General features: G+C 42.2%; 52 protein-coding genes (2 of these 52 running past the window's edge). 39 read left to right on the top strand and 13 right to left on the bottom strand.

What is annotated here, in order from left to right; genetic code table 11:
- The 7 genes from hflK to icmF all read left to right on the top strand — a co-directional run.
- On the top strand, positions 1 to 112 hold the end of the coding sequence (gene hflK / locus AB1Y31_06335) for an FtsH protease activity modulator HflK (protein ID MEW4982783.1). It extends 1,094 nt beyond the left edge of the window; 112 of the gene's 1,206 nt are visible here — the last part of the coding sequence; the start codon falls outside the window, past its left edge; it ends in the stop codon at positions 110 to 112.
- Positions 112 to 969: a protease modulator HflC gene (gene hflC / locus AB1Y31_06330; protein ID MEW4982782.1), complete on the top strand. Its 858-nt coding sequence runs from the start codon at positions 112 to 114 to the stop codon at positions 967 to 969. The genes hflK and hflC overlap by 1 nt, the downstream gene beginning before the upstream one ends.
- A 39-nt stretch (positions 970 to 1,008) precedes the next feature.
- Positions 1,009 to 1,197, top strand: coding sequence for a DUF2065 domain-containing protein (locus AB1Y31_06325; GenBank protein ID MEW4982781.1), 189 nt, complete (start codon positions 1,009 to 1,011; stop codon positions 1,195 to 1,197).
- A 15-nt stretch (positions 1,198 to 1,212) separates the two neighbouring features.
- On the top strand, positions 1,213 to 2,385 hold the full coding sequence (locus AB1Y31_06320) for an ATP phosphoribosyltransferase regulatory subunit (protein ID MEW4982780.1): 1,173 nt from the start codon (positions 1,213 to 1,215) through the stop codon (positions 2,383 to 2,385).
- 45 nt (positions 2,386 to 2,430) lie between these two features.
- The gene (locus tag AB1Y31_06315) at positions 2,431 to 3,723 is read left to right on the top strand and encodes an adenylosuccinate synthase (GenBank protein ID MEW4982779.1); all 1,293 of its coding nucleotides are present in this window, start codon (positions 2,431 to 2,433) and stop codon (positions 3,721 to 3,723) included.
- 198 nt (positions 3,724 to 3,921) lie between these two features.
- Positions 3,922 to 5,532, top strand: a complete 1,611-nt coding sequence (locus AB1Y31_06310; GenBank protein ID MEW4982778.1) for an AMP-binding protein — start codon at positions 3,922 to 3,924, stop codon at positions 5,530 to 5,532.
- 10 nt (positions 5,533 to 5,542) lie between these two features.
- Positions 5,543 to 8,818, top strand: coding sequence for a fused isobutyryl-CoA mutase/GTPase IcmF (gene icmF, locus AB1Y31_06305; protein ID MEW4982777.1), 3,276 nt, complete (start codon positions 5,543 to 5,545; stop codon positions 8,816 to 8,818).
- 127 nt (positions 8,819 to 8,945) lie between these two features.
- On the opposite strand, the gene AB1Y31_06300 is transcribed toward icmF, so the two are convergent.
- From AB1Y31_06300 to AB1Y31_06290, 3 genes are all read right to left on the bottom strand, one after another.
- On the bottom strand, positions 8,946 to 9,962 hold the full coding sequence (locus AB1Y31_06300; protein ID MEW4982776.1) for a hypothetical protein: 1,017 nt from the start codon (positions 9,960 to 9,962) through the stop codon (positions 8,946 to 8,948).
- Positions 9,963 to 9,971: 9 nt separating this feature from the next.
- Positions 9,972 to 11,786 (bottom strand): hypothetical protein, encoded by a 1,815-nt coding sequence (locus AB1Y31_06295; GenBank protein MEW4982775.1) that lies wholly within the window; start codon positions 11,784 to 11,786, stop codon positions 9,972 to 9,974.
- A gap of 211 nt (positions 11,787 to 11,997) precedes the next feature.
- Positions 11,998 to 13,635 (bottom strand): outer membrane protein transport protein, encoded by a 1,638-nt coding sequence (locus AB1Y31_06290; protein ID MEW4982774.1) that lies wholly within the window; start codon positions 13,633 to 13,635, stop codon positions 11,998 to 12,000.
- 325 nt (positions 13,636 to 13,960) lie between these two features.
- On the opposite strand from AB1Y31_06290, the gene AB1Y31_06285 reads away from it, so the two are divergent.
- The 22 genes from AB1Y31_06285 to AB1Y31_06180 all read left to right on the top strand — a co-directional run bounded on the left by AB1Y31_06285 (position 13,961) and on the right by AB1Y31_06180 (position 34,044).
- A complete protein-coding gene (locus AB1Y31_06285) occupies positions 13,961 to 15,280 on the top strand; it encodes a flagellar hook-length control protein FliK (protein MEW4982773.1) in 1,320 nt (439 codons plus the stop codon).
- Positions 15,281 to 15,516: 236 nt separating this feature from the next.
- A complete protein-coding gene (locus AB1Y31_06280; GenBank protein ID MEW4982772.1) occupies positions 15,517 to 16,080 on the top strand; it encodes a flagellar basal body-associated FliL family protein in 564 nt (187 codons plus the stop codon).
- Complete coding sequence (gene fliM / locus AB1Y31_06275) at positions 16,081 to 17,088, top strand: flagellar motor switch protein FliM (protein MEW4982771.1); 1,008 nt, start codon at positions 16,081 to 16,083, stop codon at positions 17,086 to 17,088.
- A 2-nt stretch (positions 17,089 to 17,090) separates the two neighbouring features.
- Entirely contained in the window at positions 17,091 to 17,522 is a 432-nt protein-coding gene (gene fliN, locus AB1Y31_06270; protein ID MEW4982770.1) for a flagellar motor switch protein FliN, read from the top strand.
- Positions 17,522 to 17,956 carry a flagellar biosynthetic protein FliO gene (fliO, locus tag AB1Y31_06265; protein MEW4982769.1) on the top strand — a complete coding sequence of 145 codons (435 nt, stop codon included), beginning with the start codon at positions 17,522 to 17,524 and terminating at the stop codon, positions 17,954 to 17,956. Before fliN ends, fliO begins: the two co-directional genes overlap by 1 nt.
- Positions 17,957 to 17,997: 41 nt before the next feature.
- A complete protein-coding gene (gene fliP, locus AB1Y31_06260; GenBank protein ID MEW4982768.1) occupies positions 17,998 to 18,684 on the top strand; it encodes a flagellar type III secretion system pore protein FliP in 687 nt (228 codons plus the stop codon).
- Between the two features lie 13 nt (positions 18,685 to 18,697).
- Positions 18,698 to 18,967, top strand: a complete 270-nt coding sequence (fliQ, locus tag AB1Y31_06255) for a flagellar biosynthesis protein FliQ (GenBank protein ID MEW4982767.1) — start codon at positions 18,698 to 18,700, stop codon at positions 18,965 to 18,967.
- Between the two features lie 38 nt (positions 18,968 to 19,005).
- Positions 19,006 to 19,761, top strand: a complete 756-nt coding sequence (gene fliR / locus AB1Y31_06250) for a flagellar biosynthetic protein FliR (GenBank protein ID MEW4982766.1) — start codon at positions 19,006 to 19,008, stop codon at positions 19,759 to 19,761.
- A gap of 1 nt (position 19,762) precedes the next feature.
- A complete protein-coding gene (gene flhB / locus AB1Y31_06245) occupies positions 19,763 to 20,908 on the top strand; it encodes a flagellar biosynthesis protein FlhB (protein ID MEW4982765.1) in 1,146 nt (381 codons plus the stop codon).
- Positions 20,909 to 20,934: 26 nt separating this feature from the next.
- A complete protein-coding gene (flhA, locus tag AB1Y31_06240; protein MEW4982764.1) occupies positions 20,935 to 23,025 on the top strand; it encodes a flagellar biosynthesis protein FlhA in 2,091 nt (696 codons plus the stop codon).
- A gap of 25 nt (positions 23,026 to 23,050) precedes the next feature.
- Positions 23,051 to 24,355, top strand: coding sequence for a flagellar biosynthesis protein FlhF (gene flhF, locus AB1Y31_06235; protein ID MEW4982763.1), 1,305 nt, complete (start codon positions 23,051 to 23,053; stop codon positions 24,353 to 24,355).
- A 34-nt stretch (positions 24,356 to 24,389) separates the two neighbouring features.
- A complete protein-coding gene (locus AB1Y31_06230; protein MEW4982762.1) occupies positions 24,390 to 25,226 on the top strand; it encodes a MinD/ParA family protein in 837 nt (278 codons plus the stop codon).
- Between the two features lie 11 nt (positions 25,227 to 25,237).
- Positions 25,238 to 25,933: an RNA polymerase sigma factor FliA gene (locus AB1Y31_06225; protein ID MEW4982761.1), complete on the top strand. Its 696-nt coding sequence runs from the start codon at positions 25,238 to 25,240 to the stop codon at positions 25,931 to 25,933.
- 102 nt (positions 25,934 to 26,035) lie between these two features.
- Positions 26,036 to 26,422, top strand: a complete 387-nt coding sequence (locus AB1Y31_06220) for a chemotaxis response regulator CheY (GenBank protein MEW4982760.1) — start codon at positions 26,036 to 26,038, stop codon at positions 26,420 to 26,422.
- A gap of 38 nt (positions 26,423 to 26,460) precedes the next feature.
- The gene (locus AB1Y31_06215; GenBank protein MEW4982759.1) at positions 26,461 to 27,195 is read left to right on the top strand and encodes a protein phosphatase CheZ; all 735 of its coding nucleotides are present in this window, start codon (positions 26,461 to 26,463) and stop codon (positions 27,193 to 27,195) included.
- A 12-nt stretch (positions 27,196 to 27,207) separates the two neighbouring features.
- On the top strand, positions 27,208 to 29,340 hold the full coding sequence (locus tag AB1Y31_06210) for a chemotaxis protein CheA (GenBank protein ID MEW4982758.1): 2,133 nt from the start codon (positions 27,208 to 27,210) through the stop codon (positions 29,338 to 29,340).
- 237 nt (positions 29,341 to 29,577) lie between these two features.
- Complete coding sequence (locus AB1Y31_06205) at positions 29,578 to 30,315, top strand: flagellar motor protein (GenBank protein ID MEW4982757.1); 738 nt, start codon at positions 29,578 to 29,580, stop codon at positions 30,313 to 30,315.
- A gap of 4 nt (positions 30,316 to 30,319) precedes the next feature.
- Complete coding sequence (gene motD, locus AB1Y31_06200; protein ID MEW4982756.1) at positions 30,320 to 31,354, top strand: flagellar motor protein MotD; 1,035 nt, start codon at positions 30,320 to 30,322, stop codon at positions 31,352 to 31,354.
- On the top strand, positions 31,354 to 32,154 hold the full coding sequence (locus AB1Y31_06195; protein MEW4982755.1) for a ParA family protein: 801 nt from the start codon (positions 31,354 to 31,356) through the stop codon (positions 32,152 to 32,154). The genes motD and AB1Y31_06195 overlap by 1 nt, the downstream gene beginning before the upstream one ends.
- Entirely contained in the window at positions 32,144 to 32,932 is a 789-nt protein-coding gene (locus tag AB1Y31_06190; protein MEW4982754.1) for a chemotaxis protein CheW, read from the top strand. Before AB1Y31_06195 ends, AB1Y31_06190 begins: the two co-directional genes overlap by 11 nt.
- Before the next feature lie 37 nt (positions 32,933 to 32,969).
- Positions 32,970 to 33,452 (top strand): chemotaxis protein CheW, encoded by a 483-nt coding sequence (locus AB1Y31_06185; GenBank protein MEW4982753.1) that lies wholly within the window; start codon positions 32,970 to 32,972, stop codon positions 33,450 to 33,452.
- 199 nt (positions 33,453 to 33,651) lie between these two features.
- Positions 33,652 to 34,044 carry a DUF2802 domain-containing protein gene (locus AB1Y31_06180; protein MEW4982752.1) on the top strand — a complete coding sequence of 131 codons (393 nt, stop codon included), beginning with the start codon at positions 33,652 to 33,654 and terminating at the stop codon, positions 34,042 to 34,044.
- Here the strand turns inward: AB1Y31_06180 and AB1Y31_06175 are convergent.
- Genes AB1Y31_06175 through AB1Y31_06165 form a run of 3 tightly spaced genes read right to left on the bottom strand, consistent with a single transcriptional unit; the run spans position 34,041 to position 36,982 of the window.
- The gene (locus AB1Y31_06175; GenBank protein MEW4982751.1) at positions 34,041 to 34,334 is read right to left on the bottom strand and encodes an EscU/YscU/HrcU family type III secretion system export apparatus switch protein; all 294 of its coding nucleotides are present in this window, start codon (positions 34,332 to 34,334) and stop codon (positions 34,041 to 34,043) included. The two genes, AB1Y31_06180 and AB1Y31_06175, sit on opposite strands and share 4 nt — an antisense overlap.
- Positions 34,334 to 35,719 (bottom strand): flagellar hook-length control protein FliK, encoded by a 1,386-nt coding sequence (locus AB1Y31_06170; protein MEW4982750.1) that lies wholly within the window; start codon positions 35,717 to 35,719, stop codon positions 34,334 to 34,336. The genes AB1Y31_06175 and AB1Y31_06170 overlap by 1 nt, the downstream gene beginning before the upstream one ends.
- An 18-nt stretch (positions 35,720 to 35,737) precedes the next feature.
- Positions 35,738 to 36,982, bottom strand: a complete 1,245-nt coding sequence (locus tag AB1Y31_06165; protein MEW4982749.1) for an HDOD domain-containing protein — start codon at positions 36,980 to 36,982, stop codon at positions 35,738 to 35,740.
- A 97-nt stretch (positions 36,983 to 37,079) separates the two neighbouring features.
- Here AB1Y31_06165 and prmB point away from each other — a divergent pair, with 97 nt between their 5' ends.
- The 6 genes from prmB (at position 37,080) to AB1Y31_06135 (ending at position 43,673) form a co-directional block, all read left to right on the top strand.
- On the top strand, positions 37,080 to 38,000 hold the full coding sequence (gene prmB, locus AB1Y31_06160; protein ID MEW4982748.1) for a 50S ribosomal protein L3 N(5)-glutamine methyltransferase: 921 nt from the start codon (positions 37,080 to 37,082) through the stop codon (positions 37,998 to 38,000).
- Between the two features lie 23 nt (positions 38,001 to 38,023).
- Complete coding sequence (gene aroC / locus AB1Y31_06155; GenBank protein MEW4982747.1) at positions 38,024 to 39,124, top strand: chorismate synthase; 1,101 nt, start codon at positions 38,024 to 38,026, stop codon at positions 39,122 to 39,124.
- Between the two features lie 40 nt (positions 39,125 to 39,164).
- Positions 39,165 to 40,355, top strand: coding sequence for an MFS transporter (locus tag AB1Y31_06150; GenBank protein MEW4982746.1), 1,191 nt, complete (start codon positions 39,165 to 39,167; stop codon positions 40,353 to 40,355).
- A gap of 104 nt (positions 40,356 to 40,459) precedes the next feature.
- On the top strand, positions 40,460 to 41,428 hold the full coding sequence (locus AB1Y31_06145) for a hypothetical protein (protein ID MEW4982745.1): 969 nt from the start codon (positions 40,460 to 40,462) through the stop codon (positions 41,426 to 41,428).
- A gap of 32 nt (positions 41,429 to 41,460) precedes the next feature.
- On the top strand, positions 41,461 to 42,672 hold the full coding sequence (locus AB1Y31_06140) for a hypothetical protein (GenBank protein MEW4982744.1): 1,212 nt from the start codon (positions 41,461 to 41,463) through the stop codon (positions 42,670 to 42,672).
- A gap of 101 nt (positions 42,673 to 42,773) precedes the next feature.
- The gene (locus AB1Y31_06135; protein MEW4982743.1) at positions 42,774 to 43,673 is read left to right on the top strand and encodes a 5'-nucleotidase; all 900 of its coding nucleotides are present in this window, start codon (positions 42,774 to 42,776) and stop codon (positions 43,671 to 43,673) included.
- Here the strand turns inward: AB1Y31_06135 and AB1Y31_06130 are convergent.
- The 3 genes from AB1Y31_06130 to epmB all read right to left on the bottom strand — a co-directional run bounded on the left by AB1Y31_06130 (position 43,670) and on the right by epmB (position 48,648).
- Positions 43,670 to 45,751 carry a bifunctional diguanylate cyclase/phosphodiesterase gene (locus AB1Y31_06130; GenBank protein ID MEW4982742.1) on the bottom strand — a complete coding sequence of 694 codons (2,082 nt, stop codon included), beginning with the start codon at positions 45,749 to 45,751 and terminating at the stop codon, positions 43,670 to 43,672. The two genes, AB1Y31_06135 and AB1Y31_06130, sit on opposite strands and share 4 nt — an antisense overlap.
- Positions 45,752 to 45,781: 30 nt before the next feature.
- Complete coding sequence (locus AB1Y31_06125) at positions 45,782 to 47,536, bottom strand: GTPase-translation elongation factor (protein ID MEW4982741.1); 1,755 nt, start codon at positions 47,534 to 47,536, stop codon at positions 45,782 to 45,784.
- Positions 47,537 to 47,634: 98 nt separating this feature from the next.
- Positions 47,635 to 48,648: an EF-P beta-lysylation protein EpmB gene (gene epmB, locus AB1Y31_06120; protein ID MEW4982740.1), complete on the bottom strand. Its 1,014-nt coding sequence runs from the start codon at positions 48,646 to 48,648 to the stop codon at positions 47,635 to 47,637.
- A gap of 56 nt (positions 48,649 to 48,704) precedes the next feature.
- Here epmB and efp point away from each other — a divergent pair, with 56 nt between their 5' ends.
- Positions 48,705 to 49,274, top strand: coding sequence for an elongation factor P (efp, locus tag AB1Y31_06115; protein MEW4982739.1), 570 nt, complete (start codon positions 48,705 to 48,707; stop codon positions 49,272 to 49,274).
- A gap of 9 nt (positions 49,275 to 49,283) precedes the next feature.
- Positions 49,284 to 50,270 carry an EF-P lysine aminoacylase EpmA gene (gene epmA / locus AB1Y31_06110; protein ID MEW4982738.1) on the top strand — a complete coding sequence of 329 codons (987 nt, stop codon included), beginning with the start codon at positions 49,284 to 49,286 and terminating at the stop codon, positions 50,268 to 50,270.
- Here epmA and AB1Y31_06105 read toward each other — a convergent pair.
- From AB1Y31_06105 to ppsA, 4 genes are read right to left on the bottom strand one after another with little or no spacing between them, the layout of a single operon-like run.
- Positions 50,244 to 50,873 carry a DUF2238 domain-containing protein gene (locus AB1Y31_06105; protein ID MEW4982737.1) on the bottom strand — a complete coding sequence of 210 codons (630 nt, stop codon included), beginning with the start codon at positions 50,871 to 50,873 and terminating at the stop codon, positions 50,244 to 50,246. The two genes, epmA and AB1Y31_06105, sit on opposite strands and share 27 nt — an antisense overlap.
- Entirely contained in the window at positions 50,873 to 51,730 is an 858-nt protein-coding gene (gene asd, locus AB1Y31_06100; protein ID MEW4982736.1) for an archaetidylserine decarboxylase, read from the bottom strand. Before asd ends, AB1Y31_06105 begins: the two co-directional genes overlap by 1 nt.
- 14 nt (positions 51,731 to 51,744) lie before the next feature.
- The gene (locus AB1Y31_06095) at positions 51,745 to 52,923 is read right to left on the bottom strand and encodes an alanine--glyoxylate aminotransferase family protein (GenBank protein MEW4982735.1); all 1,179 of its coding nucleotides are present in this window, start codon (positions 52,921 to 52,923) and stop codon (positions 51,745 to 51,747) included.
- Positions 52,924 to 52,943: 20 nt separating this feature from the next.
- A complete protein-coding gene (ppsA, locus tag AB1Y31_06090; GenBank protein MEW4982734.1) occupies positions 52,944 to 55,352 on the bottom strand; it encodes a phosphoenolpyruvate synthase in 2,409 nt (802 codons plus the stop codon).
- 87 nt (positions 55,353 to 55,439) lie between these two features.
- On the opposite strand from ppsA, the gene AB1Y31_06085 reads away from it, so the two are divergent.
- Both AB1Y31_06085 and rapA read left to right on the top strand, forming a co-directional pair.
- Entirely contained in the window at positions 55,440 to 56,261 is an 822-nt protein-coding gene (locus AB1Y31_06085; protein ID MEW4982733.1) for a pyruvate, water dikinase regulatory protein, read from the top strand.
- A 133-nt stretch (positions 56,262 to 56,394) separates the two neighbouring features.
- Positions 56,395 to 57,671 carry the 5' portion of an RNA polymerase-associated protein RapA gene (gene rapA, locus AB1Y31_06080; GenBank protein MEW4982732.1) on the top strand. 1,573 nt of this gene lie beyond the right edge of the window, so 1,277 of the gene's 2,850 nt are visible here — the first part of the coding sequence; it begins with the start codon at positions 56,395 to 56,397; its stop codon lies beyond the right edge, outside the window.

Raw genomic sequence — 57,671 nt, 5'->3', positions numbered from 1 at the left:
ATCGGCTAAAACAGCGGCAAGTTCAAACCGTTTTATTACGCCAGCAGAAAAGAGCACGCCTGTTAACACAGGACGAGATACCAGTTATAGAGATAGAGGGAGGGGCAGATAATGAAAATTAATCCACTGATATTGGTTGTTTTAATAGCCATTCTTTTTATAGGCTCTGCTAGCATCTTTACCGTTGATCAACGTGAAAAGGCTATTGTGTTTAGGTTGGGTGAAATTGTACGTACAGACCTTGAGCCTGGCTTACACTTTAAAATGCCGTTCATTAACAATGTTAGAAAATATGACGGACGTCTACAAACATTGGACTCTAGACCCGAACGCTTTTTAACATCTGAAAAGAAAAACGTGATTGTCGATACGTTTGTTAAATGGAAGATTTCTAATGTAGATAACTTCTATCGTGCCGTTGGCGGTGATCCACGACAAGTCGATACACGACTAAATCAATTTGTTAAGGAAGGCATGAGAGCAGCCTTTAGTAAGCAAACGATTAAAGAATTGATTTCGGTTGGCAGGGATAAAATTCGTTTAGGTTTGGTTGAGGATATTAATTTACTGGGTAAAGGTTTGGGTATTGATATTATCGACGTCCGTATTAAACGTATTGATTTGCCCGATGAAGTCAGTGCATCTGTTTATAAACGGATGGAGTCAGAGCGTGAACGAGTGGCGCGTGACTTTAGATCAAGAGGTAAAGAAGCAGCTGAAAAGATTAAAGCTAATGCCGATAAGCAAGGCGAGATTATTCTAGCGACAGCTTATAAAACATCACAAGAATTACGAGGTAAAGGTGATGCAGAGGCGGCTAAAACCTATGCAAATGCCTACAATCAAAACAAAGAATTCTTTGCTTTTTACCGTAGTTTAGATGCGTATCGGAAAAGTATGGGCTCTGGCGATGATTTGATTGTTCTTGAGCCTACATCTGACTTCTTTAAATATTTTAAGCAGCATTAATATTTAATTTCAGACATTTATTGGTGATGGTGTTCGCGTATGGCGTGGCAAGAATTATTTGCAGCAGTGGCTTTGGTATTGATTTTAGAGGGAATTATTCCTTTTATGAGCCCCAACTCTTTACGTAAGACCTATCAACGTTTGATGGAAATGGATGATCAAACAGTTCGTGTATCGGGTCTCGTCAGCATGATTGCGGGCGTTATCTTATTAACGTTAGTACGTTAAGGTTTAAGCAAGTCAATGGTAAAAAAAAATAATTGGATATTGCCTGAAGGGATAGATGCATTACTTCCGGCTGATGCTGCGCGTTTGGAAACGATGCGCCGTGAATTGTTAAATTTATTTCAATCATGGGGCTATCAGTATGTTATTCCGCCGATGGTTGAGTTTCGCGATACATTACTGACAGGTACTGGCAGTGAATTAGCGCTTCAAACCTTTAATTTAACAGATCAAATTAGCGGCAAAGCACTCGGTATTAGAGCAGATATGACGCCACAGGTGGCTCGTATGGCTTCACATCATATTCATAAAGGCGCGCCAACAAGGCTTTGCTATTTAGGCTCGGTGCTACAAGCCCGTGGCGCTAAAATCGAAAAATCACGTAGCCCGATACAAGTAGGTGTTGAACTGTACGGCAGTCAACATATTAAAAGCGACGTGGAAATCATACGCTTAATGCTTGAAACATTGGCAACAGCGGGGCTACAAGAAGTCCATTTGGATTTAGGGCACGTGGCTATTTTTAGAGGGCTTGCAAATAAGGCGGGTCTTACATCGGCGCAAGAAGCTGAATTACTTGAAGTATTACAGCGTAAAGCTAGCGATGAATTAGAGGAGCTACTTAACACGTATTCATTAGACGCGGAGTGGCACAAAGCTTTTTATCAACTGCTATACCTTAATGGCGATGTGTCGGTATTGGAAGACGCTAAATCTAGTTTATCTATCGGTGGTGACGATGTTATTAGCGCCATCGAAGAACTTCAAGAAGTTGCTGAATTGCTGCAACGGATTTATCCCGCGTTACCATTCTATTTTGACCTTGGGGAATTACGTTGTTACCAATACCAAACGGGTATTGTGTTTGCGGCGTTTGTGCCAGGATTCGGTTCGGAAGTAGCGCGTGGCGGTCGATATGATAATTTGACCGAACAGCTAGATGATTCATTGCCGGCTACAGGCTTTAGTGCTGATATTAAAGTTCTATCACGCTTAAGCACGTCGGATGAAGTCAGTATTAATGACATTATTTTGGCGCCTGATGTGGATGATGCGGATTTGCACGATGTTATCCGAGGCTTGAGAGCATCTGGTAAAATAGTGATACAAGAGCTTCCAGATAATCAACAACAGCCTGAACACAGGTTAGTCATTACAAATGCAAATGGTCAATGGCAAGTTAGTGAATAGCACTACCGGCTTGCAGTTCAATTAAATAATTAATAGAGATATAAAATGGGAAAAAATGTTGTCGTAATTGGCACCCAATGGGGTGACGAGGGCAAAGGTAAATTGGTTGATTTATTAACCGATGATGTAGCGGCAGTGGTGCGCTTTCAAGGTGGTCATAATGCAGGGCACACGCTAGTAATAGGTAATAAAAAAACCGTATTGCATTTGATTCCATCGGGTATTTTAAGAGAGAACGTACAGTGCTTGATTGGTAATGGTGTGGTGCTTTCGCCTGAAGCATTACTGACAGAAATGGACGTATTGAAAAAGGCGGGTGTTAATCTAGATGGTCGTTTAAAAATTAGTGAAGCTTGCCCTCTCATATTACCTGTACATATAGGGTTAGATTTAGCGCGCGAAAACGCGCGAGGAAATAAAGCCATTGGCACAACAGGGCGAGGCATTGGGCCTGCGTATGAAGATAAAGTAGCGCGGCGTGGTGTACGAGCAGGCGACTTATTAACGCCGGACGTTTTTGCTGAAAAATTAAAAGAATTACTGAAATACCATAACTTTGTATTGGAAAACTACTTCAACGCAGAGACTTATGACTTTCAAACGATGTACGACGAAGTGATGGCTCAGGCAGAGGTGATTAAGCCAATGCTGATTGACGTTGCCGATGAGCTACATAACTATAGTCGAGATGATAAAAATATCTTATTTGAAGGTGCGCAAGGTGCACTATTAGATATTGATCACGGAACCTACCCTTACGTGACATCCTCTAATACAACGGCAGGCAGCTCAGCCAGTGGTAGTGGCATGGGGCCGTGTGATATGGATTATATTTTGGGTATAACCAAAGCGTATACCACCCGTGTTGGTAGCGGACCATTTCCTACCGAGCTTGATGATGAAGTGGGTGAATACTTAGGTAAAAAAGGACATGAATTTGGCGCAACCACAGGGCGTGAAAGGCGTTGTGGCTGGTTTGACGCGGTATCTCTTCGTCGTTCAGCTCGTTTAAATAGTTTAACAGGTATCTGTTTAACCAAGCTTGATGTAATGGATGGGCTTGAAGAGGTTAAAATTTGTACGAGCTATAAGTTAAATGGTGAGGTGATTGATGTGCCACCCATTGGTGCTGAAAATTACGCGCGATGCGAGCCCATCTTTGAAACTATGCCGGGGTGGAAAGGGAAAACAGAAGGACGTAAGTCATTAGATAATTTTCCTACCGAAGCACTAGCGTATATCAAGCGACTTGAAGAACTAATAGGAGTGCCAATTGATATCATTTCTACTGGGCCAGAAAGGACTGAAACCATTGTTTTAAATAACCCGTTTCAATAGTCTAATACGGTCAATATTTTAAAGAAGCCCCTATGAATTTTTTATAGGGGCTTTTTTTATGCTGTTAAGTTATTGATTGTAAAATTAATTGTTAGAAGAGGAAATTCTTTTTCCTTTTTTGGTTTTTTGACTCTAAATTAGAAAATGTTAAGCTATATGAATAATAAAAAATAGATATGAGGAGGGTACGTGTTTAATATGGAAAATTATGATGAGATTAAATCATCATTTAAATTAGAAATACCTGAGTTTTATAACTTTGGTTTTGATGTGATTGATAAGCGCGCTGATGAAGCGGATAAACTGGCTTATATAGAAGTAGACGGTAGCGGTGAAACGATTACACATTACCAATTCAGTGATTTACGAGATGTCTCTAATCAGTTTGCCAATGGGCTGCTTGATTTAGGCGCTAAAAAAGGTGACTTAGCCTTTGTGATGATTCCTAGAATAGGCGAATGGTACTCAGTGATGGTGGGTTGTTGTAAGTTGGGTGTTGTGACGATGCCAGGCACAAACCTATTAACGCCTAAAGACATTGAGTATCGCATTAATCGTTCTAAAGCCTCAATGGCGATTGTAACGGCGAATAATGCCGACAAAGTTGACGCCATTAAGAATAACTGCCCAAGCCTTAAAACATTAATCGTTATTGGTGATGAGCGTGAAGGGTGGAATACCTTCGATCAATTAACAAAGCATTCGAGTACGGCGCTGGATAAAAGCCAGTTAGCGCCAAGTAAATCTTCTGATTTAATGATGATCTACTTTACGTCGGGCACAACCGGTATGCCAAAAATGGTGCCGCGTGATAATGCCTATGCGCTTGCGCACACGATCACCGGTAAGTATTGGATGGATCAAAAAGAGGATGATATCCATTGGACATTATCCGATACGGGTTGGGCAAAAGCAGCCTGGGGTATGTTGTACTCACCTTGGCAAATGGGTTCGGCGATGGTGTTGTTTGACGGTAGCGGCTTTGACGCTGAGTTACATTTGAATTTAATCGAAAAGCTGGGCGTCACCACGTTTTGTGCGCCTCCAACGGTGTACCGCTCATTCGCACAAATGGACTTATCAAAATATAATTTAAGTTCTATTCGCCATGCGATTGGTGCAGGTGAACCCTTAAACCCTGAGGTCATTAAAATTTGGCACGAGGCAACTGGTGCTAATATTTATGATGGCTACGGACAAACAGAAACCATTAATATCGTCGCAAACTATCCTTGCATGGCAGTAAAGCCTGGTTCAATGGGTAAACCGGTGCCGGGTGTGAACGTTCAGATTGTGGATGAAGACGGTAACATTTGTGCTGCGAATAGCGTGGGCAGTATAGCTATTGAAATCACTGATCCTTTGCAACCCGGTATGTTCCCGGGTTATTGGGAAGATGAAGCGGCGACCGCTAAGTGCTTTACAAACGGCTGGTACCACACAGGTGATAATGGCACGGTGGATGAAGACGGCTATTTCTGGTTCGTTGGTCGCTCAGACGACATTATCACGTCATCGGGTTATAGAATTAGTCCGTTTGAGGTGGAAAGCTCTTTACTCGAACACCCTGCTGTTTTGGAATCAGCTGCTATAGGTAAACCAGATGATGCACGTGGTGAAATCGTTAAAGCGTTCATCATCTTGGCGGAAGGTTATGAGGGCAGTGCCGAGTTGACCAAAGAAATTCAAACCTTTATGAAGCAACATACCGCTCCATATAAATACCCGCGTGAAATCGAGTACGTTGAATCGTTGCCAAAAACCATTTCGGGCAAAATCAGACGTATCGAATTAAGACAAAATTGTTAGGAGTAAGTGTATGTCAGCAGCACAAGAAGCAGTAATTGACCCAACCAAAATACCGAGATATAAAGCCAAAAATCATGTTCGCTTTGTTACCGCAGCAAGTTTATTCGATGGTCATGATGCGGCCATTAATATTATGCGCCGTATTTTACAATCCACCGGTGCAGAGGTTATTCACCTAGGGCACAACCGGTCAGTACAAGAAGTGGTTAATGCCGCTATTCAAGAAGATGCGCACGGCATTGCGATCAGTTCATATCAAGGCGGTCATGTTGAATATTTCAAATACATGATCGACCTGTTAAAAGAGAAAGGTGCCTCGCACATTAAAATCTTTGGCGGCGGTGGTGGCGTTATTGTGCCAGAGGAAATTGCAGAGTTGCACGCCTACGGCGTGTCGCATATTTTCTCACCACACGATGGTCAGAGCATGCAGTTGCAAGGCATCATCAATGAAATGATCGAAACATCAGATTACGACTTAGCAAGCACTGATATTCCAAGTAATTTTGATAATTTAACGGCGAATGAATACCGAGAACTATCCCGTCTAATCACTGGTTTGGACGAGCAAACGATATCTGATAAACAACTCGAAGCGCTCTCAACGAGTGCCGCTGATTTTGCCAAAACACCGGTGCTCGGTATTACCGGTACAGGGGGAGCAGGTAAATCGTCATTAACCGATGAATTGGTGAGGCGTTTTAGCTTAGAGCTTGAAGATTTAAAAATTGCCATTATCGCGATTGACCCCACTAAGCGTAAAACAGGGGGTGCCTTATTGGGTGATCGTATTCGCATGAATGCCATTAATCAGCCTAATATTTATTTCCGTTCTATCGCAACGCGTAACACGCAAGGCGAAGTGCCAGAAGCATTACCGAATATCATCAATGCGTGTAAAGTCGCAGGCTTTGATTTGATCATCGTAGAAACACCGGGTATTGGTCAGGGCGATGCAGGTATTGTGCCGTATGTAAATACGTCTATGTACGTGATGACACCTGAATTTGGTGCCGCCAGTCAGCTTGAAAAAATTGACATGTTGGACTTTGCCGATTTGGTTGTTATTAACAAGTTTGACCGCAAAGGCAGTGAAGATGCATTCCGTGATGTAAGAAAGCAATACCAGCGCAACTACGAATTATTTACAACTCCGATGGAAGACCTGCCGATATACGGCACGATTGCATCAAAATTTAACGACGATGGCGTAACAGCTCTGTACCAAGGACTGTTAAAAACCTTTGAAAGCAAAGAATTGAATGTCTGGGAAGGAGATTTCTTTGCGCCAGTTGAGTCGAAGCGTTCTACCACCACCACCTCAATTATTGCCGCGGAACGCCAGCGCTATTTGGCGGAAATTGCCGAAACGGTACGCGATTATCATAAAACAATTCGGCAACAAGTCACTGTTGCAAGAGAACGTCAGCAACTTAAAGAAGCACAGCGTATGCTGGGCGACGATGTGGTGGTTGAAGGTGCGTTTAGCAAGCAAATAGCCAAACGTGAGGATGCGCTGGATCCGCGTTGTAAGCGACTTCTTGAAGTGTGGGAAGAGATTAAAACGGCGTATAAAAAAGACACTTATATTAGTAATATTCGTGGTAAGGAATTTACCACCAATATTGCAAGTTACTCGCTGGCGGGTACACGCATTCCTAAGGTATCGACACCGGTTTTTGAAGATGATGGTGAACAACTGCGCTTCTTATTGAAAGAAAATGTTCCCGGCAGCTTCCCGTATACGGCGGGTGTGTTTGGTTTTAAGCGTGAAGGTGAAGATCCTGCACGTATGTTCGCTGGTGAAGGTGACCCGTTCAGAACCAACCGACGATTCAAGTTGTTGTCCGAAAATGCAGAAGCGACACGGTTGTCTACAGCCTTTGACTCGGTGACGCTTTACGGAAACGACCCTGGTTTGCGCCCAGATATCTACGGTAAAGTTGGTAACTCTGGCGTTTCTATTGCGACCTTAGACGACATGAAAGTGTTGTTTGATGGCTTCGATTTATGTGCACCCAGTACCTCCGTTTCGTTAACCATTAACGGCCCAGCACCAACGCTATTATCCTTCTTCTTAAATACCGCTATTGATCAGCAATGCGTTAAGTTCGAAGCAGAAAATGGCCATTATCCGTCTGAAGTAGAACGTAATGAAATTAAAGATTGGGCACTAGCCAATGTGCGCGGGACGGTACAGGCGGATATTTTAAAAGAAGACCAAGGTCAGAACACTTGCATTTTTTCGACTGAATTCAGCCTGAAAATGATGGGTGATATTCAGCAGTATTTCGTTCAGAAAAAAGTGCGTAACTTCTATTCTGTTTCAATCTCTGGCTACCATATTGCTGAAGCGGGTGCGAACCCAATTTCACAATTAGCCTTTACCTTGTCAAATGGTTTTACTTATGTAGAAACCTATTTGTCACGTGGCATGGAAATTGATGAATTTGCAGCAAGTTTATCGTTCTTTTTCTCGAATGGTATGGACCCAGAATATACTGTGATGGGCCGTGTGGCTCGTCGTATTTGGGCCGTGGCTATGCGCTTTAAATATGGCGCGAGTGATCGTTCGCAAAAACTTAAGTATCATATTCAAACATCCGGTCGTTCGCTACATGCGCAAGAGATGGACTTTAATGATATTAGAACCACCTTGCAGGCCCTTATTGCGATAAACGACAATTGCAACAGTCTGCACACGAATGCATACGACGAGGCGATTACCACACCGACCGAAGAGTCTGTGCGTCGTGCCATGGCGATTCAGCTGATCATTAATAAAGAATATGGTTTAGCAAAGAATGAAAATTCATTGCAAGGCTCGTTCATCGTTGATGAATTAACTGACCTAGTTGAAGAAGCTGTACTTCGTGAATTTGAACGCATCTCCGAACGTGGCGGTGTGTTGGGTGCAATGGAGACGGGTTACCAGCGTGGCAAAATTCAAGATGAATCAATGAATTATGAAATGCTAAAACATACCGGTGAATTACCTATTATTGGTGTGAACACGTTTAAAAATCCAAATGAAGACGGCGCGGAAACAACCATTGAACTTGCTCGTTCAACTGAGGAAGAAAAGCAAAGTCAATTGAGTCGTTTAAATGCCGTACACGGTGAAAACAAAGAAAAGTCTGAGCAAGCTATTAAGGACTTAAGACAAGCGGTTCAAGCAAACGAGAATGTCTTTGAGGTGCTGATGGAAGCGGGGCGTTATTGTTCGCTGGGTCAAATTACCGATACCTTCTTCGAAGTCGGGGGGCAGTATAGGCGGAATATGTAGAAAACTACTTTCATAAACATAAAAAAGCCTCGGATTATCGGGGCTTTTTAATGTGTAGGTGTTATCTTGAATAAGTGATGCGGCTGGGAGGTTTAGTATTTTTTGGTCTACATAAATAAGGTGCTGACTAGACCTTTCTTAAGATATATGAAAGTGAAAGGTTATCAAAAAAAGCAGTGCCCGTAGATACAAAAATGCGTGGTTTGTTATAAGTGATTGAGACTTCACTACGTAGCAAACTAAATAGATCTGTTAAGCAGGTTGAGGTGATTAAATTATTGTCTAGCCAAACTTTAATATCTCCGTAACGTGCACTATCGTAGCTATCAACAAATACAGATGCCGCTTTAGCCCAACTATTATCCAATTCTCTTTGTGTATCAATGTCAGCACCTACACTGATGATTAAGTCTGCCTTAAAATCATGTGTTGCATAAAGTGGAGCGGTACTGGTAGTAGATAAGATGAGTACGTCAGTATCGATTAAATCTTGCCTTTTAGATGTTATATATTTTATTTTTGGGAAGAGTGATTGTAATGTCTTCACACAGCTTTGCGCACGTGAGCTGTCTGTGTCATGAATAATGATTTCGTTAAACCAAGACAATGCAGATGCGTAATAAGCACAATAATAACCAACGCGACCAGCACCTATAATTGTAAGCTTGCTAGCATCACGAGCAGATAACAATTCAACGCCTAGCATGGCGCAAATGGCGGTTCTTGCGGATGATAAAAGGCACGCTTCAACAATATGCGTAATATAGTTCTCGGTGGGGTGTAGGACGCATGCTTTACCTACAGTAATTTGGTTAGGTACAGATTGTTGGATAACATTTGTGCCAACTAGTTTAACAGTCTTCATTACCTCGTCATTTTCTTCGATAATACAGGGCATGATCCGAAAGTCACCATCAGTATCCTTGTCAGGAAATAAAGTCTTTGGTGGCATTATGAATTTAGATTTTTGAATGGCTAAATTTGTTACGCGTTGTTTTACAAATTGATAATACTCGGTAGGGTTTTGAGTAAGAGCTAAGTGGACATCAGATTCGCTTAAGTACTCAAAGGGTTCACCGCTTAATTTAAATATATCTACTAAAGGATCTAGAATATTAGGGGGTGTATTTGTATTTGATAGCATGTTTAAAATTTATGTATTGTAAGGTTGGCTCATAACGAGTTGCTCAAGTAGTCCACTAACAGCATTGCCTGCTTGAGAGGGTAAAATAGCGTTTGAATTTGTCCATGAAGACAACTGCTCATCAGCTTTTGTAAAGCTATCAACTTGATCGAAAGGGAGGCTTTCAAATAAGCATTCATCGGTTTGAACGACAACTAAAAGAGCTTCCACTTGGCGGTCTAGTAGCAGAGAAAAACTACGCTTTGCGAGCCCGTTAACAGGCATTTTTATTTCATTTTCTAAAGAGCCTAGCGTCGTATCATGTGTAGTTAAATAGCACTTAACGTCACTCCCTAAAAGTTCCTTATGTTTTTTTTGTGCCTTTCCAAGAGCTGTCTTTTTACCCATAAAAATGTGTATTGGAATTCTTCCGTTACCATCAACTAGTCCCTTTATATAGGGTTTTACATAATGTTTTGATACAGGCGAATCGCCTAAGGAAGGAGTGTAGTTTACTTCTAGTATGGCCGCATTATTTACATGCCATGGTTGGCTAATGTCCGAACTAATTATATCGACACCGCAATTATAAAGGCCAAATAACCTCGCTGCCTTTATTGCAATCGCAATGTTGTCGGGATGAACGCTTGTCGATACATCATCAGCAGAGCCTCCCCATTCGTCTGACTGAAAAGGTCTTAAATGTACAAGTTCTCCGGTACTAGGAATGGACTGTAAAGAATAGCCATTGTTATGCATTACCTTTTTGGCGAGAGAATCACTAGGGTAAGGTGTAGATCTTAACCAGGGGGCTTTAGCATTCTCTTCGGAATTAAAATCAGAAATTAACTGGGCTACCGTACGGCGTCCATCACCCTTAACTGATCTAGGCCAACGTCTGGCACAATATAGAAAAGAGTAATTAGAAATAAATAGGCGGTGACACGTACCCTCTAACATTTTTTCAACTAGAACAGGCTCGTGGGGGGAAAGTTTGAGAGCTTTCTTATAGGCGCTTAATAACTTTTCTTTATCATTAATACCAGTTGTTACCCCTTCGCCTCGGTCACGAGATGAAGGTTTTACGACAACAGGCCAGTCAAACTTGCTCGCAGCAGAATACGCGGATTTTTCTGAGTTAACAGCAGATTGTTGTGTCGTAGGAAGCCCTGCCATTTTAAGGGTGGAAACGGCTTTTATTTTATTTTGTACCATGTGAGCGCCTAATGCTGAATCATGCTCATTAGCAGAATTAGAAATCAATCGTGCCTTATAACCCCAGCCTAATTGGTAAGCACCAGAACCAAAGTGAATAAAGGGTACATTTTCTTCATATGCTGCTCTAAGAATGGGAAGAGTGGATTTCCAACCAGTGAAAAAGGGTTCAAGAGGTTTGTTAATTTTTTGTTCAACAATTTTATATAAAAGCTGAATATTACTGGTGTTTAACTTGTTTGAATTCATCCAGTAAATGATTTCAAAGGCTGATAAAGCAGCTACTTCATAGGCTTTTAGGTCAGTTTTCTCGATGAAAGCAATCGGTATAGAGATGCTTGAGCTGGCTGGTTGGTCCCTATTTTTGATGATTTGAATTTTATCACTTGAGTAAAATGCGGGAATATTAGTAAGTTGTAAGAAAACATTCGATAACTGTTGAACTCTGTAGGCTAGAGCGTAGAGCGAGCTATTTTTTTTACTTAATGATGTTTGATTGCTGAGAAAAGAGTTCGAAATGTTTAATTCAAAAACAGTTGATAGCCACTTATCAATTGTATCAAGATTTATTAAAGTCGTTGGGAACGATGAGAGATCGATAAAGACAGGAATGGTTTTTTGTTGAGGCATCGTAAAGTAAGTATGTTTTTGTTTTTTCCTAAAAATAACTGGTAGTGAATGTTGGGTTGTTTAGCACCGTCATTAAGTATATGCGCTAACCAGTTCGTTGTAGATGATATACATTGCCAGCTTGAAGTAATTATTAGACGCCGTACGGTTACCCATAATAAAAAACCCCGCTTTAAGCGGGGTTCGATTCTTATTTAGCGCTGACCAAGGATTATGGTAGTGCTACATTGATACCTATGCCAAACATGATTTCTGTATCAATATCTGCGGTAATACTTGAAGTAGTACCATTCGATACAAAGGCGCCTGAATTGCCGTTATCTGCATCAATTAAGCCTAAGCCCACGTCTAAAGCAAGCGCAGCAGTTTCGAGGTCACGCGATTCTTTTTCACCTAGAGCATAGGCAACAAAAGCATCTACACGCACAGCATCGGTAAAGTTATAACCAACACCCGCGGTAAATGTGTGTTCCCAAATGACAGGTAACAGGCTCATTTGAACAATTTCAACGAAGTCAGTTGCTAAAGGTTCTACTATGCCGGCACCTGTTAATTCATCTAGTGCAGCAGCTCCTTCGCCAAGAGGTAAATTACCTAGTCCGGTTAACTGTCCTAATGTGCTATTAGGAGTGCTTTTTAAGATGTCTTCAGCCCAGCTATAACCGGCTCTGAGTTGCCAGTTACCAGTGGTGTACTGGGCGCCTAAATTCACTAAGAACTGATCTTCATAGGCATCTTCATAAGCATCAGCATCGCCCCAGTTTTTCCAAACAACGTCTAATTCAACCAATAAACCTTGAGCAATCACGTCTTCAAGAGCTACACCAGCAATGATTTCAAGTGGCTGTTCAATATCGAGATGCTGCCAACCGTCAACTGCGTTACCGGGTACCATGTCGCCACCTGTTGTTGCCGGGTCAGCATATATAATGTTTTTGAACTTATATTCAAGAGGGCTTTTGACCGTTAAGCTGGTTGTTATGCCGTCAGCAACGATGTATGTGGAGCCCAATGTCCACCCAAAGCCAATATCATGAACTGATGATGTAGAACCGCCCCAATTGCTTAGAACACCCGAATCAACATTACCATCATTTGCAGGAGCTCCAGCAAGACCGTCAACAACTAAGTCACTTACTGTATCAAACCCTGTCGTTGGACCTGCTGTGCCAAGTTGTGCAAGGCCAAAACCAATAGTAAGTGCGCCACCAACTGAGAGTTGATCAGTTACTTTATAAGCAGCTGCTAAGTTTGCGTTGAAAGAAATAACTTCAACCAGTAACGGTGCGGCAACTGGCCCGTCTAATAACCCCAAAGCATCACCAGTTAAACCAAAACCGTTGACAGCATCTTCTACAGAACCCGCATATAATTGAAGTGCGTCATCACGAAAGTCTGAACCTAAGCCCGCATCTGCTTCAAGACCAAGACCTAAAAAGAGTTTTGGAGAAACTTGCAGTGATACGCCTAACGTTGGAACAATATAATTGTCGGCATCTGAATGAGATTCATTGTGGAAAGCCAAGACAGTTTGTGCACTTTCTCCGCCGCCGCCAACATCTAATGTTGTGTCAGTGTTTGTTTGTACGTCCGTGATGCTAATTAACGCAGCACCAAAGTTAAAGTTTACGCCAGGGAATTGAGTTAGTGTTGCTGGGTTACCGGCAACAGCTGCTGAAACTTCTTGTGGGCGTGTGTAAGCTGCACCTGCCATGCCGCCTGCGGCTGCGTGTGCGGATAAGTTAAGATCAGTACCTGTACTGATCGCCTGCGCGCCAGTTGATGCTACTAGCATGACCATGCCTGCTGCAACGCCGAGCGCTAAAGGTGTTTTTTGAAATACTCTCATTGGTTAATTTCCCCTATTTTATTTTAGATAGTCTTAATATCTTTAAAGCAACTAATCTTCTTATTAGTAGGAGGACTTTAATGGATTATTACCAAAAAAGCAACACGCTTAATTGTGAAGATAATATCTAACGTTAACTAATTGAATTTTAAGTTTAAATTTAGGATTTCAATGTTCTTATTTGTTGTGTTTTTGTTTTGAATAATTGAGATGTTTTTATTGAGTTGTACATTGAGTTTATATATTTTATATATGGCATATCATTTGCTTTATCTTTTTATAAATATTTTATGAAAGATGGGGATAACTTATGGAAGTGCCAGTCATGTTTAATTTACCTGTAGGTAAGGCCAGTGGCTCCGGTGTTGATTTAGTTGGAAGCGATTCCAAAGAACTGGCAGGTCGTGGTTTTTCTGAACACCTTGGGGAAAATGTAGACCGTATTAAAGGAGAACAAAAGGAGAGGCATGCGGCACCTCCTACAAAGCTTAATAGGGTAGGGGTTGTAGCCGAAGATGAGGCGGTATCAAAAACCAACACATCACGGGGTGAAAATGACGTGCCAAAGGAAACAATCGCAACTCAGTTTGGGATGCCTAAAGGTTTGGATGCATTGATTGAAGAAGGCTCTGTTCTTGAACAGGCACCTGGTCTATCGACTGCTATTGGTATTATTTCGGAGAAGCGTCATCTTGGTATCGGTTTTGCCGATGACAGCATAAGCGGCAATGAATTGCCACAGGCGGCAGGTATAAATGCTGGAGCTCTATCAGCAAGTGACGAAGAGCGGCTGCTCGCTGATGAGACGGAAATATTGCTAACTGATGGGAGCGTTGTTAATTTAGATGTGCAAGATAAAAAGATAATATTTGATCCTCTTGGTCAAGCAAATGAGAAATCGGCTCAAATGGCTGCATCTACTGTCGGTCACTTGCCGAATGAAAAAGTTAAGTTTAATGGGAAGAATAACGCGGCCGATTTTTTTAACTCATCAAGCGTAGCTTTGCCAACAGATGAGTCTAATAATGCTGATGTGCGTGACGTGCTTCTTGATCGTATTCAAAAGCCGTTACAAGAAGCCAACTCGGTATCCAGTCTGGCGAAGGATATAGGTGTTACAAAAATAACTACTGAAAGCTTACAAGCTAATCCGGCAGTAATGACAATAGAAGCGAGGCAGCAGGCAGCCGTCGACAGACCAACCATTCAATTGGATACGCCTATGAATAGCTCTCGCTGGGGTGAAAACTTTAGTCAACGGGTACAGTGGGTTGTTAATCAATCGATGAGTGGGGCGCAGATTCGATTAAACCCGCAGCACATGGGGCCTGTTGAAGTTAGGATTCAAATGCAAAATGATCAAGCAGTAGTTTCTTTTACAGCGCAACATGGTGCAACAAGGGAAGCTATTGATGCTGCTTTACCTCGTTTGCGTGAAATGCTAAGCGAGCAAAATGTAAATGTTGTTGATATTGATGTTTCCCAGCATTCTTTTGCTGAGCAACGTGACCAACAAGCGTCCAATAGTCAAGATGGTAAGGGTCATGTATCTAACCTAGATGGAGAATTGGAAGAGTCGGTTTTCGATCAGCAAGAAAATACACAACAAAGGCAATATAACGGGTTATTTAGCGATTTTGCCTGACAGTTAAGCCCACGGAAATACTTATTTGAGTGGCCCGAGGTGCGTTGAATGCACTTCGGGCTTCTTTGCATGTAATGCATGACTAAATTTTGACGAATATTAGAGTTGGCTCACTATATTTATGACTTGAATTTGACATTGTGTTGAATTCATCTTTTAACTTATTGTAATAAATAGGGTTATTTAATGGCATAGCAATTGCTAATAATATTCTTAATACACATATAGAGAATATTATGGCTGAAGAAGAACAAGAAGAATCTGTTGAGGAAGCGGGCAGTTCTAAAAAGAAACTAATCATTATGGTCGCTGGTGGAGTTGTGCTACTGGCCATTCTTGCCGGTGCTGGTTTGTACTTCACCGGGTTTTTCGAAGAAGAAAAGGCACCGGTGACGGCCGAGTCTTCTAGTTCTGAAGGAACCTTACCCGAAGGAAGCGATAGTGCAGAAGAGGGTGCTGAAGCGGAAGAATCTGGTGATGCTGCGGAAACGCTGTATCAAGCGTTGACACCTCCGTTTATGGTGAATTTTCCCGATGGTAATATCAAGGTGATTAAAGTAGCAATGAGTTTAATGGTGAAAGATGAGAAAGTGATTTCAGCCGTTAAAAAGCATGATCCGGTTATTCGAAATAATATTTTGATGTTGTTGTCTAGTCAAAATCCGGAAATGCTAAAAACAGCAGAAGGTAAGACTCAGTTACAAGCTGTCGTCAAAGCTGAGATTAATAAGGTTTTAGCAGAAAGAAAAGTTTCGTCGAAAGTATTAGAAGTTTTTTTTACCGACTTGGTGATGCAATAAATGTCTGATATGGATTTACTATCGCAAGATGAGATTGATGCGTTATTGCATGGTGTTGATGATGGTGATGTAGAAACGGAAGCAGGTGTTGATGCACCGGATGGCGAAGCGTCTAATTATGACTTTCAAAGTCAGGATAGAATTATTCGTGGCAGGATGCCGACGCTTGAAATGGTTAATGAACGTTTTGCCCGTTACTTCCGTATTAGTTTATTCAATTTTTTAAGGCGTTCAACGGAAATTTCGATTTCAGGCATTCAGATGCTGAAGTTTTCTGAATATGTTCATAGTCTATTTGTTCCAACGAATTTAAACATCGTAAAAATTAAGCCACTCCGTGGGTCAGCATTATTTGTTTTTGATCCCAGTTTGGTTTTCACGATTGTGGATACGTATTTCGGTGGTTCAGGCAAATTTCATAATAAAGTTGAAGGCCGTGAATTCACTGCAACAGAAATGCGGGTTGTTCGAATTGTGTTGGATATTGTTTTTAAAGATTTGATGAAGGCTTGGGAGCCCGTTTTAAAGCTTGAATATGAATATATAAATTCGGAAGTAAACCCACAGTTTGCCAATATCGTTAGTCCAACTGAAGTGATGGTGGTTTCAACGATCCATCTTGAACTAGAAGGCGGTGGTGGCGACATTCAGTTTAGTTTGCCGTACACCATGTTAGAGCCTATTCGTGAATTGCTAGACGCGGGTATTCAAAGTGACCGTGGTGATACCGACGTACGTTGGAAATCTAGCTTACGTAACGACATTAAAACGGCGGACGTGGACTTGCATAGTGTGCTATTAAAAAAAGAAATGTCCCTTAAAGATGTGTTGAGCTTTAAAGAGGGCGATATTTTACCGATTGACCTGCCTGAACAAGTGATTATTGAGTCGGGCGAAATGCCGTTATTTAGAGGCAAACTTGGGGTGAGTAATGATCGCTTTGCGGTGAAGCTTCAAGAGAAAATGGAACGTGAAGAAGTGCAAAATATGTTTGAAGAAGAGGAATAAAGATGAGTGAAGAAAACAATAGCGACGGTGCTGATTGGGGTGATGCGCTAGAGGAGCAAGCGTCGGGTGAAGCGGCGGATGGCTGGGGTGATGCGTTAAGTGAACAGGCTAATGCAGAAGCGGCTGCTTTTGATCCTATCTCAGACACGGGCGGGCAGCTGGGCTTAGACAGTGAAATAAATTTGGATGTCATTTTAGACGTGCCAGTAACGGTGTCTATGGAGGTGGGTAGTACTAAAATCAGTATTCGCAACTTGCTACAGTTGAATCAAGGGTCTGTTATTGAATTAGACCGATTAGCGGGTGAGCCAATGGATGTTTTAGTCAATAAAACGCTGATTGCTCGCGGTGAGGTGGTTGTTGTGAATGATAAATTTGGCTTACGTTTAACAGACATTATTAGTCCTGCAGAGCGAGTTAGGAAATTAAAATAATGCGATACATGTTTTGCTCAGCACTTATCGTTTTGTCAGAGCTTGCGCTGTCGGCTGAGCCATCTATTGTTGGCTCGAAGAGTGTCGAACCCGTTTCAATGGCTAATTTGACGCAATGGACCGTCGGTTTAATATTTGTTCTACTGATGATTTTGCTGGTGGCATGGTCGGTAAAGCGATTTACAAGCTTGGGTACAAGCCCTAAAGGAAATTTAAGAGTCTTGTCCGGTATCTCTTTAGGCAATCGTGAAAAAGCAGTATTGATAAAAGCGGGTAATCATCATCTTTTATTAGGCGTTTCACCGGGACGAGTGGTGAACTTGCACACCTTCGAAGCGGGTGAGATTCAAGACGAAGTGGGGCAAACAGAATCATCCTCAGCTTCTTTTCAAGACAGTTTGCAAGGTTTAATGAAGAACAGAGTGGTCAAATGAAGGTATTAAAGTTGTGCGCCATTTTTCTGGCGTTAACGCCAATGAGTGGTTTTGCCGCTAATGGAATTGAAGCCATCACTATCGCTGGTGACGGTAAAAGTTATTCGGTGACCTTGCAAATTTTAGCAGTGATGACGCTGCTGACAGTGCTACCCAGTTTACTGGTGATGATGACATCGTTCACACGAATAATTATCGTTTTTTCAATTCTCCGACAAGCTATGGGTACACCGCAAACACCGAGTAACCAGATTTTATTGGGCCTCGCGCTATTCCTTACGTTTTTTATCATGTCACCGGTATTAGAAAAAGCGAATGAGGATGCTTTGCAACCTTATTTGAATGATGAAATTGCGGCGGATATTGCGATAACCAACGCCATGGAGCCATTCAGAGATTTTATGTTGCGCCAAACTAGAAATGATGACTTGGAAATGTTTGCTAGAATTTCTGGAGCCGAACCGATAGAAGATGCTTCCGATATCCCGTTGTCATTGTTATTGCCTGCGTTTGTGACCAGTGAGTTGAAAACGGCTTTTCAAATTGGCTTTATGATTTTTATACCGTTTCTGATTATCGATATGGTGGTGGCCAGTGTCTTAATGTCGATGGGCATGATGATGCTATCGCCGTTGATTATTTCACTACCCTTTAAGCTGATGTTGTTCGTTTTAGTCGATGGTTGGGCGCTGATCATGGAAACATTAGCGGCGAGCTTTTTTACATAGGGAGGTTGAAGAGATGACACCTGACAGCGTAATGAGTTTAGGCGAGCATGCGTTACAAGTAACAGTGATGCTATCGGCACCGATTTTATTATCGGCGTTAGCAATAGGCCTTCTGGTCGCCATGTTTCAAGCGGCGACGCAAATTAATGAACAAACTCTAAGTTTTGTTCCTAAATTATTGATAACAGTGGTTGTTTTATCTATTGCTGGTCCTTGGATGCTGCGTTTAATTATTAGTTTTACGCGGCAAACGTACCTTAGTATTCCAGACATGATTGGTTAAAACACGTATTTAGCATGGTTTACAGCGAACAACAAATCATGATGTGGGCATCAACCTTTTTCTGGCCGCTGCTGCGCATTAGCGCTATGTTTATTGCGATCCCTGTGTTTAGCGGCCGCTTTGTCGATAGTAAACTTCTTGTCGGCGCGACCTTGATTATTACGTTTTTTACTCTTCCATTGTTACCCGAGCACCGGGCCATTGAAGTGTTAAGTCACGAAGGTATTATCACTGCTTTACAGCAAACCTTAATCGGTATCTCAATGGGTTTTGTTTTGCAGCTGGTGTTTAGTGCGATTATATTCGCTGGGCAGGGTATCGCTTACAGCATGGGTCTCGGTTTTGCTTCTATGGTTGACCCTACAACGGGTGTGAGCGTGCCAGTTGTTAGTCAATTTTATTTGGTATTGTCCACGTTATTATTTCTAACCTTGGGTGGGCACCTTGTTTTAATAGAGATGTTAATTGATAGTTTTAATACGCTTCCAATAGGCGCGATGGGCATGGAACGTTCAGATGTTTGGTCAATTATCGCGTGGTCGAGCAGGATTTTTTCTGCTGGCCTTTTAATGGCGATGCCTGCTATTGCGTCATTACTCATGATTAATATTGCATTTGGTGTGGTGACAAGAGCGGCGCCACAGCTAAATATTTTTGCGGTTGGTTTTCCTATTACCTTGACCTTGGGTTTGCTTTTAATGTGGGTGACGATTCCATCGGTGTTAGGTAATTTTACAAATTTGCTTGCCGAAAGCTACGGCGTTATTGGCGATTTTCTGCGTATAAGGCACTGATGTGGCAGACGATAGCGATCAAGAAAAAACCGAGGAACCCACCGCCAAGCGGGAGGAGGATGCCCGAAAAAAGGGGGATATCGCACGCTCTAGGGAACTCAATACGGTCGTCGTTTTGATGATGGGTTCAATGATGATTTGGATGACGGGTGATCGTATTCTAAAGGGTATGTGGCGTGTGATGGAAGGTGCGTTCAAAATAGATAGAAGCAGCATGTTTGACCCATTGGAAACGGTGGCAAGCTTGCAATTTGCCATGCAAGAAGCGCTGATGTTTGTTGCGCCTTTTTTGGCGGCTATGGTTGTTGCCGCCTTAGTCGGGCCCATTGCGATGGGTGGTTGGTCTTTTAGCGCCCAAGCATTCGCGCCCAAAGCTAGCAAAATGAACCCGATTGAAGGCATGAAGCGAATGTTTGCGGTACGAAGCTTGATTGAGCTGGTTAAGTCATTGCTTAAATTTGGTTTAGTGATGGGCATTATGGCGCTATTAGCGGACATATATTTGCCTGAATTTATATCCCTCAGTAAATTGCCAATAGAAGATGCGCTACTTCGAGCGAGTGATGTTATGACCATGTCATTCGTTATTTTATGCTCGTCTTTATTGCTGGTTGCGGCGATCGATGTGCCGTTTAGTTTGTGGGAATATAAGAAGAAATTGAAGATGACGCTTCAAGAAGTAAAAGATGAAATGAAGCAAACCGAAGGCAGGCCTGAAGTAAAAGGCAAAATACGTCAATTACAACAGGAAATGTCTCAGGGAAGAATGATGGAAGCGGTGCCTAAGGCCGATGTCATTGTGACTAACCCAACACACTTCGCGGTAGCGCTTAAATATGAAGATGGTGGTAACGGTGCGCCGACTGTTGTCGCTAAAGGAGCAGATTTAATGGCCGCACAAATTAGAAATATTGCCGTTGGAAATGGTATTACTTTAGTTTCCGCGCCGCCGCTTGCTCGTGCTTTGTTCTTCTCAACAGAGATAGATCAAGAAGTACCAAAAGGCTTGTATTTGGCAGTTGCTCAAGTATTGGCATACGTTTATCAGCTACGCATTGCGACAGAAAAACGCTGGAAAAAACCTGCAGCACCAAAAGATATTTCTATTCCAGATGAGTATAAAAAATATGCTGATAGAACACATTAACCGATCAATGATAAAGATGTTACAAAATGAATTTTAACGAAATTTCAAAACTCTTATTAGACTTTGCTAAAAATGGCTTAGGCGCGCCTATTCTCATTATGGTGATACTGGCTATGTTGGTGTTGCCGTTGCCGCCCTTCTTACTGGACTTGTTTTTTACCTTCAACATTGCCTTGTCATTGATTGTTTTGTTAGTGGTGGTTTATGCGTTGCGCCCATTAGACTTTGCTGTTTTCCCAAGTTTCTTGTTGGTCGCTACCTTATTACGACTGAGTTTGAATGTTGCTTCAACACGTATTGTGTTGCTAGAAGGGCATAACGGGGGTGACGCAGCAGGTAAGGTGATTGAGGCGTTTGGTGCCTTTGTTATTGGTGGTAACTATGCCGTTGGCTTAGTGGTGTTTAGCATTTTAATCATCATTAACTTTGTGGTTGTGACAAAAGGTGCTGGACGCGTATCTGAAGTAAGTGCACGTTTTACCTTGGACGCAATGCCAGGTAAACAAATGGCGATTGATGCCGACTTAAATGCAGGTTTATTGACGCAAGATGAAGCGCGTGATCGTCGTAAAGAAATCAGCCAAGAGGCGGATTTTTACGGCTCAATGGACGGCGCAAGTAAGTTTGTTCGAGGCGATGCTATAGCGGGTATTTTAATTCTATTGATTAATATTGTGGGTGGCTTGGGTGTTGGCATCCTGCAGCATGATTTGGCATTTTCTCAAGCGATGGAATATTACACATTGCTAACCATTGGTGACGGCCTAGTGGCGCAAATACCCGGCTTACTGCTATCAACCGCTACAGCGATTATTGTTACACGTGTCAATAGTAATCAAGATATGGGCGAGCAAGTGTCATTGCAAGTGCTAAATAATCCAAAAGCATTGGCGATTTCCGCAGGCATTATTGGGCTATTAGGGGTGATCCCAGGGATGCCAAATTTTGTGTTTATTTCGCTGTCTTCAGGTTTGGGCTACGCCGCTTATAGAATATACAATAAACAACGGCTGGCTGAATTGGCCCCAGTCGAGCAAGAGGCAATCGTTCAAGCGCTGCCTGATGAGCCTAAAGAATTGTCTTGGGATGATGTGGCACCGGTGGATATGATTGGCTTGGAGGTTGGCTACCGTTTGATTCCATTGGTTGATAAAACCCAAGGTGGCGAATTGATGTCGCGCATTAAAGGGGTGCGTAAGAAGTTATCGCAGGAACTTGGTTTCTTAATTCCTGCGGTACATATTCGCGACAATTTGGACTTGGCACCAAATGTATACCGTTTAACGTTAATGGGTGTCAGCATTGGTGAAGTAGAAATTCACCCAGATAGAGAGTTAGCGATTAATCCCGGTCAAGTATTTGGTGATATTCAGGGGATTGCGACGAAAGACCCGGCGTTTGGTTTGGACGCAATTTGGATTGATGCTGCGCAGAAAGACCAAGCCCAAACAATGGGCTATACCGTGGTCGATCCAGGCACCGTGGTTGCGACCCATTTGAGTCAAATTATCCAGACACATGCACATGAGTTATTAGGCCATGAAGAAGTGCAACAAATGTTGGATACATTGAAAAAATCAGCACCAAAATTGGTTGAGGACTTAGTGCCGGACACCATTTCATTGGGCGCGATTGTTAAAGTATTGCAAAACTTGTTGCAGGAAAATATCCCAGTAAGAGATATGCGAACAGTTGCTGAAACACTCATTGAACATGGGCGGGTGAGTCAAGATCCTGGCACTTTAACCGCAGCCGTTAGAATATCATTGGGCCGATCAATTGTTCAGAAAATCAGTGGCTTAGACAGTGAACTGTCAGTCATTACGCTAGATCCAGACTTGGAACGCTTATTGCAACAAAGCTTGCAAGCGTCAGAAGATGGTAGCGCGGGACTTGAACCAGGATTGGCAGAAAGAATGATAAGTGCATTACAAGAAAGCAGTCAGAAACTAGAAATGGAAGGTAAGAGCGCCGTGCTTCTAGTGTCAGGCTTCTTGCGTCCTTGGTTAGCGCACTTTGTTCGCCATTCAATTTCAAATTTAAATGTTTTGTCATACAACGAGATTCCTGAGGACCGGCAAGTACGTGTTGTTGGAAGTGTTGGGCAAAACGGTTAAAGGGTGTTTTAAGAGGTAATATTAAATGAAAATTAAACGATTTTTTGCTCCAGACATGCGTGAAGCGCTCAGGTTGGTTAAGGAGGAACTTGGCGCAGATGCGGTAATCCTGTCGAATAATCGAGTGGGGGACGGCGTCGAAGTGGTGGCGGCAAAAGATTACGATGAGCAAGCGATTCAAGTGGCAGCGGATAAGAAAGAAGCGTTGTTTGATGCACGGCTTGATGAGGAATTAAAAAAAGACAGAGTGTCGATTGATTGGAACGAAGCGCCAAAGCAAGCGTACCGAGAAGACTATACGCCAGTAAAAAGAAAGCCCGCACAACGTAGAGAGCAAGTTAAACCGCAGTTAGATAAAAAGGCACCAGCCACGAAGAAAGCTGAATGGTTTGAAGACCCCGCTATAAAAGCGGTTAAACACGAGATTGATATGATGCGCCATGAGTTTAGGACAACACTCAATGAGTTGTCGTGGGCTGATCGAACACAGCAAAACCCAGTGAGAATAGACGTGATTAGGCGTCTGTTAGATACCGGTTTCTCAAAGAGGTTGAGTGTTAAATTGGCCGAAACAGTCGTCGCAGAAACGGAGCTTGAAACGGCATGGGTTAATTGCCTTAAACTGGCGTCCGACTCATTGCCTATTATGGACAATAAAATATTGGATGAGGGCGGGCTGATTGCCTTGGTCGGTCCAACCGGTGTTGGCAAGACAACGACGATTGCGAAAATTGCTGCGCGATTCAGAATGCGTCATGGGCCAGAATCATTGGCGCTGATTACAACAGACAATTTCCGTATTGGAGCGCATGAGCAGTTAAGTAATTTTGCTCGGATTTTAGGTGTTCCGATGCGGGTTGCATCAACTCAAGATGATTTTCAAGATGCGTTAAGCGATTTCGTTGATAAGCGTTTAGTGCTGATTGATACGGCGGGGATGAGCCAACGTGATATTCGCATGACAGAACAGTTCAAATTGTTGCGTGATGAGAAGTTTGAAATTGATAACTATCTGGTCATTTCTGCAACGACAGAACCTCGCGCGATGCGTGAAGTGATGAATACGTTTGCAGATGCTCAGCCGAAAGGCTGCATTCTTAGTAAGTTAGACGAAACGGATTGCCCCGGTAGTGCGCTGTCTGCGATTATTGAGCAACAAATTCCGATGAGTTTTGTTACGGATGGTCAACGAGTTCCAGAAGATCTCCATTACCCATCAGCAGATGAGTTAATGGCTAAATTTATTGATCCAGCATCGTCTACATCAGATGAAGATGACGTCGCGTTGTCCGTATTACTGGGTGGGACGTCGCGACATGCGAATGTTTAAAGAAGGCTTGAATCAGGCATCAGGAATGAGAGATATGACAAACAAAAAACCCGTCAGGGTTATTGCGATAGCGAGTGGTAAAGGAGGGGTTGGTAAGACAAACCTGTCTGTTAACCTAGGTATCTCATTTTGTAAATTAGGCCGTAAGGTAGCATTGCTTGATGCCGATATGGGGCTAGCTAATGTGGATATTTTGCTGGGCTTGCACCCAACGTATAATTTAACGCATGTGCTAAGTGGCGAAAAAACACTGGATGAAATTGTCGTAGAAGGTCCGCATGGATTGAAAGTTCTTCCAGCCTCATCCGGCATGCAGCACATGGCCGAAATGGGCACAATGGAGCAAGCGGGTATTATCAATGCGTTCAGCGAGTTTCAAGAAGATATAGACGTGTTGTTGGTTGACACGGCTGCGGGTATTCATGGTGGCGTCATCAACTTTGCCAGAGCATGCCAAGAAGTGCTGATTGTGGTCTGTGATGAACCCACGTCATTAACAGATGCTTATGCGCTGATTAAATTGTTAAACCGCGACCATGGTTTGAGCCGATTCCATATCGTTACAAACATGGTAGAGTCGCTTCAAAATGGAAAAATGCTGTATCAAAAGCTGTGTAAGGTGACAGATCGGTATCTTGATGTGGCCTTATACTTTACGGGGGCCGTGCCCTTCGATAAGAGTTTACGTAAATCGGTTCAAAAGCAACAAGCAGTCGTTGAAATGGCACCCAATAGCGATGCCTCCGTAGCCATAAAGCATTTGGCGAAGAAGATAGATAACTGGCCTGTGCAACGTGGCGCGGCGGGGTATTTAGAATTTTTTGTCGAACGACTTATTCAATCGAGTCAAGTAGGGGAATTGACGGAGTGAACGGCATTGCGATGTACACCAACCTTCAAGCGAAAACCGCTGGGGAACTGGTTGCAACGCATGCGCCATTGGTTAAACGGATTGCTTATCACTTATTGGCAAAGTTACCGGATACCGTCTTGGTTGAAGACCTGATTCAATCGGGCATGCTGGGCTTATTAGAAGCCTCCAATAACTTTAATGATAAACACGGTGCAAGCTTTGCAACGTATGCAGGTATTCGTATTCGAGGCGCGATGTTAGATGACGTTAGGCGTACAGATTGGACGCCGAGGTCGGTTCATAGAAAGGCACGACAAATCACTAAAGTGATGCGGCAGATTGAGCAGGAAACTGGACGAGATGCGCGTGATACAGAAATAGCCGCTTTGTTGGAAATAACGCTTGAGGAATACCACAAAATTTTGCAAGACAGTACATGTTGCCGGCTATTCAGCACTGATGACATGGATGCTAATGATCATCAAGCATCGGCTGAAAATCTCCTTGAAAACATTAACGAAGATTATTTTAGAGTGGCGTTAGCCAGCGCCATTTCTGGATTGCCGGAAAGAGAGCAAATGGTGGTCTCGCTGTATTACGATAACGAGCTTAATCTAAAAGAGATTGGTGTTGTTTTGGGCGTGAGTGAGTCACGCGCCTGTCAAATTAATAACCAAGCGATGCTTCGTTTGAAATCACGCCTGCTCAATTACGCTTCTTCATAATAAATTTGCTTTTAATAAAGCAATTTCTAAATTCTTGACTAAACTTGTTGCAATAGTGGTCGATAACTTAATTATAGATGTAAAAATAAGGAGTAATCCAAATTGGATAAGAACATGAAAATTCTAGTCGTAGATGACTTTTCTACGATGCGACGAATAATAAAAAACCTGCTAAGAGAGTTAGAGTTTACAAATTTAGACGAAGCAGATGATGGCCAAACTGCGTGGCCAAAATTAAAGGCAGGCGGGTATGACTTCTTAGTCACCGATTGGAATATGCCTGGTATGACGGGCATTGATTTATTAAAGACAGTACGCTCGACGCCTGAAACAGCGAATATGCCTGTGTTGCTAGTGACCGCAGAGTCGAAAAGGGAACAGATTATTGAAGCAGCGCAAGCGGGTGTAAATGGTTACATTATTAAGCCCTTTACAGCAGCTACGCTAAAAGAAAAAATCGATAAAATTTTCGCACGCACTACCGGTTAATACAAACGACCGGTTAATAGGGCATGAATGGAGCATATATGCAGGATAATACGGATAGACTAGAGTTGCTTGAAAAAGCACACCTCTTAATTGAAAACATTGAAAATAATGATGATGCGGGCACGGGCGAATTACTTAGAGCAATGTCACATGACCGTGAAAAAAGTTTATTTAAAGAAGTGGGTCAGTTAACGCGTCAATTGCATAATGACTTAGCGTCTTTTGCACAAGATGATCAATTAAATAAACTGACGGACAAAGAAATTCCAGATGCGAAAGAGCGGTTGAATTACGTTATTCAAATGACGGATGAGGCGGCGAATATAACACTGAATGCGATTGATGAAGTATTGCCAGTAACATATGAGATGCAAAAGAAGTCAGAAGAGTTATCAAAAAACTGGCAAAAATTCATGAGTCGCGAGTTATCACTGACTGAGTTTAAAAAGATGTCTGGAGATATCACCGTTTTTCTTGAAGATTCATGTAAGAACACGAAGTTTGTTCACGATAAAGCGAATGAAATTGTTTTAGCGCAGAGCTTTCAAGACTTAACCGGTCAGATTATTAAGAAAGTGATTGGTTTAGTACAAAATGTTGAAGACAGTTTGGTAGATTTAGTTAGGCTTTCTGGCGCGCAAGAGTCGGTGCCGGCAAACACCGAGGATGAAAAAGGTAAGTTAGATGGCCCTCTCGTTCCGGGTGTTGTGGTTGAAGGTGCTGTAAACAGTCAAGATGAAGTGGACGACCTTTTGTCCAGTTTAGGATTTTAGAGAATAGCAATTATGGCCATTGATTTAGATGACGAGATACTTCAAGATTTTTTAGTTGAAGCAGGGGAAATCTTAGAAAAGTTGAGCGAGCAATTAGTAGAGTTGGAACAATCTCCTGAGGATGCGGATCTACTTAATTCTATATTTAGAGGCTTCCACACGGTAAAAGGCGGTGCAGGCTTTTTAGCATTAGATGCGATGGTTGGTATTTGTCATATCTCTGAAGATGTGTTTGACGTGTTGAGAAATGGCGAGCGTGTTGTTGATACGGCATTAATGGATGCTATCTTGAGAGCGTTAGATGTCATTAATGAGATGTTTGACTCTGTACGCTCTGGAGAAGAACCTGAGCCTGCAGATCCAGCTTTAATCTCTGAAATAGCTGCATTTAAGAATGCAGCTGAGGCTGGGCAAAAAGCAGTAGCAGAGCCGGTTGTTGAAGAGCCTGTTGTTGCGGCAAAACTGGCTACATCGGTTTCTGAGGCGTCAGCGACAAGTGAGGTTTCTGATGAAGTTCAGCAAGAATTTGAGGCGATGCTGAAATCGGCTGCTTCGCCTGAATCTGTACCACCTGTCGTAGCCCCATCGGATGATATTACCGAAGAAGAGTTTGAAAAATTATTAGATGAGCTCCATGGGAAAAATCAGGGGCCATCGGCCATTGACCTTACGCCTAAAGCTAATGATAAACCCGTTGATTCGAGTGATATTACAGAGGAAGAATTTGATCAGTTATTAGATGAAATACATGGTGAAGGGAAAGGGCCATCCGTAGCACCGTCTACCAAACCAGTTGAGTCTGAAAATATATTAGAAGATGAGTTTGATCAACTAATGGATGACATGCATGGGAAAGGAAAGGGTCCAACAGTAGCGGGTTCCCAAGAAGCGGGTCAAATTTCACCAACACTTGAGCCGGTATCTCCTCCGCCAGCAGTTATAAAAACTAAAAAACCTAACATTGAGAAAGCGAAAGCGCCACCTGAGACTACAGTGCGTGTGGACACTAAGCGTCTTGACGATATTATGAATATGGTTGGTGAGCTAGTCTTGGTAAGAAACCGTCTGTCTAAGCTGCGCTCAGGGCGTGAAGATGATGAGATGGCTAAAGCCATTGGCAATTTAGATATTGTGACGGCGGACTTACAGTTGGCGGTTATGAAAACACGTATGCAACCCATAAAAAAAGTATTTGGGCGTTTTCCCCGTGTCGTTAGAGACTTGGCACGTAGCCTAAATAAAAAAATTAGACTTGAACTGGTTGGCGAAGAAACGGATTTAGATAAAAACTTAGTTGAGGCGCTGGCTGATCCGCTGGTTCATTTAGTTCGAAACTCAGTCGATCATGGAATTGAATCTCCTGAAGATAGAATTGCTGCCGGTAAACCTGAAGAAGGGCAAGTAGTGTTAAGTGCTTTCCAAGAAGGGGACCATATATTGCTGACCATTGAAGATGATGGTAAAGGAATGGACCCCGACATTTTACGAAAAAGTGCTGTCATTAAAGGCATGATGGATGAAGAGGCTGCCTCTAGGCTAACGGATATTGAGTGTTATAACTTGATTTTCTCAGCAGGTTTTTCAACTAAAACTGAAATATCAGATGTGTCAGGTCGCGGTGTCGGCATGGATGTTGTTAAGACACGTATCACTGGCATGAACGGTTCTGTACATGTTGAATCAGAGTTGGGGAAAGGTAGCAAGGTCGTTATAAAACTACCACTAACACTGGCAATTATGTCCACGCTGATGGTGAAACTAGCTGATCAATCCTTCGCGCTTCCACTATCCAGTGTCATTGAGATCATAGATTTGGATTTATCCAATACAAATATGATTAATGGGCAACTGGTGGTACTTGTACGAGGAAAAGCGATGCCGTTGTATTATTTAAATAAATGGTTAGTACCAAACCATATGCAAGATGATGATTCGAAACATAATCAACATGTTGTATTGGTTAGTGCAGGGCATCAGAATATTGGTTTTGTAGTGGATCAGTTACTAGGTCAGGAAGAAGTGGTGATTAAGCCATTTGGTGCATTAGTTAGCCAAGTAGAGGGGTTGGCTGGTGCAACGATTACTGGTGATGGAGGAATCGCTATCATCCTTGATGTGCCCGGTATGCTAAGTCGTTACGCATAGCCTTTTAGGTTGTTTTTATAGAGACTATTAGAAAGGTTTGCTGTGAGTTAATTATTAGACATCATAGTAACAAGCAATAAGTAAGCACAAGTGTGGCTCTCTTTAAGATAAACACGATTTTTAATGAAGATGTACCACGAAAAGTATTAATGATATATTTCAAAACCTGCTAATGTGTTGAAGTCGGTGTATAGAGTTATTTGATGGTTCGCACTATGAATTTGGAGAGGTTGTCGTTTGGATATTTTAACAATATTGGGTGTGATCATTGGTTTTGGTGCCATTTTGGGTGGCAACATTATGGAAGGCGGACATCTAAGTGCCCTTGTTAATGGCCCTGCCGCGTTAATTGTTATTGGTGGAACGTTGGGTGCTGCTTTATTGCAATCCCCAGCAAAAATCTATTTAGGATCTCTAAAATTATTGGGTTGGGTTTTATTTCCACCAAGCCTCAAGTTAAAACATAACATTGAAAAAATTATCGAGTGGAGTGAAATAGCGAGACGAGAAGGACTACTTGGCCTTGAAGCGGTTGTTGATGATGAGTCAGACCCCTTTGCCAAAAAAGGCTTGCAGTTATTGGTTGATGGTGGAGAGCCAGAGGTTATACGAGATATTTTAATGCTTGAATTAGAGGCGTTAGAAGCAAAGCAGTTACAAAGTGCAAAAGTCTATGAATCAATGGGAGGGTACTCTCCTACCATCGGTATTATCGGTGCTGTTATGGGTTTGATTCATGTCATGCAAAACTTATCAGACCCCAGTAAGCTTGGCGCAGGAATTGCGACGGCATTTGTTGCAACAATTTACGGTGTTGGTTTAGCCAATTTATTGTTTATACCCATAGCGGCTAAATTAAAGTCACAGATTCAAGCATATTCACAATCAAGAGAAATGATGATTGAAGGGATTGCAGCTATTGCAGAAGGTGAGAATCCACGTAATGTTGAAATTAAGTTGCAAGGTTACCTGTAATTAAATGGCTAGGCGTAAAAAAAGAATAGAAGAGCATGAGAACCACGAAAGGTGGCTTGTCTCTTATGCCGACTTTATTACGCTTTTGTTTGCCTTCTTCGTTGTGATGTATTCTGTTTCATCGGTAAATGAAGGCAAGTATCGAGTGCTCTCTAGCACCTTAGATGGCGCCTTTAAGGGTCAGCCGAAGACTATGAATCCGATAGAAATTGGTGACATACTTCAAAATAAAGAGCTCATTGAGAGACTCATGAAGTTGGAAAGTGGTGGTGATAAGATGATTCCCGATCTGTTTTCTGAGAATGCACCGCAACAAACAGCATCAATTGTTGATGGCGCTATTGAAGGGGATCAAAAAATAAGCGAAGCAAAAGTACTTGATCAATTAGGTGATAAGTTGGAATCGGCATTGTCACCGCTTATTGATAGAGATCTAGTGTCGGTTGAAAGAAATGATTTGTGGGTTGAAGTAGAGCTCAATAGTAATATGCTGTTTGGCAGTGGCAATGCAACCTTATCTAGTGAAGCATTGCGTGTGTTATGGAAGGTCGCAAAACCAATTAGAAAGTTAAATAACGCTGTGCAAGTTGAAGGTTTTACCGATAATATCCCCATAAGTTCGTTCGAGTATCCGTCAAATTGGGAACTGTCAGCGGCACGTGCTGCGAGTGTAGTACACCTATTTAGTAAGTATGGTATTAACCCAAATAGGTTGGCTGCTGTTGGGTACGGAGAATATCACCCTGTTGAGGATAATGACACGCCTGAAGGCCGCGAGAGAAATAGGCGCGTTGTTATTGTTATTCAGTCAAATGCAATATCACGTTTTACAGAAAAAAAGAAAACGGCCGATAACCATAATGTAAGTGAAAGTCAGCATGTTAGTCATCAATTGGCAGTTGATGAAACAGCTGTTGAGTTACAAGATGCGGTTGAATCATTAACTAGCAATATGGCTGGTTCAAAAGAAACAACGGCTGAAAAAATAGAAAAACTTGAGAAAGTAAACAGCAGTCGATTTAATAAATTCTTAAACTAATGAAAACTTGGGCAATATCAAATCAAAAAGGTGGTGTTGGTAAAACGACAACGGTGGTAACGCTGGCTGGTTTACTATCAGCTCAGGGTAAACGGGTGCTCTGTATTGACCTTGACCCTCAAGGCTCATTGACAAGTTATTTTCGTTTTGATCCAGATACCATTCAAAAAAGTGTTTACAATTTATTCAAAGACAGCTCAGAAAAAATTGCAGTTGAGCCCCGGAAATATATTCATAACACATCCTTTGTAGGGCTTGATGTACTGCCTGCATCAGTTGCATTGGCTACATTAGATCGTCAGGCGAGTAAATTTAAAGGCCTAGGCTTGGTGATGAGTAATGCATTGAAAAAGCTGGAGTCCTCATACGATATTGTATTGATTGATAGTCCGCCGATGTTAGGTGTGTTAATGATTAATGCGTTGGCAGCCTGTGACCATTTGATTATACCCGTGCAAACAGAATTTTTAGCGTTGAAAGGGCTGGAGAGGATGATGAAAACCTTGAAGATGATTCAGCATACAAGGCAGAAACCATTAGAGTACACAATCATTCCTACTATGTTTGATAAGAGAACGCGTGCCTCTATTAGCAGCTTGAACTCTTTAAGAAATAGATATAAAGGGCGGTTGTGGCGTGGTTATATATCAATTGATACGCAATTAAGAGAAGCAAGCCGCGTTGGAGTTCCCGCCCCAATATTGGCACCTAAATCTAGGGCGGTTCTTGCGTATGATAAGTTGCTTCAAAGTATTTGGGACGAAAAAGCAAAACTAACATTGGTTTCGAATGATGGTTGATAATAAGACTAGCCCGCTTTTAGATCAAGATGAAGCAATGGAAAGTTATTTTGATGGCTTATTGTCAATATTAGAGACGGATGAGCAACCTGAAAGAAAAGTTTCTGCGAGTAACGTAAAGCTTTTAAAGTTTAAAGGCACAGCAGAAGAAGAAAGTAATGCAAGGCAAAAGCGCTCACTCGAGGCAGAAAGAGTCGAGGCAGAAAGAGTCGAGGCAGAAAGAGTCGAGGCAGAAAGAGTCGAGGCAGAAAGAGTCGAGGCAGAAAGAGTCGAGGCAGAAAGAGTCGAGGCAGAAAGAGTCGAAGCAGAAAGACGCGAGACGGATGAGTTAATAGATTTAAATGCACCGTCATGGGCGAAAAGTAAATTTAATGTACTGGTTGGTGATGTCAATAAAGTCAATGTTACTTTTCCAGCGAGTGCAATTAGTGGAGAGCTAGAGTTTAGTGAAGACCTTAAGAAGGTTGATGGGCAACCTCCTTGGGTTTTAGGCTTGAAAATGACGGGTAATGATTTTATTGCTGTGATTGATGTCGGGTATTTATTGTTAGATCAGCCGCTTCGTGATTTAGAAGTTAAGCCTTATAAAAAAATTATTATATTAGCGAATAGTCGCTGGGGCATTGCATTAGACTCGGTGTCACCAGAAATTGAACTCGATACGTCCAGTGTTAAATGGCGAGATAAATCAAAAATCCGTCAATGGTTATGCGGCATTGAATCTAAAAATCAGCTAGTGATTGTCGACCCGACTAAAATGTTTGTAGAAGATAAGTAAAAGCTCGTCCCCATATAAAAAAACAGAGATACATAAAATGGATGCAATTCAAGATAATTATGATGATGTGGCTGAACCAGTTACGCAGTGGCTGACTTTCTTGTTAGGAGAAGAAGTTTATGCGGTGAAAGTTGTTCAAGTTCAAGAAGTATTACGTTATACGCCTATAGCTCAGGTGCCAGGTGCTACGCATGAAGTGCTGGGGATTATAAACCTTAGGGGTAATGTGGTGACGGTGATCGATTTACGCAAAAAGTTCAATATGCATCTTAAAGAAGCGGATGATTTAACGCGAATTATGATGATGGATGTACAAGGTCATATTATTGGTGTGTTAGTTGATACAGTAACGGAAGTTGTTGACCTGAAAGATTGTGATGTGGAGTCGGCACCAGATGTAAGTAGTTCGGGACAATCAGTGTTTATTCAAGGTATTGCTCATATACATAATCAACTGCATATACTGGTTAATTTAGATAAGTTGATAAGTGAAAATGATTTGGAGCTGCTTGCTCAATAGTGTTTCGAGACGAATCTTTTTAGGAGGTGATGGTTATGGTTGGTATAAATAAGGTAATGCCTTGCAACAACATACGCCCAGTTAAACCGAGAAATAAAAGTCAAACTAGAAAGAAACCGAGTAAATGGAATGGTGTCTCTAGCACTAAAGGCACCGTTGAGTTGAAGACCCCCATTAAACATATAGATGAAAGTGCCTGATGGAACAATACATACCCTGGTTGATTGCTATATTAGCGGTTGCGGTAGTGATACTGTTTGTTATGTTATCCAAACAGCAGCGACTTAATAAAAGCTTGGAAGAAAAGGTACTTAATGTATGCAAAAAGTTTGAAGTTATTCAACACGATATTTCAGCGTTGTGTGCGAGCGGTTTAGGCGTAGACGAGCGTGTTGGCGGTACTGAACGCCGAGTTCGTAGCTTAATCGGGCGTTTGGAAGAACTGGAAGAAAGCGATACATTTGAGCACTTGCAGGAATTTCAAGGAGCGATTGAGTTGGCTCAAAAAGGTGCGGGTGTCGATGAGATTGTTGAAAAGTGCCATTTAACGGTCGATGAAGCTGGACTACTTATTCGTCTACACAGAGCTTAGTTTTTATTTTCAGTAACATTGTCAGGCATTTTGTCGGATAGTAAATAAGCAAAAGCAATTACTTCTGCAACGGCAACATATAGAGCTTCAGGTATTTCATCCCCGAGAGGAATGCTGCTAAGAAGCTTTACCAATTCAGGGTTGTTATCTAAAGGAATTTCATTGGCGATGGCAAGGTCAATGATTTCTTGCGCAAGATCACCCCTACCTTTTGCGGTTATGGTAGGCGCACTGTGTCCATCATACTTTAAGGCAACGGCTATGTCGGCGGGGTTGATGATGTCAGTCATTATGCCTTTTCACTCAAAATGGATGTGTTAGGTTTGATTTCTTGAATTGTTGGCCCAGGGCCGCTACGTACTTGGATCCTCTCAGGATTTAAATTGGCGCGAAACAATTGATCTTTAAAAACACTTAAATGTTGATGAATAAGCTCTCTAGTTTTAGGTGATTCGGCCCAAAAACTGGAGCTTATTTGTTGCTTGTTGAGTGTTAACTTGTTTTTAATTAGGCCTAGCTTTGGGGGGCGCATCTCAAGAGAAATAGTCCATTGTTTGTCTGGTTTTTTTGAAGGCTTATCGGAAGGCTCTTCCTGCTCAATCTTTAAAAAAACAGACTGAGATGCATGTTGATTTAAAAATGGGATTTCTACTTGCCACGTTTGCCGGGTTGTATTGCCTTCAGCATTTGAGCTAGCTAGTTGGTTTAAACTAAGTTTAGATATTGCTCCATCAGCTTTGCTCATTAATTCTCTTATTTGGCTGTCTAAGGCTTGAGCTGCCAGCTGTGCTGAGCTCTGTGGGTGCGCAGTCGTTTGGCTTGCAGCTGAGGAGAAGGTTTGTGACGGCGCAGCAGGTTTTGGAAGCGGTAGTTGCGGCGGAGTTTGCTGAGTGCTTGTTGGTTGTGAGGTGAATTGGCTTGCTTTGGGCCAAGCTTTTAGTAAATGAACGAGCTTAATAAGATTAGCCTTTAAGTCAGTACTAATCATGACGAGTGGTTGCTGGCTTTTTGGCGATAGCGTTGTAGTGCTGGTATTTTGTGTGGTTTGAGCTTGACTCAGCGACGCTTTAAAGAGGTTTTTTGGGTTGTTGATAGGGTTGTTAGAAGTGGTTTTTCTATCGGCAAGTGCTTGTTGAAGTTTTGCTTCAAAGAAAACACCGGAGTTTTGTAATGCCTTTTTGAAACCTTCAGTTGTAATTATATTTTTTTGACTCGGTAACGATTGTAGGATGTTTCTAGTTAAACGCTTTATCTGGAGTAATTGTGATGGTAACTCAGGCGATACAGATGAGGCTGTTGTTATGGTTTGTTTGGTAATGCGTGTAAATACCTGAATAAGTGGTTGTTGAAATTCATTAACGGGGGATTGCTTGGGAAGTAGTTGACGCAGACTGGTGTTAGTAATGGACGTTTGTTGATTAGGAGGTGGGGCTTTAAGAATAAGTTCAGACGCTGTTCTCTCTACTAAGACTTTGATGATTTGTCCAACAGTGACAGGAATGTCGCTTTTTACCTGTACTAGTTGGTTGCCTAGGCGAAGAATAACATCTGTTTTATTGGGTAATTGCTCAATAACTTTGGCTTGCAGGGATTGGCCGGTTTGGAGTTTATGCAGAGGTATGGATACTTTAACGGCATCCAGTACTGGGCTGGTTGGGTTAGTTGGTATTTCCAAAAACTAAACCATGAACTCTTAGTTAAATAACTGCTTTATGTCGGCTAATTCTTCTTGGGCGACCTCTAATACATCAATTGAATCGCTGGGGTCTCTCAATAACTTTGTGAGACGATCATACGCAGGCACTGTTTTAGGTTCTGGGTAATGTTCTTGTAAAGGCGTGTTTCTGAAGCTAAGCAGTTGAGCAACTATCACCAAGTCGGTGTAGTTAGCGGGTTGATCTGTTTTTCGCTCCCAGTTTTCAGCATTAATAGCTAGCTCAATAAAGTCATCAGTAAAGTTCCATTTTTCTAACACCATCTTTCCGATGACAGGGGTTAGTTTCTTAATGGTATGTCGCACATCGTTTTGGTTGCTTATCAAACTAGGGTGCTTATCGGCATGAGTTAAAATGGGTATAGAGCCAATGTCGTGTATTAAGCCGGCAAGCATCGCTTTGTCTGCATTGAAACCTTTAAGTTTTTTAGCCATAACAGCACTAATGCCAGCAACATCACGGCTATGTAACCACAGTGCTGAAATGAGTTCTTTTACGTCTTTTGTTTTGGCATTAAAAACCATTCTCATGGTGAAACTGGTGATTAGGTTATTTATTGCTTTGAGGCCTAACCGAGTGATCGCATGGGGCAGCGCTTCAATGCGTTCACGGCCCCTAAATAATGGGCTGTTAGCAACTTTGATTAACTGGGCGGTAATAGCGGGGTCCTGCTGAGTTATTTGAGAGATTTTAGCTGATGTTGCATGGGGGTCAGCTATTGCTGTGCGAACTTTAATGGCTGCTTCAGGGATAGAGGGCAATTCTAGTTTGTCAGCTTGCATTTCTTGAGTGACTTCAAAATAAAGCTGGTTATACAGTAGAGAGTCTTCACTTTCTTCTAGAATATCAATATCATCATGGCCGCTTGGTAGCGTCTCATTCATCAAGTCATCAAGCACGGTGCGCTTAATAGATAACAGTGTGACAGGCTCGAGTGCAAGAGCCGTTGCTTGGTGAGGAGTGTTGTTATCGATAGGAAAGCGAGCCTCCATTTGACCGCCCTCGACTGTTCGTTCTTTGTTTTCTCCAAGCGTTAGTCGTACTTTGCCCTCTAAAAGATAAATTTGGCGGTCATCACTGCTACCGGCGGAAAATAAAGTGCTATTAGCGTCGATAATTTCTGTTTTTATCGTTTCTTGAAGTTGTGTCTTGCTGTTATCAGAAAAGTTCCTGATGGGGAATAAAGAGTTAACTTCTTCGTTTGTTAGATTTCTAATAGACATCTTTTAAAGTGCTTTGTAAGTTATTAATTGAGTTAAAATTATTGTTGATAACAATTAACTAATTCTTTTTGCTAAATATAGCCCTATCTACACCGTTATGACAATCAAATTACAGAAAATAAACACAATTAATCAATTGATTCATTACGGTGCTAGCTTGTTTGAAGCCGCTCAGCTTCATTTTGGACATGGAACAGGCAATGCGATAGATGAATCGGCGTACATAGTATTAACCATCACAAAGAACCTACCGCTGGTTAATGAAGAGGTGTTTGATGAAGAGGTTGGCGCTGAAAATGAACGAGAAATTTTGGGAATTTTTGATCGTAGGGTCAATGAAAAAGTTCCTGCTGCATATTTAATAGGCGAAGCGTGGTTTGCAGGTTTGGCCTTTTTTGTTAATGAGAATGTTTTGGTTCCACGTTCGCCTTTTGCGGAATTAATTGATGATCTATTTGCACCTTGGGTTGATGTTGAGCGAACCCATAAAATTTTAGATTTGTGTACGGGCAGTGGCTGTATTGGTATTGCTTGTGCCGTGTATTTTCCAAAAGCGAGTGTTGATTTGGCTGATATTTCAACATCTGCACTTCGTGTTGCACAAAGGAATATTGAGGAACACAAGCTAGCAAACAGAGTGAGGACCATTGAATCAGATTTATTTGATGGGCTAGAGGGTGAGACATATGATTTGATTGTTTGTAACCCGCCTTATGTTGGGCATGAAGAGTTATCTAAACTGCCTGAGGAGTTTTATAAAGAACCGACGCTGGGTCTGGATGGTGGGGTTTCCGGTCTAGATTTGGTACATAACATTTTAGCGTATGGGGCCGAGCACCTTAATGATGGTGGTGTGTTGTATGTTGAGGTTGGGAATACAGATGAAGCATTGCAACGTTGTTACCCAGAGGTGCCGTTTTTATGGCAAGATTTTGAGTATGGTGGGCATGGAATCTTCATGCTAACAAAAGAACAGTTATTGGAATATAACAGCCTATTTCAGGCTAAACTAGCGTAATTAATTAACGATAAAATACGAACATGTCAGGAAATTCGATAGGGAAAATTTTTACAATTACTGGGTTTGGCGAAAGTCACGGTCCTGCTATAGGCTGTATTGTGGATGGGTGTCCTCCTGGGTTGGAGCTATGTGAAGCGGATTTGCAAGGTGACCTCGATTTAAGGAAACCAGGTACCTCAAGGCATACAACTCAACGACGTGAAGCGGATGAAGTAAAGATTTTGTCAGGTGTGTTTGAAGGTAAAACAACGGGTACACCGATAGGCTTGATTATTGAAAATACGGATCAACGGTCTAAAGACTATTCGAATATAAAAGAGACATTTCGACCTGGGCACGCAGACTATAGCTATCAGCAAAAGTATGGCTTTCGTGATTACCGTGGGGGTGGGCGTTCTTCTGCTCGTGAAACAGCTATGCGCGTGGCCGCAGGTGGCATCGCCAAAAAATATTTACGTGAAAGCTTAGGCATCGAGATTAAAGGCTATTTAGCTCAGTTGGGGCCGATTAAAATCGATGCGGTGGATATGTCTACTGTGCATGACAATCCTTTCTTTTGCCCTGACCCAAACAAAGTAGGTGAATTAGAAGCCTACATGGACGCATTAAGAAAATCGGGTGATTCAGTTGGCGCGCGCGTAAACGTGGCGGCGACAGGTGTTCCAGTTGGTTTAGGTGAGCCCATTTTTGATCGGCTTGATGCTGAGTTAGCGCATGCTTTGATGAGTATTAATGCAGTAAAAGGCGTTGAGATTGGCGGTGGGTTTGATTGCATCGAAGCACTTGGTACGGAATTTCGTGATGAAATCACGCCAGAAGGTTTTCTCAGTAACCAGGCGGGTGGCATTTTAGGTGGGATTTCTACTGGGCAAATTATTTCAGCGAGTATCGCATTAAAACCAACCTCAAGCTTGCGCCTTCCCGGCAAGTCTGTGAATACTAGCGGTAAGCCTATAGATGTTGTAACTAAGGGGCGACATGACCCTTGTGTTGGTATTAGAGCAACACCTATCGCTGAGGCAATGATGGCTATTACGCTTATGGATCATGTGCTCAGACATAGAGCGCAAAATATAGATGTCAGGTCTACAGTCCCCATTATTCCTGCGGGCAAAGAGTAGTCATAAGTTTTTCTATCATAATTAGGTCGAGCTTAAACTGTTGAGTCAGCAAAAACTGCCGTATTGGCAGCTTTCAGGTTTTTATTTCTTTTACTTTGCATCGTTAGGCGCACTGATGCCTTATTTAGGCTTGTACCTAAAATCCATTGGCTATGTGGCGGCTCAAGTAGGGGTAGTCTTTGCGGTAATGCAGGGCACTAAGCTTGTTGCGCCAAGTATTTTGGCGTGGTTGTCCGCTGGTTTTAATGACCGAATGCGTTTGGTTCAGATAGCTTCTTTAGTGGCGGTAATCGCCTATGCTTGTTTATTATTTGAGCAAGACTTTGCTGGGATATTAATGGTTACTTTTGTGTTCAGCTTTTTTTGGAATGCGATGTTGCCACAATTCGAATCGATTACTCTGACAAAGCTTGGACATCAAACCAATTTATATAGCGGTATAAGGCTGTGGGGCTCAGTGGGCTTTATTGTGACTGTTGCGGGCGCTGGCTATTTGTTAAATACGATGGGTTTGGATGAATGGCCTCTATTAGTCAGTTTGTGCTTGGCGATGATTTTTTTATCGAGCTTGTTGCTCAGTGAGAAAGGAAGGAAAAAACATCAGAAAGGTGGCCCTGCTATTTATTCAATTCTGATGAAAAAGAAAGTTATCGCCTTTTTTCTCGTTGTGTTCTTGATTCAGGCGTCACATGGCGCCTACTATGCTTTTTTCTCTATTTTACTGAGCAAATTAAATTATAGCGAAACGGAAATTGGTCAGTTTTGGTCATTAGGTGTGCTGGCTGAAATTGTACTATTTATAGCGATTCAACGAGTATTCCAGCATATTTCTCTTCGTAGTGTTTTGTTGTTCAGCATTCTGTTAACCGTTATTAGGTGGCTTATCATTGCGTGGCTTGCTGAGAGCTTGACAGCTTTGATCATCGCACAAGTACTACACGCAGCATCATTCGGCGCATTTCATGTTGTTTGCATTCAACTTACCCATCATTATTTTAAAGGCGCTACTCAAGATAAAGGTCAAGCGCTATACGCTAGTATAGGCTATGGTGCGGGCGGTATGTTTGGCGGGTTAATTGCTGGTTTTCTGTGGGATGAATTCGGTGCTGCATGGGTATTTACGATGGCATCTTTATTAGCCTCGGTAGCCCTTTTAGTTGCATGGAATTGGGTTGAAAAAAACAACCCAGATGATTTACAGACAACGGGTGAAGGCGTGAGTTCTGTTTGATTTCCCCATTAATCTCTTGATTTTATGATGTAAAGATGATCTATTTGAGTAAGCAGTCTAAGAACTGCTAATTAAATAATCATAATAATTAATGGGAGGAAGGCATGTCTCACACAAGCCTTAAATTAGTGACAGGTGCTCTGTTTCTCAGTTACACAGCTTTTACCTATGCGTATGAAACAGGCACTGACATTGTAGAAACAAAACTTGAGTCGTCAAAAGCCTTAAAGGTTTCTAACTATCGTAGCTCTGAAGTCTCAGGAAGTGTACTGTACGTAAAGAATACGAACTTTAGAGTGGTTGATAATATAGGGTTTTATATACCCGAGCTTGTTGTGAAAGCAACGCCAAATGATAGCGGAGCTCCCGTCATATTCGATGACCCGGCTTCATTTTCACTAACACCACTTAAAGGAAGTGTTGTTTTAGACAGTGGCAAACTTGAAGCGTTGCTTAATAAGAAGGTTTTTGCTTTTAAAGGCGCAACGCTTAGAAATATTAAAGTTAAAACGGCTAAAAATGTTTTAACTTTATCAGGCCAGATGATTCGTAAGGGGTTATGGGTTCCTTTTGTTCTTAAAGGTGATATCAAACTACAAGACGGACATATTCTTAACTATACGCCTTGGCAAGTGATCACAGACGGAGAGGATGCAACAAAGGTTCTTAAAGCTGCCAATGTGGATATTGATGAATTGCTAACAGTTGATGCCCCAGGTGCAAAGCTGATTGGCAGTACAGTAGTGCTTGATACGCTAAAACTATTTCCACCACCAATGTTACATCTAAATATAGAGTCAGCTGCAATGGAGGATCGTGGTTTAGTACTGTCTTTTGATAATGGTAGTACAGGGGAAACAGCTTTGTTGAAAGAGAGCGATAGCTACATACTTATTAAAGGTGGGGACGTTAAATTTATGAAAGCTATGCCAACAGACGCGTCAGTCCAAGTGATGAGTGACTCAGCAGATGCGGATTTAGATTTTCATCTGTATGGCTATAGAGATCAGCTATCTGCCGGGCATTTGAAATTAAAAGAAGATGGCGGAGTATTAGCCTACCTGAAAAATTAATGACGGTATCTGAGCCAATTAGGAGCAAAAAAATGCATTATAAAAAAATAAAAAATATTGCGATGTGCTTATTACTAACTGTTGGAGCCTCTAGTAGTTTGATGGCAGGTTCATTTATTGAAAAACAGCAGCAAGAACTTGAAAGTGCAAGAGCGGTATGGCAGCAAAAAAGCATACCTTCAGGTATGCAATCGACTGAGCTAAGAGCGAATACGGAGCGTGACTCCGGTGCTGCGAACGTTTCCATTTACATAGAAAATGTAAATTTTGATGTGGTTGATAACATTGGTTTTTATATCGAAAAACTCAGTGCATCCTTGGAACCAAAAGTAGCCGGTCAACCGGTGGTCTTTGATGATGTGGAGAGTTTTACGATTAATGTCCACAATGGAACGGTGATATTAAGCCCACAGGTAATTACAGACCTGTTTAATAAACACATTCTTGATTACTGGCCACGCCCTTTGGATGAGTTGACGATTACCACGAAAGATGATTACCTAGAAGTTGATGGTGATTTAAAGTTGTGGAGTTGGTTCCCTGGAATCTGGCTGCCAACAAATTTAGGCGGTAATATCGTGCTTAATGGCGATAATAAATTAGTGTATGAGATTGATGATGTTCGGGTACTGGGTATTCCTTTATATGGTTTGCTAAGTGCAATTTTTATTGATCTAGATCTGTTGTTATCGATCGATAGGGAAGGTGCTCAGCTTGTTGATAGTGTGCTTGAACTAGACCATACAGCTGTTTTTCCACCGCCAGCACTTGCTGGTCGTCTTGCGTCAGCAAGTCTTGATTCTGAAGGCTTACGCCTAGTTTTTGCAGATAATGAAGCTGCGACGTTTAACAAGCCCCATGTTACGTCAGATAGCTACTTATGGATGCAGTCGGGAGACCCTAGGTTATTTGGAATAGTGGTGGTTAACGGAGGTGTTCAGGTGATATCTGAAGATACTAGTAAACCACTTCGTTTCAACCTATATGATTATAGAAAACAAGTAGCTGCTGGCACATTGAAAATGGCTAAAAATGGTGACATTATTGCGACGATTCCATCTTCAACGGGATCTGATTACCAGGCAACTCCTTCTATAACAAAGGATACAACGGCAGTAAAAGGGCCATTGGTCGAGGCTGCTTTAGAACATATGCCTATGTCAACTGAGGCTAAAGTAGCTCTTAAAAACAAGCCAGCAGGCACGTGTTTTAACCGCGCAGGTTTTGAGGTTGCGTGCCAATAAACGGTTTTAAGTGGGAGGCGTAAAAAATGCCCCTTTTGGGGCATTTTTTTCACTTAAATAATTGTAAAATAAACAATATTGAAAACAGGGTAATGGTTGATATGCAGTCTTTAGCAGCTAAAAAATTAACGGTAGGTATATCTTCAATGGCCTTGTTTGATCTTGTTGAGTCGAATAAAGTTTTTGAAACAGATGGCAAGGAAGCATACTGCGCCTATCAAATAGCAAGAGAAGATGAAAGTCTTAACCCCGGCGTTGCTTACCCATTGGTTAAGAAACTCTTGGGGCTGAATAAACGATTACCCGAGGCATTGGTAGAGGTCATCCTATTATCTCGAAACAGTGCAGATACAGGGCTTAGAGTCTTTAATTCGATACGTGAACATGATTTAGATATAAAACGTGCTGCTTTTACTAGCGGCGAAACGCCTTTTGGTTATATATCGGCGTTTGAAATAGACTTGTTTCTCTCAACCGCGCCTGGAGATGTTCGTAAAGCATTGGAAGCGGGGCACGCCGCAGCGACTATTTTATCAGGCAAGGGAACCGATGCGGAGAATGGCCAGTTAAGAATAGCCTTTGATGGTGATGCGGTCATTTTCTCCGATGAGTCTGAGCGTATTTATAAAGAGAAAGGCCTGGATGCATTTACTGAGAATGAGCAGCTGTCAGCAAAAGAACCGATGACAGGTGGACCTTTTAAGTCATTTTTGTCGGCGCTCCATAATTTACAAAGTCATTTCATCGAGGAAACATCACCCGTTCGAACAGCCTTAGTTACAGCTCGGTCAGCACCAGCGCATGAGCGGGTTGTACGCACACTCCGTTCTTGGGATATTCGAATTGATGAAGCGCTTTTTTTAGGCGGGTTGCCAAAAGGGGCGTTTTTAAAATCGTTTGGTGCGGACATTTTTTTTGATGACCAAGCGGCACACTGTGAATCCGCTCAGGAGCATGTTGCAACAGGGCATGTGCCACATGGAGTAGCCAATGAAGTTTAGTTCTTAAGGTCAAAATCAAAGCGCATGGTGTCGGATGGTTCTTGTAAAAAATAACCTTGCACTGCATCGATGCCAATGTTCCATAAAAGTGCGAGCGTGTTTGCATTTTCTACAGACTTAGCGATAGTCTTTACATTATTCCTGCGAGTGACCTCAATAATATCTTTAATGACTTCTTGCGATTCCTTGTTGTTTAAAAGATTTTGGCTAAAAGTGCCGTCAATCTTTAAGTAATCAACAGAGTACTCTTGCAGCATTTTGTCGGTTATTTGGCTGAAGCCAATTTGGTCGAATGCAATTTGGCAGCCACATTCTTTTTTAATGACAGAAATAAAGTTTTTTAAAACAGTCGGTTCAATTTTTACATCAGAAAAACTAATTTGAAAGACCAATAAGCTGGCATCGATATTGTAGAGTTTTAGCTCATTTACCAGCGTTTCCATAAACGAGGTGTTGCGGTAGGTAATATTAGAGATCGAAATAAAAAACTTTCTTTGGAGGCCTTGACGAGAAGCTTCTCTAATTTGTTTAATCGTATTTCTCAATACCCATTCGTCAAGGTGGCTAATAAGCCCCGTTTTTTCAGCGGTGAGAATAAAGTGGTCAGGTGGAATATGTGCATTGTTATCGTCAAGAATACGTAATAGAACAGCATAGTTTTCGGTTGATTTTTGGGAAAGGTCAACGATTGGTTGATACAAAGGGTGAAGCCTATTTTGTTCCAAAGCAGACTGTATTAAACGCGTGTTTTCCCTCTCGTCGATGATAACGGTTAATGGCGTTGTGACAGAGTCGAACACATGGATTTGATTGCCACCATTAGAGCCTGCTTTGTCACATGCTTTATCGGCCTGAGAAGTAAGTTGTTTTGAGGTGGTGACTCTAGGGTCGATAAAACTAACGCCAATGCTGAGTGTTAACTTTATATATTGGCTGTCGTCACCAAATAACGTGTTATTTACTTCGGTTAGTATTTGTTGGCAGTTTAGTAAAAAATCTGAACGACTTAGCTCACATGAGAAAAGAGTGAACACTGCATCACCGTAACGGGCAAGGACAGTATTTTGAGGGCATGTTTCATTAATTATGGTTCCAAGGGTACGGATAACTTCATCGCTGTAATTAATACTGTGTTGCTTACGAATATCACGAAAGTCATCGATAAGAATGATGGCAAGTGAGCCATGAGGTTTTTCGTTTTCTAATTCTTTGTTGATGTATTCAATTGCAAATCTTTTATTGTAGAAACCTGTGTCGTGGTCATAAGTACGTAAATCAGTAAAACCCTTTTCTACATTACTCCAAGCATCAGGGTTATGGATGAGAATTTGTGTGCAAAGCTGATCTTTAACAAAGCAATGTGTTTTGTAAATGGTGGTAACAAATGAGTCGCCTTCGCGAGTTTGAATGAGAACGGATAAAATCGTTTCATCTGGTAAAGACTCTAAGGATGTATTTAAGTTTCTTTTAGATAAATTACCGCCTACTGGACAAGCCGTTGGGGTGCTGAATTCAAGTACTGGGGAGCAGACTATATTTTCATCGGCTGGAATATTGAAGATACGCTTGTATGCAGAATTGGTGGCCCAATATTGGCCATCGTGGATGAGCGCAACGCCGTCCTCGGTATGTTTTAAGAAAGAATCAAAGCGATATGACTCGTTCTTAAATTGCGAATTGACTTGGTGTAACAAGTATTTAGTACGTTGGGACTTTACTTCTCTTGAAATGGACTTAGCGACTAAAGAAATAGGCTTAAACACGCGAATATCAATGATGTTTTTGGAATCGTATTGAATGCTTTCTTCCACAGGTAATGCATTATCCGACACTAAAATAACGGGAAAGTGAAAGAAGTGTTGTTTGACCTTTTGTAGGAGTCCAGCATTAGATGGCTCTGAGTCGTAGAGTTTTACTAGTACTAAATTTATGTCTGCGAATGCTTCTTTTTGTGAGTCTAGCTGATTTAAAGAAGCGGTTTTTAAAATTACATTAGCGTCAGTTTTGCCCAAGGCCGCTGTTAAAATCTTAAGTTCTTCTGTTGAAAAATTGAGTGTTAGTACGGTCCGCTTAGTCATCAATCAGCCAATAATTATTTTACTATTACCTTAATCTAGTTCCGCTCCTTTTGAAACAGTGTAATGGCTGAAAACTTGATTAGTTTCGATTGTTTTATCGATGGAATAATAACTCATCTTATCCTTTGTTTTTAATACGATATCTTCATGCGTGTTTTCTAGGAAAAGAGGACTGATAATAGAGTCTGGCTGGTTTATGGCTGGAACACCTTGGAGAAATATTACGGGCTTAGGCGATTGTTCTTCATCATGAAATTTTATATTAGCAATTTTGAGATGAGGTGACATCATTTCAATGCCCACTGATACGTCACCATCATCTAGGTTATTAATGCGCCTGATAATAGCAAGTTGAAGTGAACCGATTTTAGCCTGAACACCAATAAGATCAGATGCCTTTAAAAGCGGTTTATTAGTCGCTGATACTTTAAATCGCAACCCTTGTAAGCTGGAGTCATTTGTTTTTGCTTCCATTTCTTCGCCTTTTTCACCCGGTTTAGTGCGGCTTTTTTTTCCCCAGATGCTATTGTCAGATAAGGCGTTCTCAGCGGTTGCTTTGAGTGCCCTATTCATATCGGTATCACTAAGAGAATGGTGATTCTTTTGGTGATCTTCCATCGGTATTAAACGCAAGTTTTCAACGCCGAAATCCAAGGGGTTCTTTTTAGCGTGTACTACTTTTTTTCCAAAATAGTCGGGGTTTTTTTTAAGAATAAGAGCTCTGATAATGCTCTCAAAGCCCGGGTAGATGGTTATTTCCTCTGTTTGATTTTGTCTAGCTACTTGTCTATTTTGTTGAGCGCTCCAACTGGACAATACCTTACTTATGGTCTTTTTAGGTAGGATGGGGTTGTTCGATACTAAAGAAATAGCTCCGTGTTTTTCTGCTGCAACAACTTGTTCACTGAGCATGAATTTCTCTAGTTGTTCATTATTCATAAACCGGCATTGGTTGTTTGTTTCGTTGATCTCAGCAATATGATTAATAGGTGAAGAGGATGACAAGTCAATATAAAAGCTTGAAGAGTCATCAAATGTTGATGACATCAATATATCGCTTGCCTGTAGAGCTAAAATCCGTTGTACGGCTTTAATGTCACGTTGTCCCAGCCTGTTAGTATTTGCTAGGTAAAAATACTGTATTTTCTTGAACTCATCTTCAACGCTGGTATTGCTACCCCCGTCATTTGTTAAATGACTAAGTTGATGAATGTCTAAGCTCTCGGCAAAGCTAAGTAATGCATTTGTGTTGGCCCAAAAATCATTGCCTACTTGCTTATAAATAAGTGACTTTACGAACTGAATAATACGAAGCATCTCTATTGCCCTACAAATAACAAGGCTTTTCTGTTCGTCAGAGAAAAAGGCGTTATCAATGTCTTCTTTCGAAACGTCAGTACTCATAAAGTCAGGAGAGTAGGCGATATCTATGTAAATCAAACGGAGGTTTGTTAATACTTCTATGGTTCCTTGGAAAATTTCGGTGAGACTTTTTATGAAGGGAAGTTTTGCGCCTTCTATTTTATCATTGCACGCTGATAGCAGTTTAAGAAGACACGGTTGAGCGGCTTCGGCAATACGAAATTTGTCAGTTGGGTTAATGTCCGCAGATAATAGGGCTTGTGAAGCAGTCGCCATCATACTGGCTGATAACCGCGGGTTTAATATAGGCAGTGAATCTGCCCACTGTTGGAATGAGGTGACATTAGGCTCGAAAGGTAAATCTACGTGAGATTTATTAATCGTTGGCCTAATTCTATCCGTGAATTGTTTGTGCATGTCCATGTTGCTCTCGTTTAAGTTTTACGTAGTGTGCGTACCAAATTTATGACTTTATAAGTATCCGTGCATTATGCGCCTTATTATGCCAAAAGTTAATATTTCTAATTATTCCTTGCCAATATGGTTTTATAAGGTTTGCCGGCCTCTTCGCAAACCAGTTTAGGGACTAAGTAGCCAGATAAGTTTCGTTTCATTTGGTCATACAGTTCATAAGTGTGCTGCATAGTGGAATCGAAATGCATTGCACCAGCTACTTTGTCCAGTACGTGCAAGTAGTAAGGTAGGGTGTGACAATTGAATAGGCGGTGGCTCAATTCAGTTAGTGTGTCGGCATCATCATTTATGCCACGTAACAATACCGTTTGATTGAGCAGCGTGACGCCTATATTTTTTATAGCGAGGAGTGCGTTAGATACATCCGTACTTAATTCATTTGGGTGATTAGCATGAATCACGATAATCACTTTTTTATTGCTTGCTGAAAGAGTATCCAATAATGCTTGTGTAATACGGCTCGGTAAAACGATCGGTAAACGGGTGTGGATTCGTATGCGCTCAACTTGTGGCAGTTTGGAGATAAATTCAAATAGATGCGTAAACTTTGAATCGCTAAGGGTTAGCGGATCCCCACCACTAAGAATCACTTCTGTTACGGAGGGGTTGCTTGATAAATATTGCTTGATTGAATCAAGTTGTGAGCGATGAGCGCTATTGTCAGAATAGGGGAATTCACGCCGGAAACAATAGCGGCAATGAATGGCGCATGCAGCTGTTGTAATCATCAGTACGCGACCGTGATACTTGTGCAGGAGACCGGGAGAGACGCTGGCTTGCTCGTCACCGACAGGGTCGCTTAGAAAACCTGGGTGTTTCTCTAATTCATTGGGGTGTGGCAGAACCTGTTGAAGTAATGGATCGTTCCAGTCAGCTTTTTTAATGCGTTTTGCATAGTTCTCGGTGACGAGTAAAGGGAAGTCTTTAGCTGCATCGTGGTAAGGGCTCAGGTCGTCAACACTAAGGTCTAAGAAACGTAATAAATCGCTGATGTTTGTAAAAGCAGATTGGAGTTCTTGCTGCCAGCTCGGAATTAAAGATTTTTTTTCTATGTCTGCCATGTAGCCATTATAATGGCGCTTGGAATATAAACTTAATAAATAAGTGGGAACTTAATATGGCAACTTATAGTACGAATGACTTCAAAAGCGGACTGAAAATCATGTTCGATAACTCACCTTGTACAATCGTCGAGAATGAATTTGTTAGGCCTGGCAAAGGTCCCGCATTTAGCCGCGTTAAGATCCGTAACTTAAAAACAGGTCGCGTTATTGATAAAACCTTTAAATCGGGTGAAACAGTAGATGCGGCGGATGTGATGGAAACGGAAATGTCCTATTTGTATAACGACGGAGAGTTTTGGCATTTTATGGATGACGAAACCTTTGAGCAGGTTTCTGGTGACAAGACAGCCGTTGGTGAGGCTGCCAAATGGATCAAAGAGCAAGATAAATGCACGGTTACTTTATGGAATGGTGCACCTTTACTTGTTGCTGCGCCTAATTTTGTTGAGTTAGCGATAGCAGATACAGACCCGGGTTTAAAAGGCGATACGTCTGGCGGTGGTGGTAAACCTGCGACACTGGAAACGGGCGCAGTTGTTCGTGTGCCATTATTTGTACAAATTGGCGAAACCATCAAAGTAGATACGCGAACCGGTGAATACTCCGCGAGGGTTAAAAGTTAGTATATCCCATTGAACTCATCGAATAATAAGCAATGGCCGCCGACTTGTTCGGCGGCTTTGTTGTATCAGCGAGCAGAGCTTTATCAAACAATACGGACGTTTTTTGTTGAGCGTTCAGTACTTGAGGTGGATACGCCTGTACTATCATCCGCCGCAAGTTGTGATATGAACTTGGATAGCTTTTCTACAAAGCTTAACAAGGGGGAACAAGCGAGCAAGCTGCTCTACTTGCAAACCTCACCAGAATTCGCCATGAAGCGTCTTTTAGCGGCGGGTTCAGGTTCAATTTATCAAATAGCTAAGTCCTTTCGACAAGGTGAAAGAGGGCGGTTCCATAACCCCGAGTTTACTTTGCTTGAATGGTATAGAGTTGATTTCAGTCTGGCTGATTTGATTGAGGAAATGATCGAGTTACTGATGCAATGCTTCAGTGAAAACTTGGCCTTTAGAACAGTGACATATGCTGACCTATTTGAACAACAAACAGGTATTAACCCGCATAAAACAACGTTGGATGTGTTGATGCAATACGCCAGTGAGAATGGCAACCCAGAAGCCAAAGGCATTTGTGGTGACAGCCTTTCGAACGGGCTAGACTACGTTTTTAGTCAATATATTCAAACAAAATTAAAAAACGACTTGGTTTATTTTGTAACCGATTACCCTGTCTGTATGGCAATGCTGGCAAAGTTAAGCGACGAAAACACACAAACGGCAAAGCGGTTTGAGGTGTACTTTAAGCGTGTTGAATTGGCCAATGGCTACGAGGAATTAACCGACGCTAAACAGCAAACAGAACGCTTTACTGCGGAGTTGCTTGAGCGTGAAAAAGAAGGCTTAGAGTCCGTGCCAATGGATGATAATTTATTGGCCGCACTAGAGGCGGGTTTACCGAGTTGCTCAGGGGTGGCTTTGGGTTTGGATAGGTTATTGATGCTAATGACTGATGCGAGCTCGATTGATGAAGTCTTAAGCTTTCCTATCCATCGCGCTTAATTGTTTGTCGTGATAATGCGACAGGCTGAATAAGGCGATAAGGGATCCCAGCAGTGCAATGCCCATATCAGATTGGGTATCCCAGATATATCCTTGAGTCCCTAAGAATGCCTCGGCATCTTCGCCTGTGCCAAGAGCAACCCACCATTCAATCAATTCGTAAAAAGCACTGAATCCTAAGCAAAAACACACAATAAAAAAATTCATCCAGCGACGGCTATTGATAACAGACTGACGGATTAGTATTTCTCGAGCAACAATGGCGGGTACAAAGCCTTGTGCGAAATGCCCTAGCTTGTCGTAGTTATTACGTGTGGAATCAAAAAGTTCGGCGAGTTGGTCGAAAAAAGGAACTTCCGCATAAGTGTAATGACCGCCAATCATCAAAATGATGCAGTGAGTTAAAATTAACGAGTAGGTCAGAGTAGTTAGAGGAAAAGAGGCGCGTGTATAGAGGATGGAGCCAAGGCCAATAAGGGCAGGTAACACCTCCAAGAACCAAGTAAAGGTGTCTTTTGGGTCAATGGCTGACCAGATCAATACACTTAGAAACAGGCCTAACCATGCAGCTGATAAGCCCGATAATTTAAGCGCCGAGAGCATTACTCTTTATTTTTGGTGATATTTCCGATGACTTGACCCAATTGAACGCTATCACCAGCCGCTAACTCTTCAGCCCAAGTCACGTTATCTTTCCCGTAAAGCAAGACAACGGTTGATCCCATATTAAAACGTGCCATTTCGTCGTTCTTTTTGTACTTAAGTTCCTTGCCGTCATAGTTCCAGCTGCGAACTTGGTTATGACGTGGGGGCGTTACTTCGCCGTACCAAACCGTTTCAATACTAGAAACAAAAATAGCGCCGACCATCACCATCGCCATAGGGCCTGCTGGCGTATCAAAAAAGGCAATCACACGTTCGTTACGCGCGAATAATTCATCAATCGATTCAACGGTTGTTTGGTTTACGCTGAACAATTCACCGGGTACATGTACCATTTTCTTCAACGTGCCACCAATAGGGAAGTGGATACGGTGGTAATCTTTTGGTGATAAGTAAATGGTGGTGAATTGCCCGTCTTCAAACTCACTGCTTAGCGCATCATTGCCCAGCAATGCTGAAAGATTGAAGGACTTGCCTTTGGCTTGGAAAATTTCACCATCTTCAATGGTACCAATTTGGCTAATAGCGCCATCAACAGGGCAAGAAATAGTGGTGCGCCCACGTTCTAGTGGGCGAACATCGTCACGTAATTCACGGGTAAAAAAAGCATTAAATGTTTCGTAAACTTCTGGGTTTGGCTCAACCGCTTCCGACATATCAACACCAAATTGCTTAATAATGGTTTTGATAATGGCATTTTTTACCCACGGTGTTTTACAGCGTGCCAATTTGTGCATCAAGGCGGATAAGCCATGTTGCGGTAGGATATGTTGTAAAAGAATAAAGAGTTTAGCCATTTTTTTAACCTGTTTTAGAAGCTTGCTTTTTGTGCAGCGGGTAGAGCAACACCTGTTTTAATGTCGGCACCCATATCACTCAAAACAGATTCAAGAGAGGCGAGGCAAAACATCACATTACTGGCCGAGGCGGAATGGCCCATTAAACCAATACGCCAGACTTTACCGGCGAGAGAACCTAGCCCCGCACCAATTTCTAAATCGTATTCGTGTAATAAGCGTTTTCTAACGACGGCTTCATCTACACCTTGAGGGATGATGACGGCGTTTAACTGCGGAAGGCGAGAGTCTTCAGGGACGATAAAGCCAATGCCCATTGCTTCTAAGCCTGCTTTTAACGCGCCGTGTAAGCGTGCGTGACGTGCCCACGAGTTCTCCAGACCTTCTTCTTGCAACATAAGTAATGACTCATGCAGCGCGTATAAACTATTAACAGGCGCGGTGTGGTGATATGAACGCCCGCCATCACTACCCCAATAACCCATCACAAGATTTAAATCTAAGAACCAGCTTTGTACGCGTTGTTTGCGTTGCTTAATGCGCTCTTGTGCGCGTTGGCTGAAGCTAACGGGTGATAAGCCGGGTACGCATGATAGGCATTTTTGTGTGCCAGAATAGATGGCATCAATACCCCAATCGTCAACACGTAATTCAGAACCGCCTAAAGAGGTCACTGCATCCACAAGAGATAAACAACCGTATTGGTGAGCCAAAGCGCAGAGAGTTTTTGCGTCTGAAACGGCACCGGTCGATGTTTCAGCGTGAACAAAGGCCAGTACACTTGCTTCTGGATGAGCTTTCAGCGCATCTTCAACTTTTTGCGGGTCAACGGCCTTGCCCCATTCGTCTTCAACCATAATGGCGATGGCACCACAGCGTTCAACGTTTTCTTTCATGCGGCCGCCGAACACGCCGTTTTGGCAAACAATCACGGTATCACCGGCTTCTAATAGATTCGAGAAGCAGGTTTCCATGCCAGCAGAACCAGGAGCGGAAACAGGGAAGGTCAACTGATTATCCGTTTGGAACGCGTATTGAAGTAATGTTTTAACTTCGTCCATCATCAAGCCAAAGCTTGGGTCTAAATGACCAATCGTTGGGCGCGCTAAGGCAGATAAAATACGTGGGTGCACGTCTGATGGGCCTGGGCCCATTAGAGTGCGAACAGGTGGGTTAAAGGTTGTTATTGTCATGTTTTTATTACCCTTTACTTTTATCCTTCGATTTTTTGGCCAGCCATAAACATCCACGTTTCAATCACCGTGTCTGGGTTTAGCGATACGCTTTCTATACCTTCTTCCATTAACCACTTTGCTAAATCGGGGTGGTCGGATGGGCCTTGGCCACAAATGCCAATGTATTTGTTTTTCTTACGGCATGCTTGAATAGCCATAGAAAGAAGCTTCTTAATGGCAGGGTCACGTTCGTCGAATAAGTGAGCAATTAGCGCGGAGTCACGATCAAGCCCCAGTGTTAACTGTGTTAAATCGTTCGAGCCGATAGAGAAGCCATCGAAGTATTCTAAGAACTCTTCAGCCATTAAAGCGTTAGACGGCAATTCACACATCATGATGAGTTTCAGGCCGTTTTTTCCGCTTTCAATACCATTGGCTTTAAGTAGTTCGGTCACTTGTCTGGCTTCATCCAATGTGCGAACGAAAGGGATCATTATCCAAACATTGGTTAAGCCCATTTTATCGCGAACATATTTAAGCGCTTCACACTCCATGTCGAAACACTCGCGGAATGAATCAGAAATATAACGTGATGCACCTCTAAAGCCGATCATTGGGTTTTCTTCTTCAGGCTCGTAACGGTCGCCGCCAATTAAGTTAGCGTATTCGTTCGATTTAAAATCGGACATACGAACAATAACCGACTTAGGTGAAAATGCCGCAGCAATAGTCGAAACGCCTTCTACTAAACGCTTAATATAGTAATCTTTAGGGCTGTCGTAGCAAGAAATTCGTTTGTTAATGGTGTCCTGCAAATTAGAAGGTAATTTGTCAAATTCCAATAAGGCTTTAGGGTGAATGCCAATCATGCGATTGATGATGAATTCTAAACGCGCCAAGCCAACACCTTCATGAGGAAGTGAGGCAAAGTCAAACGCACGATCGGGGTTGCCGACATTCATCATGACTTTGACAGGAATTTCTGGCATTGAGTCAAGATTGATTTTATCAATATGGAAGTCTAATAAGCCCTGGTAAATAAAGCCCGTGTCGCCTTCCGCGCATGAGACAGTGACTTCTTGGTCTTGCGTAATATGGTCAGTTGCATCGCCACAACCCACAACAGCAGGGATACCCAGCTCACGCGCAATAATCGCCGCATGGCATGTTCTGCCACCACGATTAGTAACGATAGCTGAAGCACGTTTCATAATCGGTTCCCAATCTGGGTCGGTCATATCAGTGACGAGTACGTCGCCTTCTTGAACTTGGTCCATCTGTGCGATGCTGTCGATAACGCGAGCAGGGCCAGAGCCAATTTTTTGGCCGATACTGCGGCCTTCAACTAATACACTAGCTGTTTCATTCAGTGAATAACGTTCAATTTCTTTGCCGGCGCGGCTTTGTACCGTTTCTGGACGTGCTTGAACGATATAAAGCTGGCCGTCTAAGCCATCTTTTGCCCACTCGATATCCATTGGACGTTCGTAGTGTTTTTCAATCGTGATAGCAATTTCAGACAGTTTTTCAACTTCTGCATCGGTCAGTGAATAAACGACGCGAGTTGCAGGCTCGGTATCAATCACTTTAACGGGGTCTTTTGAAGTCGCATCGTCGTTGTAGACCATCTTGATCAGCTTGCTGCCTAGGTTGCGGCGTAGAACGGCCGGTCTGCCAGCTTCAAGCGTTGGTTTGTGTACATAAAACTCATCTGGGTTGACCGCGCCTTGTACCACCATTTCACCCAAGCCATAGCTGGATGTAATAAAGACAGCATCGCGGAAACCTGATTCTGTATCGAGGGTAAACATAACGCCCGACGCGCTAATGTCGCTTCGTACCATGCGTTGAATACCCGCAGATAACGCAACGCCGCTGTGTTCAAAACCTTGGTGCACACGGTAGGAGATAGCGCGGTCATTAAACAATGAGGCAAACACTTCTTTAATTGAATGCATCACGTTGTCGATGCCATCAACGTTTAAGAAAGTTTCTTGTTGGCCAGCAAATGAGGCGTCCGGTAAGTCTTCAGCCGTGGCAGATGAACGTACGGCAACAGAAAATTCACTTTTTGCATCCGCTTGCATTTTTGCATAAGCAGACTCAATCGCTTCGGTAAGTTCGGGTTGGAAAGGGGTGTCTATAACCCACTGTCTAATTTCTTTACCCGCCGCTGCTAGCGCGTTAACGTCATTTACATCTAAGGCATTAAGCTTTTCGTTGATACGGTCGTCAATACCGCTTTGTGCAAGAAACTCACGGAAGGCTTTTGCGGTGGTTGCAAAACCACCCGGTACATCAACCCCAACAGATGCTAAATTACTGATCATTTCACCTAATGAAGCGTTCTTGCCGCCTACATGTTCTACGTCATCCATGCCTGTTGAGTCGAGCCAAACAATATATTCTTCCAACGTGCTATCCTCTGATTGCGATATCTTATTCATGAATAAGCTTTATTCATGAGAAGCCATCTTTTAGTTTAAAATTTGAGTTAATCCAATATTTTAACAAAAAAAAGACCTTCACATTCAATGAAAAATAGAACAATCTTTTTTATATCCGATAGAACCGCCATTACTGCTGAAACATTGGGTAATAGCTTGCTGACTCAATTCGAGGGTGTTGAACGTGATCGACACGTCATTCCGTTTATTGATACCGAAACGAGAGCCAATGCGGTGAGAGACAGAATCAATAATTCTTATACGGTTAATGAAGGGCGTCCGATTGTTTTTAGTACATTCACTAATGATGATTTACGTGAGATAGTTTCTAAAAGTAATTGTATTTTCTATGATTTATTCAATGATTACATCTCAAGAATGGAAAGCGACTTGCGGCAGGAGTCTTCACATGAAGTAGGTAGAAGTCATGGTTTGATAGATAAAAATTCGTACGAGTCTCGTATACGCGCGGTTAACTATGCTTTGGTGAATGATGATGGTGCGCGCCTAGATCACTACCAACAGGCGGATGTCATTTTGGTCGGTGTGTCGCGTACCGGTAAGACACCCACGTCATTATACTTAGCACTTCAATACGGTATTTTTACTGCCAATTTTCCAATTACAGACAGCGATTTGGATAATTGCAGCCTTCCTCGAGCACTGAAGCCGTATAAGAAGAAATTATTTGGTCTAACAATAGGCGCTGAACAACTCAGTCGTATTCGTGAAGAACGTCGACCGGGAAGCCCTTATGCTTCATTGCGTACCTGTCAACGAGAAGTATCGCAAGTTGAAGAATTGTTTCAGCTAGAAAATGTTCCGTTTCTTAATGTAACGTCTATTTCTATTGAGGAAATTGCGGCACAAATCCGTTTAACACGTGAGTTAGATGTAAAACAGTTTTAGCGAATACCCGACGGGCGTGGGTTTCATTAAAACACTGGTTAAAGAATGCTGTTTAGTTCAGCTTTAGGTTGCGAGTAGGGGTGATAACTCTTATCATCCCCGCCTTTTAATCGAGCGGTGAGGTAATAAGTAGATGGGTCAGCACATTTTTCATCCAGGGCAACGTTGGGTTAGCCATTCTGAAACTGAGTTGGGCCTTGGAACGGTTGAACTTATTGAAGGACGTCACGTTACGTTATTTTTCCCGGCGGTTGAAGAGACTCGAGTTTATGCCGTAGCCAATGCACCATTAAGTCGGGTGGTCTACAGTGTTGATGATGCGGTTAGTCACAATGATGGGCATGTGTTAACCATTGAGAAAACTCAAGAACACAATAACTGCATGATTTATCTATGTGTTGACCAGCAAGGTGAACAAGTCGTGCTGCATGAAGTAGATCTTGATAGTGTTGGTGCATTTAATAAACCTCAAAGTCGTTTGTTCACGGGCCAGATTGATAAGAATAAGTTGTTTGACTTACGTCTAAAAACGCTGGATTTTCAACGCAAACTCGATCAGTTTTCTGGTTTTGGTTTGTCGGGCCCCCGAGTACAGTTATTACCGCATCAATTTTATATTGCTAAAAAGGTTAGCGAGCGCAATGCCGCGCGTGTTTTATTGGCCGACGAGGTGGGTTTAGGTAAAACCATTGAGGCGGGCTTGATTCTGCATCAACAATTATTAACAGGCTCTATTGAGCGAGCACTCATTGTCGTACCCGATGCGCTTATTCATCAGTGGTTGGTTGAATTGTTACGACGTTTTAATCTATCGTTTACGATTTTAGACCGCGAACGATGCGATGCGATAAGGGAAGAAGGGGATATTAACCCGTTTGAAACGGCGCAGTTGGTACTGTGTCAGTTGTCGTTTCTGTCTGAAAATGCGAATTATCATGAAGCCGCAGTCGCTGCAAATTGGGATTTGATGATTGTCGATGAAGCGCATCATTTGTTTTGGAACGAGAATAACGTCAGTAATGAATACCGCTGTATTGAAGAGTTAGCGAATCGTGTCCCGGGTTTGTTGTTATTAACGGCGACGCCAGAGCAATTGGGTGTCACCAGTCACTTTGCGCGTTTGCGCTTATTGGATCCAGATCGCTATTACGACTTAGCGGCGTTTAAAGAAGAGCAGATTGGTTATCAAGAGATTAACCAGCTGATTAAGGAGTTAATGGGGTCAGAGTCCATAGAAAGCGTGCTAGCTGATTCAGATTTGAATAAGCAGTTAGTTCAGCTGTTGGGTGAAGAAACGGTGCTGGCAGATGCTGTAACGCTAGAGTCTATTATTGATGCTTTGCTCGATCGACACGGTACGGGCCGTGTATTGTTTAGGAATACGCGCGACAATATTGATGCGTTTTCATC

This window comes from Cycloclasticus sp. (genome assembly GCA_040743155.1).
Lineage (GTDB): Bacteria > Pseudomonadota > Gammaproteobacteria > Methylococcales > Cycloclasticaceae > Cycloclasticus.
This window is presented reverse-complemented; position numbering and strand designations above follow the sequence as displayed.

What these genes read in the sequence shown, in the direction of transcription:
- asd (MEW4982736.1), bottom strand. Translation starts at nt 51,730, where the DNA reads ATGGCTAAACTCTTTATTCTTTTACAACATATCCTACCGCAACATGGC.
- AB1Y31_06320 (MEW4982780.1), top strand. Translation starts at nt 1,213, where the DNA reads ATGGTAAAAAAAAATAATTGGATATTGCCTGAAGGGATAGATGCATTA.
- AB1Y31_06165 (MEW4982749.1), bottom strand. Translation starts at nt 36,982, where the DNA reads ATGTCTATTAGAAATCTAACAAACGAAGAAGTTAACTCTTTATTCCCC.
- AB1Y31_06310 (MEW4982778.1), top strand. Translation starts at nt 3,922, where the DNA reads ATGGAAAATTATGATGAGATTAAATCATCATTTAAATTAGAAATACCT.
- AB1Y31_06140 (MEW4982744.1), top strand. Translation starts at nt 41,461, where the DNA reads ATGCATTATAAAAAAATAAAAAATATTGCGATGTGCTTATTACTAACT.
- AB1Y31_06300 (MEW4982776.1), bottom strand. Translation starts at nt 9,962, where the DNA reads ATGCTATCAAATACAAATACACCCCCTAATATTCTAGATCCTTTAGTA.
- AB1Y31_06225 (MEW4982761.1), top strand. Translation starts at nt 25,238, where the DNA reads ATGTACACCAACCTTCAAGCGAAAACCGCTGGGGAACTGGTTGCAACG.
- AB1Y31_06135 (MEW4982743.1), top strand. Translation starts at nt 42,774, where the DNA reads ATGCAGTCTTTAGCAGCTAAAAAATTAACGGTAGGTATATCTTCAATG.
- AB1Y31_06175 (MEW4982751.1), bottom strand. Translation starts at nt 34,334, where the DNA reads ATGACTGACATCATCAACCCCGCCGACATAGCCGTTGCCTTAAAGTAT.
- AB1Y31_06125 (MEW4982741.1), bottom strand. Translation starts at nt 47,536, where the DNA reads ATGGACATGCACAAACAATTCACGGATAGAATTAGGCCAACGATTAAT.
- AB1Y31_06185 (MEW4982753.1), top strand. Translation starts at nt 32,970, where the DNA reads ATGGATGCAATTCAAGATAATTATGATGATGTGGCTGAACCAGTTACG.
- AB1Y31_06195 (MEW4982755.1), top strand. Translation starts at nt 31,354, where the DNA reads ATGAAAACTTGGGCAATATCAAATCAAAAAGGTGGTGTTGGTAAAACG.
- icmF (MEW4982777.1), top strand. Translation starts at nt 5,543, where the DNA reads ATGTCAGCAGCACAAGAAGCAGTAATTGACCCAACCAAAATACCGAGA.
- AB1Y31_06145 (MEW4982745.1), top strand. Translation starts at nt 40,460, where the DNA reads ATGTCTCACACAAGCCTTAAATTAGTGACAGGTGCTCTGTTTCTCAGT.
- AB1Y31_06105 (MEW4982737.1), bottom strand. Translation starts at nt 50,873, where the DNA reads ATGCTCTCGGCGCTTAAATTATCGGGCTTATCAGCTGCATGGTTAGGC.
- efp (MEW4982739.1), top strand. Translation starts at nt 48,705, where the DNA reads ATGGCAACTTATAGTACGAATGACTTCAAAAGCGGACTGAAAATCATG.
- AB1Y31_06325 (MEW4982781.1), top strand. Translation starts at nt 1,009, where the DNA reads ATGGCGTGGCAAGAATTATTTGCAGCAGTGGCTTTGGTATTGATTTTA.
- AB1Y31_06295 (MEW4982775.1), bottom strand. Translation starts at nt 11,786, where the DNA reads ATGCCTCAACAAAAAACCATTCCTGTCTTTATCGATCTCTCATCGTTC.
- epmB (MEW4982740.1), bottom strand. Translation starts at nt 48,648, where the DNA reads ATGGCAGACATAGAAAAAAAATCTTTAATTCCGAGCTGGCAGCAAGAA.
- AB1Y31_06130 (MEW4982742.1), bottom strand. Translation starts at nt 45,751, where the DNA reads ATGACTAAGCGGACCGTACTAACACTCAATTTTTCAACAGAAGAACTT.
- fliO (MEW4982769.1), top strand. Translation starts at nt 17,522, where the DNA reads ATGCGATACATGTTTTGCTCAGCACTTATCGTTTTGTCAGAGCTTGCG.
- motD (MEW4982756.1), top strand. Translation starts at nt 30,320, where the DNA reads ATGGCTAGGCGTAAAAAAAGAATAGAAGAGCATGAGAACCACGAAAGG.
- AB1Y31_06215 (MEW4982759.1), top strand. Translation starts at nt 26,461, where the DNA reads ATGCAGGATAATACGGATAGACTAGAGTTGCTTGAAAAAGCACACCTC.
- AB1Y31_06285 (MEW4982773.1), top strand. Translation starts at nt 13,961, where the DNA reads ATGTTTAATTTACCTGTAGGTAAGGCCAGTGGCTCCGGTGTTGATTTA.
- AB1Y31_06230 (MEW4982762.1), top strand. Translation starts at nt 24,390, where the DNA reads ATGACAAACAAAAAACCCGTCAGGGTTATTGCGATAGCGAGTGGTAAA.
- AB1Y31_06180 (MEW4982752.1), top strand. Translation starts at nt 33,652, where the DNA reads ATGGAACAATACATACCCTGGTTGATTGCTATATTAGCGGTTGCGGTA.
- flhF (MEW4982763.1), top strand. Translation starts at nt 23,051, where the DNA reads ATGAAAATTAAACGATTTTTTGCTCCAGACATGCGTGAAGCGCTCAGG.
- fliQ (MEW4982767.1), top strand. Translation starts at nt 18,698, where the DNA reads ATGACACCTGACAGCGTAATGAGTTTAGGCGAGCATGCGTTACAAGTA.
- AB1Y31_06190 (MEW4982754.1), top strand. Translation starts at nt 32,144, where the DNA reads ATGATGGTTGATAATAAGACTAGCCCGCTTTTAGATCAAGATGAAGCA.
- AB1Y31_06315 (MEW4982779.1), top strand. Translation starts at nt 2,431, where the DNA reads ATGGGAAAAAATGTTGTCGTAATTGGCACCCAATGGGGTGACGAGGGC.
- AB1Y31_06210 (MEW4982758.1), top strand. Translation starts at nt 27,208, where the DNA reads ATGGCCATTGATTTAGATGACGAGATACTTCAAGATTTTTTAGTTGAA.
- ppsA (MEW4982734.1), bottom strand. Translation starts at nt 55,352, where the DNA reads ATGAATAAGATATCGCAATCAGAGGATAGCACGTTGGAAGAATATATT.
- AB1Y31_06290 (MEW4982774.1), bottom strand. Translation starts at nt 13,635, where the DNA reads ATGAGAGTATTTCAAAAAACACCTTTAGCGCTCGGCGTTGCAGCAGGC.
- AB1Y31_06085 (MEW4982733.1), top strand. Translation starts at nt 55,440, where the DNA reads ATGAAAAATAGAACAATCTTTTTTATATCCGATAGAACCGCCATTACT.
- aroC (MEW4982747.1), top strand. Translation starts at nt 38,024, where the DNA reads ATGTCAGGAAATTCGATAGGGAAAATTTTTACAATTACTGGGTTTGGC.
- AB1Y31_06280 (MEW4982772.1), top strand. Translation starts at nt 15,517, where the DNA reads ATGGCTGAAGAAGAACAAGAAGAATCTGTTGAGGAAGCGGGCAGTTCT.
- hflC (MEW4982782.1), top strand. Translation starts at nt 112, where the DNA reads ATGAAAATTAATCCACTGATATTGGTTGTTTTAATAGCCATTCTTTTT.
- fliR (MEW4982766.1), top strand. Translation starts at nt 19,006, where the DNA reads ATGATGTGGGCATCAACCTTTTTCTGGCCGCTGCTGCGCATTAGCGCT.
- fliP (MEW4982768.1), top strand. Translation starts at nt 17,998, where the DNA reads ATGAGTGGTTTTGCCGCTAATGGAATTGAAGCCATCACTATCGCTGGT.
- prmB (MEW4982748.1), top strand. Translation starts at nt 37,080, where the DNA reads ATGACAATCAAATTACAGAAAATAAACACAATTAATCAATTGATTCAT.
- fliM (MEW4982771.1), top strand. Translation starts at nt 16,081, where the DNA reads ATGTCTGATATGGATTTACTATCGCAAGATGAGATTGATGCGTTATTG.
- flhA (MEW4982764.1), top strand. Translation starts at nt 20,935, where the DNA reads ATGAATTTTAACGAAATTTCAAAACTCTTATTAGACTTTGCTAAAAAT.
- fliN (MEW4982770.1), top strand. Translation starts at nt 17,091, where the DNA reads ATGAGTGAAGAAAACAATAGCGACGGTGCTGATTGGGGTGATGCGCTA.
- AB1Y31_06095 (MEW4982735.1), bottom strand. Translation starts at nt 52,923, where the DNA reads ATGACAATAACAACCTTTAACCCACCTGTTCGCACTCTAATGGGCCCA.